Source organism: Brevundimonas sp. (genome assembly GCF_046295775.1).
Classification (GTDB): Bacteria; Pseudomonadota; Alphaproteobacteria; order Caulobacterales; family Caulobacteraceae; genus Brevundimonas.
In genome coordinates this window covers 1-54,413 of record NZ_JBKBML010000015.1, presented here as the reverse complement: position 1 = coordinate 54,413, position 54,413 = coordinate 1, and the positions used below count along the sequence as shown (strand labels likewise).

Here is a 54,413-nt window from a genome sequence, read left to right as displayed (position 1 = left end):
CGAGGCCAAGGCGCTGCGCAAGCTGAAACACCCCAGCCGCAGCCGCAAGCTGCGCTCCTTCCTGGACAGCTGAGCTTTGGCGTCATGAAAACGAAAAGGGCGGCTCCGCGCGGAGCCGCCCTTTTTTGTTTTCACCGACCGGCTTCAGCTCTCGAAGATCGGCTGGAAGCCGCCCCACATCATGCGCTTGCCGTCGAACGGCATGTCCATGTCGGAGAAGTCGGGGTCGCTCTGCATCTTCTCCCAGCAGGCGTCGGCGGTGGCGCGGTCGGGCCATTTCAGCCAGGAGAAGACCACAGCCTCGCCTTCCTCGAGCTTCACGGCGAGGTCGAAACCGGTGACCTTTCCAGGCGGAATGTCCTCGCCCCAAGTCTCCACCTGCTCCAGGCAGCCGTACTTCTGAAATAGCGGCCAGGATTTCCGGGCCGACGCTATGTAACGATCCTTGTCGGCGGTCTTCACGGGTGTCAGGAAGCCGGTGATATAGGGCATCGATCTTGGTCTCCTTCATAGAGGCCCCATCGTTCGCGACTCGGTCGCTCACGGCTTGAGGGCCGACTTGCGTTAAGCCCCTGGGGGCTGGCGGATAAGAATACGCTCAATCTGGACCGGAGGCTTGGATGATCGCGACAGCCCGGCTGCGACCCTAAGAGGCCCCATCGGCGGCGGCTTCCAGGGCGGCGATGTCGATTTTCTTCATCGTCATCATGGCTTCGAAGGCGGCTTTGGCGCGGGCGGGATTCGGGTCGGCGTAGAAATCCAGCAGGCGGCGCGGCGTGATCTGCCAGTTGACGCCCCAGCGGTCCTTGCACCAGCCGCACTGACTTTCCTGACCGCCGTTGTCGACGATGGCCTTCCACAGGCGGTCGGTCTCGGCCTGGTCGTCGGTGACGACCATGAACGACACGGCCTCGGTCTGAGGAAACATCGGCCCGCCGTTCAGGCCGACGTAGCGGTGGCCCGCCAGGGTGAACTCCACCACCAGCTCCTCGCCCTTGACGGCCGAGGGATTGTCGGACGGCGCCTTCCAGGCGTCGCCCACGCGGCTGTCCGGCAGGCCCAGCGAGACGTAGAATTCGGCCGCCTGTCGGGCCTGACCCTTGTCGTACCAGATGCAGGGTATGATCTTGTCGCGCGCGGTCATGATGTCTGCTCCAGACGCAGGGCGACCTCGGCCAGCTGATCGGCCGCCTGGCCCCAGCCCTGTTCGAAGCCCATGTCGCGATGTGCGCTCACGGCCTTTTCGTCCCAGTGGCGTGCCCGCGCGGTGTAGCGCGTGCCGTCGCCCTCAGGCTCGAACGTGTCGAGGCGCACGAAGTTCATATCGCCGGGCTGCGGAATCCAGCCCTCCGTCAGGGCGCCGGTGGTGACCAGGCGGCGGCCGGGTTCGACCTCCAGCACCACGCCGCGATAGGCGTGCCGCTCGCCCTCGGGCGACTGCATCACCACATCGGCGCGGCCGCCGGGGCGCAGATCGTAGTCGACGCTGGGCGTGGTCCAGGGGCGGGGGGTGAACCACTCCGTCGCGTGCTCGACAAAGGCCTTCCAGACGGTTTCCGGCTTGGCGGCGATGAAGCGGCTGACGCTCAGCTCATGTGGCGTGCTCACGGCGATCACGCAGGCTGCGGTTCGGCGAAGGTTTCAGGGCCGGCAGCCGCGGCGGCTGGGTCCATCCACATGACCTCCCAAATATGGCCGTCCGGGTCGGCGAAGGAGCGGCCGTACATGAAGCCGTAGTCCTGGACCGGAGTGGGATCGATCGCCCCGCCTGCCTTGCCGGCCCGTTCGGCGACGCCGTCCACGGCCTGGCGGCTCTCCTCCGAGACGCAGATCAGCACTTGGGCGCTGTCGTGCGCATTGGGGATGGTGCGGTCGGTGAAGGTGCGCCACTTGTCGTGGGTCAGCAACATGGCGTGGATGGTGTCGGAGAAGACCATGCAGGCGGCGGTGTCGTCGGAGAACATCGGGTTCCTCGTCGCGCCGACCGCTTCGTAGAAGGCGATGGATCGCGACAGGTCGGCGACGGGCAGATTGACGAAGATCATCTTGGACATCGGCGTCTCCCTCATGGACGCTGGAGTTTCTGGGCCTATCAGTTATGATAGTCAACAATGAAGTTAGAAAAAGTAACTGCTAAGTCAGCCCGACGCTATCACGATGCGTGCGGAGCGGCGCATGGACTCGATCTGGTGGGGGAGCGCTGGGCCCTGCTCGTCATTCGCGAGCTGATGATGGGACCCCGCCGGTTCGGCGACCTGCGCGGCGATTTGTGCGGAGTGTCGGCCAATGTGCTGACGCAGCGGCTTGAGGGGCTGGAGGCGTCGGGCATTGTCCGTCGGCGCAAGCTGCCGCCGCCCGCCTCGGTCCAGGTCTATGAGCTGACTGACTGGGGCTACGAGATCGAACCGATCTTCATGGTCCTGGGCGGCTGGGCCGCGCGCTCGCCCAGACATGATCCGACCCTGCCGATCAGCGGGGTGTCGATGATGCTGTCGTTCAAGACCATGTTCGACGCCAGGCGGGCGGGGAAGTCCGAGATGACGCTCGGCTTCGTCATGGACGACGACCGGTTTATCGTGAAGATCAGGAGGGGCGCGCTCAAGGCGCGACGCGGCGAGATCGAGAACTGCGACGTGATCGTCCATGCCGTTCCGCCGAACGTCGCCGCCGCCGTCTATGGCAAGGTTCCGCCGTCGGTGCTGGAGGCGGCGGGCGAGATGCGGCTGGAGGGAGACGCCGCTGTGTTTGAACGCTTCATCGACTTCTTCCACCTGCCCGAAAAGGCCGTGGCCTGAAATCAGACCAGGACGTCCAGCAGCGTTCCGGCCATCTCGTCCGCCGTGCGCGCCACAGCGGCGTTGGCGGCGAAGTCGGTGCGCGCCTGGATGCGTTCGAACGTTTCCTCGGCAAGATTGTCGAGCGGGCGGGCGGCGGTGCGACGGGCGCTGGCGTCGAAGCGGGCCTGAGCGTCCAGCATTCCGGCCGCGGCGATGGGCAGGGCTTGCATGGCGTATCCTTCCAGAGCCGCCATTCTCGACAGCAGCGGTCAACGGCCGATGAAGCGAAAGGGTGAACGCTCGAGGTTGCCCGCAGCGCGTCGGGGGTGAGACAACGGCTTCATGCTGACCCCCATTGTGCACCCGCTGCTCGATCTGCCCGGCGTTCGCCACGGTTTCTTCACCCGGCAGGGGGGCGTCTCGACAGGGCTGTATGCGGGCCTGAACACGGGCGTCGGATCAAAGGACGATCCCATCGCCGTCGGCGAAAACCGCCGCCGCGTCGCCGGCTGGTTCGACGCGACGCCGGATGATCTGGCCGCCTGCTATCAGGTCCATTCCGCCCTGACGCGCGTGGCCGAGGGCCCCTGGCGCGGCGACCGGCCCGAGGGCGACGCCGTGGCGACCGCCGCGACGGGTGTCGTCTGTGCCGTCCTGACCGCCGACTGCGCGCCGGTGCTGATGGCCGACGCCGAGGCGGGCGTGGTCGCGGCGGTTCACGCTGGATGGAAAGGCGCGCTGGGCGGCGTGGTGCACTCGGCCGTTCAGGCCATGACCGCGCTGGGCGCTAAGCCGGACCGCATCTCGGCCGTCGTAGGCCCCTGTATCGGCCCGGACGCCTATGAGGTCGGCCATGACTTCCGCGAGCGGTTCGAGCATCACGACGCCGGGGCCGGCCGCTTCTTCCGCCCTAGCGAAAAGCCCGGCAAGGCCCTGTTCGACCTGCCGGGCTTCGTGTTGTGGCGTCTCGATCAGGCCGGGGTCGGCCGGACCGCCTGGACCGGCGACGACACCCTGGCCAACGAGGCCCGCTTCTATTCCAATCGCCGCGCCACGCTGCGCCGTGAGCCGGACTTCGGACGCATGATGTCGGCCATCCGCCTGGGCTAGGCCGCCTGCTGGCCGTCGTGGCGGCCTTCGGCGAACTCCTCGATCATCTTGGCGTTGAAGGCGGGGATGTCGTCGGGGCAGCGGCTGGTGACCAGGCCCTCGTCCACGACCACCTCTTCATTGACGACATTGGCGCCGGCGTTCTTCAGGTCGGTGCGGATGGATTCAAAGGCGGTCAGGGTCCGGCCCTCGACCACGCCCGCCTCGATCAGCAGCCACGGCGCATGGCAGATGGCGGCCACCGGCTTGCCCGCCTCGAAGAAGGCGCGCGTGAAGGCCACGGCGTCCTCGTCGGCGCGCAGCTGGTCTGGATTGGCGACGCCGCCGGGCAGCAGCAGGGCGGCGTAATCGCCGGCGTTCACGTCCGCCACCGCCTTGTCGGCCTTGACCTTGCGGCCGGGCGTCAGGTGATCGAAGCCCTGAAACTCGCCCGTCTTGAGCGAGATGATCTCGACCGTGGCGCCGGCCTGTTTCAGCGCTTCAACAGGCTTGTCGAGTTCGACCAGTTCCACGCCGTCGGTGGCGAGGACGGCGACGGTCTTGCCGGAAAGGGATTGGGCCATGAGAGAGCCTCCAAAATGTTGCGGGGAAGAGGATCAGTAACCACCGGCCGCCACATGGGTTGCGGCCACGCTTGGGCGGCGGGGCCTCTGCACCCATCTTGGATTCATGCACGCACTCGTCCTGACCTTGATGCTCGCTGGCCAGGTCCAGCCCTGGGGCGTCGCCCCGTCGCCTGCCCTCGCGGCCGAGCAGCATCGGCTGGCGATCGAGCAGCAGCGGCTGCAGGCCGATCAGCGCGAGCTCTTGGCTCGGCAGCTGGATCTGAACACGCGCCTGACCCTGCGCGACATCGAAGCGGCCCGTCAGCCCGCCATAGCCCCGGTGTCGCCGCGCCCGCTGGGCTCGCCCGAAGCGGAACGTCTGGCGCGCGAGGCTCAGACCCGCCGCACCGACGCGGTCAGGAACGGCGTGGGGCAGATCGATACCTGGCTGGATCGCACGCGGCCGGACTGACGCATCTCTTCCGCCTCGACCGCGTTCCGGCCTAGCTTGGAGCGAAATTCGGGAAGGACGCGGACATGCGGTGGCAGGGCGGACGGCGCGGCGGGGGCATCGAGGACCGGCGCGGCATGGGCGGCGGCGCGGTCGCGGGCGGCGGGATCGGCGTCGCGATCCTGGGGCTGATCGGCTATTTCGTCTTCGGCATCGACCCCTCCACGACCCAGCAGGTCGCCAGCCAGCTGGGCGGCGTGGGCGCTCAGGAACAGGGCGTCGTAGGCTCTCCCGAGGACGAGGCCGGGCGCTTCGTCGATGTCATCGGCACCAATGTGGACGACGTCTGGCGCACCAGGCTGGACGGCTATCAGCCGCCGAACGTGGTGCTGTACGAGCAGGGGACAGGAACCGGCTGCGGCTTCGGCCAGGCGGCGATGGGGCCGTTCTATTGCCCGACGGACCGCACCGTCTATCTGGACCTCAGCTTCTGGCAGGAGATGGAAAGCAAGCTCGGGGCGTCCGGCGCCGACTTCGCCCGCGCCTATGTCATCGCCCACGAATACGGCCACCACGTCCAGACGCTGACCGGCGCCTCGCAACAGGTCCGCGAGGCCCAGCAGCGTGCGGCGGGTCAGGCCGAGGCCAACCGCTATTCCGTCGCGCTGGAGCTGCAGGCCGACTGCTACGCCGGCGTCTGGGCGCGCAACGCCGCGGCGGTGTCAAGCGGCGCGGTGGCGCTGGAGCCGGGCGATCTGGAAGAAGGCCTGCGCACCGCCCAGGCCATCGGCGACGATACGCTGCAACGCCGGTCGGGCGGGCGGGTCGTGCCCGAAGGCTTCACCCACGGATCTTCGGCTCAGCGGATGGAGTGGCTGCAGCGCGGCTATCAGACCGGCGACCCGGCGACCTGCGACACCTTCGCCAGCCTTTAGGCGCCAGCCTGTAGCCGCCTCTAGCTGATCGTCAGATCCAGCGGCCGCGACGCGAACAGCCGCGCCCCGCCGACATCCAGCGTCAGCCGTTGTCCGGCGAAGGCCTCTATGCCCAGCAGGGCGGCGGGAAAGCCGGGCAGGGGTACGTCGGCGTAAATGGTGGTCGCCTGGTTTCTGAACAGGGTGTCGCCCACCGTGACGGTGCGCGCCTGCACCACCTCGGCCCCGACCACGCCGCCCAGCACGATTGACTGGCTCTGTCGCGATGGCCGACCGTCCAGCAGACCGGCGGCCGTGGCGGACTCGCGGCTCAGCGCCAGCAGGGCCGAGGCGCCGGTGTCGACCACCGCCGGGATCACCGCCCCCTCGACCGTCACGTCCAGCATCAGCATCCGCCCGCTGCGCCGCACCGGCAGCGACGCCAGGGCCGGGTCCAGCGCATGATCCTCGCGCCGGGTCAGGGCCAGCCGCCGCTCGGCCACATCCAGATCGAGCACCGCCGCGCCCAGCACGTCCTGTCCCAGGATCAGCGGCGCGCCCAGACCTTGCGGCGAGGCCAGCGGCCCCAGGTCCAGAATGGCGGCGCGCAGGCCCGACAGGGTCATGTCGCCGATTGTCACCTCCAGCGTCACCCCCCGGCCCACCTGCGGCTCGCCGCTGACGCCATAGGCCACCATCGGCATGTCGACGCCGCCGTCGATGCCCAGTTCGGCGACCAGGGCGCGGTCGATGACGGAATACTGGGCGCCGCTGTCGATCAGGGCGGTGACCTCGCGCCCCATCAGGCTGACCGTCGCCGTGGGAACGCCGGCGCGCGGCTGGGCCCACGGCAGCTCGCCCGAGGTCCCGCCGGCCGCAAAGGCGATCTGCGGCCCACGCCACAGGACATTGTCGCGCGCCCACCAGGCGGCGCCGCCCAGGCCGGCCAGGGCCACAGCGCGGATCAGGAAGGAGCGACGCTTCATCGTTTTACAGATGGGGCGCCGCGCCTTCGGAAGCCAGCGGCGCCGCGAATGCGAAGGCGGGGGATGACGCTGCGCCGCAGGCCCGATAGCAATGACGGGTCATGCAGAGCGCGCGCTACATCTCGACCCGAGGCGGGTCGCCCGAGACCGATTTCGCCCAGGCCTTGCTGCGCGGCATGGCCCCGGACGGCGGCCTGTACATGCCCCTCGAATGGCCCGCCCTGCCAGCCGGCGGGACCGACTACGCCGAGATCGCGCGCGCGGTCATGACGCCCTTCATCGGCGACGCCCTGCCCCCCGGCGCGCTGGACCGCGCGGTGGATCGGCTGGTCGCCGGCTTCGACCATCCCGACGTGACGCCCCTGGTCGAGATTGAACCCGGTCTACATCTGCTGGAGCTGTTCCACGGTCCGACGGCGGCGTTCAAGGACCTGGCCATGCAGCTGGCCGCCAGCCTGGCGGACGAGGCGCTGAGGGCGTCGGGGGAAACCCTGACGCTCGTGGTGGCGACGAGCGGGGACACCGGCGCGGCGGCCGTGCGCGCCTTTGCGGGCGCCGAACGCATCCGCCTGGTCGTGCTGCACCCCCTGGATCGCGTCTCGCCGGTGCAGCGTCGGCAGATGACCACCTGCCAGGCCGACAATGTGCTGAACCTGTCGATCCGAGGCGACTTCGACGACTGCCAGCGACTGGTGAAGCAGTTGCTCGCGGATGAGGGACTGCGCGCGCGGGGCCGGCTCAGCTCGGTCAATTCGATCAACTGGGCGCGGTTGGCGGGGCAGATCCCCTATTATGTCGCGGCGGCGCGGCGGCTGGACGCGCCCGCGACCTTCGTCGTGCCCACCGGCAATCTGGGCGACGCCTTCGCCGGAATAGCGGCGCGCGCCATGGGCCTGCCGATGGCGGGCCTGGTCGCGGCGGTGAATGCCAATGACGCACTGGCCCGCGCCATCAACGACGGCGTCTACGCCCGCCGCCCGGCGGTGGAGACCACAAGCGTCAGCATGGACGTGCAGGCGCCCTCCAACTTCGAACGACTGGTGTTCGAAGCCTCGGGCCGCGACGCCGATGCGACGCGCGACCTGTTCGAGACTTTCGCCCGCGACGGCCAAGCCTGCCTGGACGATGAGCTGCGTCAGGCGGTTCAGATCCAGATCGCCGCCGTGTCCGTCGACGAGGCCGCCACCCACGACAGCATCGCGCGCGCCTGGACGCGCTGGGGCCGGGTCGTCTGCCCTCACACCGCCGTGGGGCTGGAGGCGGCCCGGCGCCTGGCACCCCAGGGGCCGGTCGTAGTCCTGTCCACCGCCCACGCTTCGAAATTCCCCGACGCCGTGGGCGCCGCCGTCGGCTTCGACCCCGAGCCGGCGCCGGTCGTGGCGGCCCTGGCCGACCGCGCCGAGCGCCTGACGGTCATCGACGCGGACCTGGATCAGGCTCGCGAAGCCGTACAGGCGCTCAGCCGATAAGTCAGGTTATCGTGACTTTTCTTTCCAGTAATCAAGGCGCCTCAGGAAGACACCCGGATCCTTGGGCGTGACCAGCTTGGCCGGGTCGTGGAACACCTGGTCATGCAGACGGGTCAGCGTAAATCGTAGCGCCGCCGCCCGGCCGAGGCACGGCAAGGCCGCGCGCTCCAGCGGCGTCAGACGCCTCACGCTCTCGTAGCCATCCTGAAAGGCGCCCAGCGCATCGGGACGCGCCCGCCCGTCCGCGTCGAAGCCCCAGGCGCTGAGGGCGATCGCCAGGTCGTAGGTCCAGGGCGCGGTGCAGGCGAAGTAGAAGTCGATTACGCCCGACGGGGCGCCGTGGTCGAACAGCAGATTGTCGGGGAAATAATCGGCGTGGATGGCCCCGCCCGGCAGGCCTTCGTCGAACGGATCGCCCAGCGCCACCCATTCGGCCTCGACGCGATCCAGCAGCCGCGCCGCCTCGCCCGAGGCTGCCTCGGCTATGCGGTCGGCAAGGCCGCGCCACGCGAGCGGACCCACCGGATTGCCACGCTGTCCGGGATAGTCGGCCGCCGCCAGATGAATCCGCGCCAAAAGCGCGCCCGCTTGTTTCAGGGCGGAGGCGTCAGGGTCTCTGAGCCAGGCGCCTGAGCGCCATTCAACGATGGCGGCCGGACGCGCGTTGAGGCGTCCGATCCAACCGCCACTCCGATCCGCCATGGGCCGCGCGGCCGGCAGGCCAGCGGCGGCGAGATGGTCCGTCAGCCCCAGGCAGAACGGCAGGGCTGAGGCCTCGGCACGGCCTTCGAACAGGGTCAGGACAAACAGGCCCCGGTCGGTCTCCAGGCGATAGTTGGTGTTCTCCACCCCCTCGGCGATGGGCGTCAGGGCGACCAGGCCGCCCAGGTCATAGCCGTCCAGAAAGCCGGCCGCCTCGCCATCGGAAACGGGGGTGAAGACGGCCAATCTAGATCGCCAGGGTTTCAGCGCGGCGGGCGCGCACGATGTCCTTGAGATCGGCCATCAGACTCTCGGTCGTGGCCCAGCGTCCCGCGCCGCGGCCCTTGCAGGTCCAGACCCGCCCATCCTCGCCATAGACCTTCAAGGCGTTGCCCTCTCCCGACAGGGACTGAAACAGCGCGTCTGAGCAGTCGGCGTCAAGAGCCACCGAGGCGTTGAGCGCGCCGTCGGGGCCGCGGCGGCAGGCGCCGATCTGACGCGCGCCGACCGCCGGATTGGCGGCCGAGAGCACGTCGCGCGGCACCGCATCGGCCTCGGGCGACACGCCAAAGGCCTCGAACGCCAGCAGGCGCACCTTGGCGGCGGCGTCATGGCCCTCCAGATCCGAGGACGGATCCTCCTCTGCGAAGCCGGCGGCGCGCGCGTCGGCCAGGGCCTCCTCGAAGGCGGCTCCCTGGCCCAGGCGTTCGAGCATGAAGTTGACCGTGCCGTTCAGCACCGCCTCGAAGCCGGCCACCGGACCCGCCGCGCGTGCGGCGCGCAGGGTCTCGATCATCGGCGACCCGCCGCCGACCGAGGCCGACCAGGCCAGCCGCAGGCCTCTCGCCTCAGCCAAGGCGAGCAGCCCGCCGGGGTCGCGGCTGACCGCCTGTTTGTTGGCGCTGGCCACGTCGCAGCCGGCGTCCAGCGCGCGTCGGACAAGGTCATAGCCGGCCTCGCCCTCGGACAGGGTCTCCAGAACAATGTCAGGTTTGCGTGACAAAAACGCATCTGCGTCTGAGGTGAAGAGGGCGGCCGGCACAGGTACGTCGCGCGGCTTGGCGGGATCGCGGACCAGCACGCCCACCACCTCATAGCGTGGGTCGTCCAGCAAGCGGCTCAGGACGCCGCCGCCGACCACGCCGCACCCGGCGACGGCCACGCGGATGGGCGCCGGCGGAGACGACGGGCCGGGAGGCGCGGAGCGGTCGCCGATGACCGTGCCGTCGTCGCGGTCGAGCGCGCCGACCTCGATTTCCACCCCGCGCTGCCGGCCCAGGTCGATGGCGTCGCGCTGGACCAGCGAGCCGCCGAGGCGGCGCGCCTCATCCCATGACGCACGCCGATAGCGCAGCGCGCCGCCCGAGGCGTCGTTGGGGTCGTGGTCGTACAGGCCGTCGACATCCTTGATCAGGCGCGCCCGATCCAGCCCCAGCTCGGCGGCCAGGAAGACGGCCGTCAGGTCGGACCCGCCACGCCCGAGAAGCGCCAGACGCCCGTCCGCGCGCACCGCGCCGAAGCCCGGCGCGATCACCACCTGGCGCCGCGCCAGGGCGCGTTTCAGGCCCTCACCCTTCAAGGCCACGGGATGCGCGTGTTCGGCCGCGCCCTGCGCCTCGACGCCCAGTTCGCGCACCGACAGGGCTTCGGCGTCCAGGCCGATGCGGTCGCAGGCGATGGCCACCAGTGCGGCCGCCTTCTCCTCGCCCAGCGCGACATAGGCCGGCAGAAGCTCGTTCTCGTGCGCCAGACCCAGGCCGCGGGCATCCGTCAGCAGCCGGTCGGTCTGGCCGGCGAAGGCCGACACCACGGCCACGACCCGTCGGCCCTGGCGCACATGGGCGTAGATGGCCGAGGCCACGGCGGGACAGTCCTGCGGTCCACGCAGGATCGAAGAGCCGAACTTGAGCACGACCACCTCGCCGGCCGGGGCGGAAGCGAGAGCGTCAAGCGGCGGGACGTCTTGGACAAGGGCGAGGCTGGAGGCGGGCATGGCGGAATCCTTGGGGAGCGATTTCGGGAGGGGCGGCGGAAAAAGAAAACCCCCGTCCGGGGGTCCGGGCGGGGGTCTGGGTTGTGCTTCGGGGCTTCGAGCCGCGCGCTAACCTGTCCCCGCCCGGAAGGGCATGGTGGTCATGGCAGTGGTGGTCATACCCAGGCCGGCGCGCGTCATCGCCGCGCCGGAAACGGCGACGGTCGAGGCGGCGGCGAAAAGGATCGAGCGTCGGATCACGCGTCGTCTCCAAGGGTGAAACTCGACCAGAGACTGCTCGCAGACCCAATCCGCCGTCAAGCCATGGGCGCAATAATTTTGCTTCTCCGGCTCCAACGGCCTTTATTGGAGCGGCCAATGACTAGATGAAGGGGCGAAAAGGGTCAGATTTTCCGCTTGACCGGCGCCGTTCGCATCCGCAACGTAAGATCAGCTCATCAAGACCGGCTGAGGGATTAGGCCCTTTGACGCCGGGGCAACCATCGGGTTCCGCCCGAAACGGTGCCAACTCCTGCGGGGGTCCTTTGCCGGATCCGCGAGAGATGAGTGGGACGTCGACGAGGCGACGCGCCCACGGTCTGTCACCGCCTGAGGCTTGGTTGAGCCGGAGACGCGGACGACGACCATGACCCTTGCCGAAGCCTATCTCGAAGACCCGCTGTGTCGGCCGCGCGCCGTCTCCGCCGCCTTGGCGGACGGCAAGGCGCGCGACATTTCCGTCGACATCCCGGCCGACTTCCGCCTGGCGTCCGGCGAGCGGCTGGCTCAGCGGCGTCTGGTCGGCCGCCTGCATGGCTGCGCCGATGCACCGCTGGTGGTGGTGGCCGGCGGCATCTCCGCCGACCGTTTCGTGCATCGCACCGAAACCAAGGGCCTGGGCTGGTGGTCGGGCGCGGTGTCCGTGCGCGGACCCGTCGATCTCAATCGACTGCGGGTTCTGGCCTTCGACTATGCGCCCGATGCCGGAGGCGACGCGCCCGTCACCATCACCACTCACGACCAGGCGCGTCTGCTGGCCCTGCTGCTCGACACCCTGGGCGAAGACCGCGTCGAGGCTTTCGTCGGCTGCTCCTACGGCGGCATGGTCGGCCTGGCTTTCGCCGAGCTGTTTCCAGACCGAGTCGGCGAGCTCGTCGTGGTGTCGGCGGCCCATCGCCCCCACCCCCAGGCCACCGCCTGGCGTGGCATCCAGCGCCGCATCCTGATGCTGGCCCAGGCCGCAGGGCGCCCGGAGGATGGCGTCGCCCTGGCGCGCGAACTGGCCATGACGACCTATCGCACGCCCGACGAACTGGCCGAGCGGTTCGAGACCTCGGCGCCGGACCGCGCCGGTCAGGCCTATCCGGTGTGCGACTATCTTCAGGCGCGCGGCCGCGCCTATCGCAACCAGACGACGCCCGGGCGCTGGCTCAGCCTGTCGGACTCCATCGACCGCCACGTCGTCACGCCCGAGGCGATCCGCACGCCCGTCAGCCTGGTGGGCTTCACCTCGGACCGGCTGGTGCCGATCGACGACATGCGCGAGCTCGCCGCGCGCCTGCCGGCCCTGTTCCGCTTCGTCGAGGCGCCGTCGCTGTACGGCCACGACGCCTTCCTGAAGGAGGACGCCCTGGTCGGCGACATCCTCCGCTCCGCGCTGAAGGAGATTTGCGCATGACCCAAGCTCTGGACCCCCGAACCGTCGCCGCCCGCACCGGCGTGGATCAGGACACGGCCCACGGCGCGGTCATGCCGCCGCTGTATCTTTCGTCCAACTATTCGTTCGCTGGCTTCGACCAGAAGCGGACCTACGACTACAGCCGCTCGGGCAATCCGACCCGCGACGTGCTGGCCGAGACCCTGTCGGGGCTGGAGGGCGGCGCCGGCGCCGTCATTACCGCGACCGGCATGGCAGCGGTGGACCTGCCGCTGTCGCTGCTGGAGCCCGGCGACCTGCTGATCGCGCCGCACGACTGTTACGGCGGCACCTGTCGCCTGCTGTGCGCACGGGCCCGGAAGGGGCATTTCGACCTCAAGTTTATCGATCAGGGCGACCCCGAAGCGCTGGAGGCGGCGCTGGCGCTGCGGCCCAAGCTGGTGCTGGTCGAGACGCCGTCTAATCCGCTGCTGCGAGTGGTGGATGTGGCCGACATCTGCCGCCGCGCGCACGCCGCGGGCGCCAAGGTGATCTGCGACAACACCTTCCTGTCGCCCGCCCTGCAGCAGCCCATCCGCCTGGGCGCGGACTTCGTGGTCCACTCCACCACCAAATACATCAACGGCCATTCCGACGTGGTCGGCGGCGCCGTGGTTTCGGCCGATCCTGCGGACCACGAGCTGCTGGCCTGGTGGGCCAATGCGACGGGCGTCACCGGCTCGCCGTTTGACGCCTATCTGACCCTGCGCGGCGTGCGGACCCTGTTCGCCCGCATCGAGCGCCAGCAGGCGACGGCGGGCCGTGTCGCCGAGATCCTGGCCGCTCACCCGGCGGTTCGCACGGTCCATTATCCGGGCTTGAAGACCCACCCCGGCCACGCGCTGGCGGCGCGCCAGCAATCGGGGCCGGGCGCCATGCTGAGTTTTGATCTGCATGGCGGCGCCGGTGCGGTCCGGACGCTGGTCGAGGCGCTGGAGATCTTCACCCTAGCGGAATCGCTGGGCGGGGTAGAAAGCCTGATCGCCCATCCCGCTACCATGACCCACGCCTCCATGACGCCCGAGCAGCGCGCCCTGGCAGGCATCGGCGACGGCCTGGTCCGGCTGTCGGTGGGTCTGGAGCACGTCGACGACCTGCTGGCCGACCTGATCCCGGCGCTCGACACCCTGAAGGTGCGCGCCGCGGCCTAGACGGCCAGAAGCCGCGCCAGGTCCTCGGCCGAGTAGGGTTTGCGCAGGAACGGCCAGGGCGCGTCAGACAGCGCCTGGTCCACGTCCTCGCCGGCATAGCCTGACGTAAGAATAATGCGCATGGCCGGGTGGGCAGCGCTCGCCGTGCGGGCCAGTTCGACGCCGGTCATGCCGCCGGGCATGACGATGTCGGTCAGCATCACATCGAAGCGACCGCGTTCCAGAAGCGCCAGCGCGGCAGGCGCGGTGTCCGCCGCCGTCACGCGCCAGCCCTGGGCTGTCAGGATGTCGGTCGCGATAGCGGCGACGCCCGCGTCGTCCTCCACCAACAGCAGGGAGCCGTCGGCCTTGGCCTCGGACGGCGACCAGGCGGGAACGGAGGCTTCTTCGGGCGTGTCGGCGCTCAGCGGCGGCAGATACAGCCGGATTTCCGTGCCGCGTCCGGGCGTCGAGCTGATCTGGACGCCGCCGCCGCTCTGGCGTGCGAAGCCATAGACCTGGCTGAGGCCCAGTCCCGTGCCCTTGCCGACCGACTTGGTGGTGAAGAAGGGTTCGAACACCCGGCCCATCACCTCGGCGCTCATGCCTGCGCCGTTGTCGGAGACGGCGACGCAGACATAGTCGCCAGCCGCCAGTTCGCGCACCTCGTCGGGCTCGACCTTGCAGCTCAACGTCTGGACCGTGATCCGGCCTGGCTTGTCGCCCAGGGCGTCGCGGGCGTTTACCACGAGGTTCAGCAGGGCGGCTTCGAACTGGGCCGGGTCGACGCTCACGCGCGCGCCGCCACGCTTCAACTTCAGCCGGAACTCGATCGCCTCGCCGACCGCGCGGCGCAGCAGTGGCTCGCCTTCGCGGATCAGGCTGTTCAGGTCCGTCGCCTCGGGGCGCAGGGCCTGACGACGTGAGAAGGCCAGCAGCTGATGGGTCAGTCGCTCGCCACGACGGGCGGCCGACAGGGCGGCTTCGCCCAGCTTCTGACGCTTGGCCGCATCGTCCGAGCGCAGGATGATGTCGAGCGCCCCGATCACCACCGTCAGCAGATTGTTGAAGTCGTGCGCCACGCCGCCAGTCAGGCGCCCGACGGCCTCCATGCGCTGCGCGTGCATCAGCTCGGCCTCAGCCTGGGCCTTTTCGACCAATGCGGCGCCGACGCGCTCTTCCAGCAGTTCGTTGATGCGCTTGAGATCCTCCTCGGCCTTCTTGGCGTCGGTGATGTCTAGGCTGGCGCCGACATAGCCCTGGAAGACCCCGGCCGCGTCGAAGCGCGGCACGCCCTCGGTGCGCAGCCAGCGCAGGCCAAGGTCGGGATGCTCGATGCGCGCCAGGGCCTCGAAGCGGTCGCGGGCCTCGAAAGCCCGCATAAAGGCGGCCTCGAACACGGTCTCATCGTCCGGATGGATCATGCGCCGCCAGGCGTCAGACAGCTGGCGGTCGGAGCGGACGTTCAGAAAGGTGCGGAACCGCTTGTTGCCGAACACCAGCTGGGCGGCGTCATCGCTCATCCAGATCAGGGCCGGGGCGCTGTCGGCGACGGTGCGGAACCGGTCTTCCGATTCCTTGAGGCGATCCTGCGCCCGGCGCGCCTCGGTGACATCGAAGGCCACGCCGACGAAGCCGATAACCTGGCCGTCGCGAAGGCGTGGTCGGGAGAAGGACCGAAGCCACCGAAACTCGCCATCATGCCGCCGGTAGCGGCCTTCCATGCTGAAGGGCTCCATCGAGGCCTCGCCGGCCAGCGATTCCTGATGGATGCGCGCCTGATCGTCGGGATGCAGAACGTCGCGCCAGTCGCGCTTCAGTGCATGGTCGTAGTCGCCGCCGTCGAAGGCGACATAGGCCTGGTTGACGAAGGCGCGGCTGCGGTCTTCCGCCGTCACCCAGATCAGGACGGGCGCGGTGTCGGCGATATCTCGGAAGCGCGTTTCGCTTTCGCGCAGGGCGGCTTCGCTGGCCTTGGCGGCGGTGATGTCCACGGCGGCGGCGATATAGCCAGTGACCGCGCCCCGCTCGTCACGCAGCGGTCGAACGCTGGTCAGCGCCCATACGATCGAGCCGTCCGGCCGGACGTAGCGCTTTTCGACCTCGCCGCCCGTGGTCAGGGCGCGGTCCAGCATGCTGAGGGTGGGTTGGACGTCGTCGGGATGGCTGACGTCAGCGGTGCGGACGCCGATCATGTTTTTGGGCGTCAGGCCAAGGATTTCGGCGAAGCGGGCGTTGGCGTCGCGCACGACCCCTTCCAGATCCAGCCGAGCGATGCCGGCCGAGGCTTGGTCGAACATGGCGCGCTGCAAGGCCGCCGCCTCAAGGGCGCGCGCCTCCGAGGCCTTTAGGTCCGTCTCGGCTTGCTCGCCGCGTTCGATCGCCCGCCGAAGCGACCCCGCCACCAGGGTGGCGAACAGGCTGACGACCACGAAGTTGAAGGTGGCGATCTCGCCCAGGCGCGGGGTCATCGATCCGGGCTGCATCCCGACCACGGCCCACCCGCCGATGAGGCAGGCAGCGGAAGCCATGACGCCCGCCAGCCGCCCGCCCGCCAGCGCCGCGACGATCACCCAGGGCAGCAGGATCATGAAGCCCGTGACTTCGGCGTAGAACAAGCCCAGCAGCCAGCGCATGAGCACGCCCGCGCCGCCGGCGGCCAGTCCGATCATCAGGGCGCGGACGACAGACGGCCGGGGCCGTCGCGCCAGCCGCGCCACGGCCGTATCTGCGGCGTCCAGGGCCTTTAGGAACGGTCCCGCGACCATGCGCTTTGTGTCGACCCCCTGACTAGTCGCCGCCAAGGGCAACGCCGGCTCGGCTGACGCGTTCCCGCGCCGTTCCCGCCCTCGGACGGGCATACAACGACCCCGCGAACTTGGCGAGGACAGCCTTGGCGAGACGAGGCCGGGCGCCTACCTGCCAAGTTCGCACAGATGCAATGGAGAGAGCCATGAACGCCAAGATCGACACCGGCCTGGACAAGACCGAGCGCGGCGATGTCGCCGAAGCCCTGACCAAGGTGCTGGCTGACAGCCAAGCGGTCTATCAGAAGACCCACGGCTATCACTGGAACGTGCGGGGTCCGTCCTTCTTCAGCGTCCATAATCTGCTGGAGCAGCAGTATCGCGACATCTGGGCCGCCCTGGACGACATCGCCGAACGGATCCGCGCCCTAGGGGTTCTGGCCCCACAGTCGGGCTCGGCCTTCGCCAATCTGACTTCGATCAAGGACGGCGATCCCGAAAAGGAGGCCGAGGACATGCTGCGCGAACTGATGAAGGACCACGAAACGGTCATCGCCACGGCGCGTGACGGCATCAAGATCGCCGACGAAGCGGGCGACGAGGCTTCGGTCGATCTGATGACCCAGCGCCTGGCCGCGCACGAGAAGTTCGCCTGGATGCTGCGTTCGACGCTTGGCGGGCGTTGATGGACGGCCGGTGAAATACCGGTAATAGGTGGCCTGAAAAGCGCCGGATTGGAGGCCTAGGCCTTCGCCCGGCGTCGTTCGGGCGTCCTGAACGGGGTTCTGATGGTCGGACGGGCCAGGCTGGAGATGAAGCGACACGCGCGGCGCCTTGGTGCGGCCGCGCCCGCGCTCGTGGCCGCCTTGGGCGTGGCCATGGCCGCCTCGTCCACGCCGCGCCCGGAGATCGACAAGACCGCCGAGGCGGCGGCCCGGATCACCCGCGGTGACCTGACGGACCGGGGCTTCGACGCCCTGACGGCGCGGCTGGATACGGCGCAGCTGGCGCTGGCCATACGCCATGATCCGACGCTGAGAACGCCTGCCCTCTATGGTCTGACACCGGGCTGGGAAAGCCTGGGCCTGGCCGGCAAGCCTTCGCTGGACCCCGGCGCCAGCGGCCTGGACGCACAGCGGATGAACGCGGCCATGCCGAACGCCAGCGGCGCGCTGCGGCCTGCGCGGCCTTTCGTGCTCAAGGCTTCGGCCGATGACCGCCGCCGCGCGCTGCGCTGCCTGACGCAGGCGGTCTATTACGAGGCGGCGCTGGAGCCCGGCCTGGGCCAGGACGCCGTGGCCCAGGTGGTGCTGAATCGCGTGCGCGACCCGAACTACGCCAATTCGGTCTGCGGGGTCGTGTTCGAGGGTGCGGAACGCACGACCGGCTGTCAGTTCAGCTTCACCTGCGACGGGTCGTTGTCGCAGGCGCCGGTGAAATGGGCCTGGGACCGGGCCCAGATCGTCGCCGAGCGCGCCCTGAACGGCCACGTGGCGGCTCATGTGGGCACCGCGACCCACTATCACGCTGACTATGTGCATCCCTGGTGGTCGCCGACGTTGGCCAAGATCACCCAGGTCGGCGCGCATATCTTCTATCGCTGGAAGGGGCTGGCCGGCGAAACCGCGTCCTTCCGCCAGGCCTACGCCGGCCGTGAGCCGGTGATCGACGAGGCGCGCTTCTCGAGGCCGCGCCTTATCCAGGCCGCGACCACGCCTGCCGACGACGCCGGCGCCGTGGAGACGGCCGGCCTGCGCCAGGTCGAGATCGACGGCCAGACTCGCGTGGTCGGGGTGGCCAGCCTGGGCGGTCGCCGACTGCCCAGCCGCGAGGAAGTGGCCGCCATCAATGAGCGGCTGAAGTCTCTCGAGACGCCGCCGTCACCCGCCGCGACGCCGCCCGCCGCGCCTCCGCCGGGTGCGGTCCCGATGGCTGTCGAGGAGGTCGGGCGGCCTTCCGCCTGACCCGCTTGCAACGACCTTGGCCTTCAAGGCATTGATGCCGGGTCTCAATCCCGAGGCACGAGACCGCGCGTGAACGAGACATCGACCCCGCCCGAGTGGACCGAAGATCAGCGCCTCGCGGCTCTGAAGGCCTATGACATCGTCGAGACGGACGCCGAGGCCGCGTTTGACGACATCACGCGCTTGATCGCCCAGATCTGCGATGCGCCCATCGCCGTCATCAGCTTCCTGGAAACCCACCGGCAGTGGTTCAAGTCCGAAGTGGGCCTGGGGGTGAACCAGACGCCGCTGGAGGTGTCGTTTTGCGCAAAGGCATTGCTTCAGAACGACAATCTGGTCGTGGCGGACGCGACCCAGGACGAGCGCTTCACATGCAATCCGCTGGTGACCGGCGACACCCACTTGCGCTTCTACGCTGGCGTTCTCCTGCGCACGGCCGAAGGCCTGCCGATTGGCACCCTGTGCGTGCTGGATCGAGAGCCGCGGCCCCAGGGGCTGACCCCGCTGCAGATGATGGCGCTCGAGACGCTGGCGGGTCAGGTCATGACCCAGCTGGAACTGCGCCGCGCCCTGGCCCAGAAGCGTCAGAGCGATGACGCCGCCCGCCGCGCCATGGCGGCGGTCCAGTCGGTCGGCGCGTGGGAGTGGGACATCGTCTCCAACCGCATCACCGCCGACGCCGCCTTCGCCCGTCTGTATGGTCTAGATCCGGCCCAGGCGGCCGCCGGCGCCCCTCTGGAAATGTTCGCCAAGGCGTTTCACCCAGATGATGCAGATCGGGTCGGGGCCGAAATTCAGGCCGCGGTGGAGAGCGGAAGCGAATTCGTCAGCGAATACCGCGTCATTCCCGCGCCGGGTGAAGTGCGCTGGGTCATGGCGCGCGGCGAGGTCTATCACAACGGCAAGGGTGAGCCCGTCTACTTCCCCGGCCTCGCGATCGACATCACAGACCGCAAGACGGTGGAGAACGAACTCGCCGAAACCGCCTCGGCCCTAGGCGAGAGCGAGGCTCGGTTCAGGGCCATCGCCGATTCCATGCCGCAGATGGTGTGGTCGACGCGCCCCGACGGTTTCCACGACTATTACAATGCGCGCTGGTACGAGTTCACCGGCATGCCGGCGGGATCGACGGACGGCGAGGGCTGGAACGACATGTTCCACCCTGAAGATCAGCCCCGCGCGTGGGCGCGGTGGAGCCAGTCGCTGGAAACCGGCGAGCCCTACGACATCGAATACAGACTGCGACATCACTCTGGCGTCTATCGCTGGACCCTGGGTCGAGCCATGCCCATCCGAAACGCCGAGGGCGAGATCACGCGGTGGTTCGGCACATGCACCGACATCGATGACCTGAAGCGGATGGAGCAGGGCAAGGAGCTGCTCAGTCAGGAGCTCAGCCACCGCATCAAGAACATCTTCGCCGTCGTTTCGGCCCTGGTCGCCCTGTCGGCCCGCCAGCACCCCGAAGCCAAGGCGTTCTCGGCCGAGCTGCGCACGCGCATCAACGCCCTGGCCCGCGCCCACGAGTTCGTTCGCCCTCACACCGAAACGTCCCGACCGACTGTCGGCACGATGACGCTGCACGCCTTCCTGGCGGATCTGTTCCGGCCCTATGAAAGCGAAGGTCAGGCCCGCGTGATCATATCGGGCGATGATGCGGTTTTCGATGATCAGGCAGCGACGTCGGTCGCTTTGCTGTTCCATGAACTCGCGACCAACGCCGCCAAGTACGGCGCGCTCAGCCGCAGCGAAGGCCGGGTCGAGCTGACGACGCGCGATGCGGGCGATCGATTCATTCTTGAATGGGCTGAAACGGGCGGACCCGTCGTGGCCGGACCGCCGATGCGTACCGGCTTCGGCTCATCACTGACCCGGCTGTCGGTCGAAAGCCAGTTGGGCGGCCGGCTGGAACAAGAGTGGCGACAGTCGGGTTTGAGAGTCTTAGCCGACCTGCCGGCGACCGCCCTGTCCCGACGTCACGCCGCCCGGCGTGCTGAATCGGGCGTGGCTTGAAACCTGCAGACTGCTGGCGCGTTCTGCGCGCGATGGAAATGAAATGACACGGGTATGACTGCGCGTATTCTGATCATCGAGGACGAAGCTCTAGTGGCCATGGAGCTGCGCTTCGTCCTGGAAGATCTGGGCTACGACATCGCCGGCGTGGCCGCTGACGCGCACACGGCGCGCAACCTCGTGCGCGAAACGGAGGTCGATCTAGCGCTGGTCGACATCCACCTGTCCGACGGCCCGACCGGCGTGGAGCTGGGCCGAGAGCTGGGACAGGACCAAGGCGTCACCGTCCTTTACATGACCGCCAACCCCGGGATGGTCCGCAACGGCGTGGCCGGAACCATCGGCGTTTTGTCAAAGCCCACGGATGAGCGGGCGGTTCAGAAGGCCGTCGATTACGCTCTTCGCCGCCGCAAGGGCGAGCCCGTCGAATACGCTCCGCCCGAGCTGCAGCTTTTCGGCTGATCGCCAAGGCGCCGCCGGTTGCGGCAGTCGGCTTGCGGCCCATCTCTCTGATCAGAGACAGGAGCCCATCATGCAGCATCGTCCCCTCGGGCCCAGCGGCCTCACCACGGCGCCTCTCATCTTCGGCGGCAATGTGTTCGGCTGGACAGCGGATCGAGACACGAGCTTCGCCTTGCTGGACGCCTTCACCGACGCCGGTTTCAACGCCATCGATACAGCGGATTCCTATTCGCGCTGGGTTCCGGGACACGATGGCGGCGAGAGCGAAACGATCATCGGCGAATGGCTGAAGGCGCGCGGGCGTCGCGACGACCTGCTGATCCTGACCAAGGTCGGCTCCGACATGGGCCAAGGCCACAACGACCTCCCAGCCGCCTGGGTCGAGCGCGCCGTCGAGGACAGTCTCCGGCGGCTGCAGACCGACGTCATCGACCTGTATCAGGCGCACTGGCCCGACCCCCGAACCCCGCAGGAAGAAACCCTGCGCGCATTCGACCGCCTGGTGCAGGCGGGCAAGGTGCGGACCATCGGCGTGTCCAACCACGACGCCGCCCAGACCGCCGAAGCCTTGGCGATCTCGCAGCGAGAAGGGCTCGCCGCCTATGCGACGCTTCAGCCCCACTACAACCTCTACAGCCGCAAGACCTTCGAAGGCGCGCTTCAGGACCTCGCCGTCGAGCGAGGTCTGGGCGTGATCAGCTACTTCAGCCTGGAGGCCGGCTTCCTGACCGGCAAGTATCAGACCGCCGATCAGGTCGCCGGCACGGCGCGCGAAGGCATGCTGAAGGACAAGTTCGACGAGCGCGGCGTGCGCATCCTCGCCACCCTCCAAGCCGTGGCCGACCGCAACGAGGCCACGCCGGCCCAAGTCTCCCTGGCCTGGCTGCTGACACGCCCGGCCGTCACCGCGCCCATCGTCAGCGCGACCTCGGTGGAGCAACTGACGGATACGCTGAAGGCGGCGTCACTGACGCTGTCCGACGACGATCTGGTCGAGCTGACCGAAGCCTCGGCAGGCTGATTCAGGCTGGGCTCACCAAGCCCCGATCTTTTCCGCCTCCTTGTGCGGGATCGGATGGTGAGCTCGCGCATGGTCTTCCTCGGCCAGGAAGCGCACGGCCTCCAGGGCGGCCATGCAGCCCATGCCGGCGGCGGTGACGGCTTGGCGATAGACGTCGTCGGTCACATCGCCGGCGGCCCAGACGCCCTCGATGGCGGTGGCGGCCGTGCCGGGCTTCACCACCAGATAGCCGCCCGCCTTCGTCTCCAGCTGCCCGGCGAACAGATCCGACGACGGGGCGTGGCCGATGGCGATGAAGATGCCGTCGGCGGACATCTCGCGCGTCTCGCCGGTCTTGACGTTCTTGATGCGCGCGCCGGTGACGTTGACGCCGCCGAACGCATTGGTCTCGCCCAGCACCTCGTCGATGGCGTGGTCCCACACCACCTCGACCTTGGGATTGGCCAGCAGGCGCTCGGACAGGATTTTTTCGGAGCGGAACTCGTCGCGGCGGTGCACGACGGTGACCTTGGAGGCGAAGTTGGTCAGGAACAGCGCCTCCTCCACGGCGGTGTTGCCGCCGCCGACCACGATCACTTCCTTGCCGCGATAGAAGAAGCCGTCGCAGGTGGCGCAGGCCGAGACGCCGAAGCCCTTGTATTTCTGCTCGCTCTCCAGCCCCAGCCACTTGGCCTGGGCGCCGGTCGAGATGATGACCGTCTCGGCCAGCATCTCGGCGCCGGAATCCAGCGTCAGCCGGAACGGCCGCTGGGTCAGATCGGCCTTGACCACGATGTCCTCTATGATCTCGGTGCCGACGTGGGCGGCCTGGGCCTTCATCTGCTCCATCAGCCAAGGGCCCTGGATGACGTCGGCGAAGCCGGGATAGTTCTCGACGTCGGTGGTGATGGTCAGCTGCCCGCCGGGTTGCAGGCCGGCGATGACCACCGGCTCCAGCAGGGCGCGGGCGGCGTAGATGGCGGCGGTCCAGCCGGCGGGGCCGGAGCCGATGATGGCGACGCGGACGGTGCGAGGTTCGGAGGGATTCGACATGGCTCTAACCTAGGTCTCAAGGGGCCGGGTTGCGACCGCTTCAATCACGCTTTTCGGCCAGTTTCGCCAGGCGTCGGCCGCGGCCCTTGGCGAGGGCGTGGACGGCGCCGCGCAGCGTGGCGACTTCCTGCTCGGTCAAGCGGGCGCGGCCCAGCATGGCGCGCAGGTTGCGCGTCATCGTCGGCTTCTTTTCGGGCGGATGGAAGAAGCCGCCCTCTTCGAGCTCGTCTTCCAGATGGCCGTACAGGCCGTGCAGCAGTTCGTTGGACGCCGGCGGTTCGGCCTCGCCGAAGCGTGGCGGCGGGGCATCCAGAATCAGGGTGCGCCACTCATAGGCGTTGATCGCCACGGCCTGCGCCAGGTTCAGCGAATGGTGGCGCGGATCGATGGGGATGGTGGTGATTCCCTGAGCCAGGGCGAGGTCCGCCGTCTCAAGCCCCGCGCGTTCGCCGCCGAACAGGATGCCGACCTTAAGACCCTGGGCGCTGTCGTCGAACAGGACGCGGGCGGCCTCGCGCGGGGTGCGGATGGGCAGGCGAAGCTCGCGGTTGCGGGCCGTGGTGGCGTGCAGGGTGGTCAGGTCGGCGATGGCCTGGGCCACCGTATCGAAGACGCGCACGCCCTCCAAAACCCAGTCGGCGCCAGAGGCGGCGGCCCAGGCCCGATCCTGGGGCCAGCCATCGCGCGGCGCGACCAGGCGCAGCTCCTCAAGCCCGAAGTTGGCCATGACGCGGGCGACCGCGCCGATGTTGTCGGCCAGCTGCGGCTTGTCGAGGATGACGACGGGGGGTGGGGGCGCGTCCAAGAGGGCTCAGTCCTCGCCGATCATGGAGGTCCAGGGATCGACGGCGCCGGCCTCGACCTCATTGACCTTGATGGCGGGCCAGCCGATCGAGACGGTGGCGCTCTCGCGCCAGCTGGCGATGATCCAGTCGCGCAGCTCCGACGCGCCGGCCGCCAGCCGCTCGTTGGCGAAGGCGGCGCCGCGCGGGTCGGCTTCGGCGAAGCCGCCGGCCTTTTCCAGACGATAGAAGGGCGTGACCGTCGCGAGCGTCGACTTCAGATAGGCCGCGGTCCGGCCGCGCAGGTCGAAGCCGTCCAGCCGCGCCGGCGTCATGCCCGCCTCGACCGTGTCCAGCCGGGCGATGCGCGAGACATAGGCGCCTTCGAACATGGCGTGGGTCTGGCGCGAAGTAGTGAAGCCTTCGGGGTTGGGAACGTCGCGGCTCCAGCCGTTGTAGTGGATGGTCGTGTGGTGCGGCTGTGAGCCGTCGCCGATGTAGTGCGACAGCACGCCGATATCGCGCACGATCAGGGCCTCGCGGCGCTCGCGGTCAGCGCGGTACCAGGCCTTCTTGCCGGGATCGGTCTCGCGCGCCTCGGCGGCGTTCAGCACGCGCCAATAGGCGAAGTCGCGCCCCAGGTTCTGCCAGGCGTCCATCATGGCATAGGGCAGGTAGCCGACGTCGTTCACGTCCAGGCCCGCCGCGATCAGGGCGGCGTCGAACTCGGACTTGAGCCGGGGCAGTTCGTCGATCGACGGGCCGGCGGCGGTCATCGAGCGGCCGTCCTCGGTCAGGTCGATGAAGTGGGCGGTGTCGCGTTCGCGGTCGTGCGGTTGGCCGGCGCCCTTCCAGCGGTCGGGTTCGCGCGACAGCTCGCCGACATCGGCGATGGCGCCGGGGGTCTTCAGAAAGGCAGGCAGATCGTCCGGCAGGGCGCGCATGGCGGCCACGCCGATCAGACGGTGGCCGGTGTTGCCCCAGGCCTCGACCTCGACCGCCGGGGCGGAAATCAGCATCAGGGCTGCGGCGGCGATCAGGACACGCTTCATGACGGGGTTCCCAGACGGAGTTCGAGGGACCGCTTAACCCATCGGACGCGAAGCCTCCATCCCTGTGGACCGCATGCGGATGCGCAGGTCGCGGGCGGTCCGCTGGCGTTTCTGCGAAACCTTGCGAATACCGTACAGTGAAGCGACAAATAAGTGATCTTAAAATAGAGCATAGACGGTTAATACTGATGTCGCGATAGCCCTATACATATCGGCCTCTTGGTGCGTGTCGGGCGCCCCTGTGGATGATTCACCGAGCCATTAAAGGGTCATCTCATTTGCCACTTTTCCGCCTAAATCGGAAACGACAAAGCCGCCGCCGGAGCGTGTCGGGACCGGTGTCTTCATGAGTCGTTTTTATGCTGGGCACGGTCGCCGCGTTCGCCATGGCTTTCGCCATGGCCCTGTCCGATCCGAGCGCCAGTGGCGCCGAGGGGGCGGGTCCCGTCAGCTATGAGGCCGTTGTCGCGGCCGAGGCGGCTGCGATTGAGGCGAATGCGACGGCCGGAGGTTCCATCGAAGCGAACCTGTCCGCGGACCAGATGGAGATGATGTCGAGCGAGCCCGACTGGCGCGCCTCGGCGCGGCTCTATCACGCCGGCGGCGGTGGAGCGACGGGCAATGACTCGCTGGGCTGCCGCCCCATCGCCATGCGCACGGTGGCGGTCGATCCCAAGGTCATCCCGCGCCGCACCCGTCTTTTCATTCGTGAAACGGTCGGCCTGCGGATGGCCGACGGCAGCATCCACGACGGCTACTGGTACGCCTCGGACACCGGCGGTGCGATCAAGGGCCAGAAGATCGACCTGTACACCGGCCACGGCCGGGGCTCGATGCAGCCGGCGATGCGGTTGAACATGCGCACTCTGACTATCCATGACGCCGGCGATTTCGACGGCTGCCCCCCGGCGTGGGAGACGGCCTCAAATTGAAGCCGCGATCTTCGTTGACAACAAAAAGGCGGCCGGAGCGATCCGGCCGCCTTTTTGCTGCGTTATGCGGGACAGTCAGAACTTTCGGCGGCCCCAGATGGTCTCGAAGAATAGGCGGAAGTCGCCCCTCAGCGACCACAGCGGATATTTGAACGTCGCCGGCCGGTTCTTCTCGAAGAAGAAGTGTCCCACCCAGGCGAAACCGTAGCCAAGGATTGGCATGGCCAGAAGCCACCACGGGTTCAGCGTCACCACGAAGGCCAGAAAGGCGATTATCACCAGGCCGGTCCCGACCACGTGGATGCGGCGGCACGTCCGGTTGGAGTGCTCGTGGATATAGTAGGGGTAGAAGGCCTCGAACGAGGCGTAGCGGCCTTCAGGATCGTGCGTCGTCATGGTTGCAAACTGCACGCGGAACGCGCTGCGGGCAAGTCACCGAACCGGGATCGGCCGATCGAACCTCAGCCGGGTTTCGCGGTCTTCTTGAACCCCGGCTTGCCGCCCGGCTTGAAGCCTGCCTTGGGCTTGAACGGCTTCTTGGCGAAGGGCTTGCCTCCGGACGGGGCCGCTTCACCGTCGCGCGCCGCATAGGGCTTCTTCTTGAACGGCGGACGAGCGTCGCCCGTCGCGGCGTCGGGCGCCCAAGGCTTCTTGGCGAAGGCGGGCTTGTCGCCGGCGCCGGTGCGTTCGTCGCGGTTGAAGGGCTTCTTGGCGTAGGGCCGCGCGGCGTCGCGGGGGCCGTCGTGACCGCCTTCGCGGTCATCGCGCTTGAACGGCTTCTTTGCGCCCTTGTAGCCGCCGCCCTGGGTCGGAGCTTCAGAGGGGGTGATGGTCACGTCGTCGCGCGGGCTGTTCTTCAGGGCGTCGCGGAATAGGCCTTCATGCGTCTTGGCGATCTCGAAACGCGTCTCGTCCGGGAAGGTCCGGATCGCGCCGATCTCCTTCTTGGTGATGTGCCCGACGCGGCAGATCAGCGGGATCAGCCACTTGGGGTCGGCGTTCTTGTTGCGGCCCACGTCCATGCGGAACCAGACGACCTGGTCGGGCTGCAGACGCTCGCCGGGCCAGGGCGTCGCGGCGAAGTCTTCGCCCCCCTCGGGACGACGCTCGCGACGCGGGGCGTGGATCTGCCCGGGGTCCAGCAGCTCCTCGGGCGCCGGCAGGTCCTTCTTCATCAGTTGGATCAGAGCGGCGGCGATCTCGTCGGGCGTGCGCTCGGCGATGAGGCGGCGCGCCATGACCATGTCCTCTTCGGACACGGGCAGGTCGAACACGGAGCCCGACATGAGGCGCTGTTCGTCCTTGGCGCGGATTTCGTCGGCGGTCGGGGCACCGGCCCAGGTCGCGTCGACCCCGGCGGAGTTCAGCAGCATCTCGGCCTTGCGGCGGCGCGTGTGCGGCACCAGCATCACGGAGATGCCCTTCTTGCCCGCCCGGCCGGTGCGGCCCGAACGGTGCAGCAGGCCGGCGCGGTTCACCGGCAGCTCGGCGTGGATCACCAGGCCCAGGTCGGGCAGGTCCAGACCGCGCGCGGCCACGTCGGTGGCGACGCAGACGCGGGCGCGCCCGTCGCGCAGCGCCTGAAGCGCGTCAGTCCGCTCGCGCTGGCCCATCTCGCCGGACAGGGCCACCGACGAGAAGCCGCGCTCAAGCAGGGACGACTGCAGGTGACGCACCGAGTCCCGCGTCGAGCAGAACACCAGGGCGCCAGGCGCCTCGAAGAAGCGCAGGACGTTGACCACCGCGTGCTCGATCTCGTTCGGCGCGATGCGCATGGCGCGATATTCGATGTCGCCGTGCGGCTGGCTCTTGTCGGTGGTGTCGATGCGCACGGCGTCGCGTTGATAGCGCTTGGCCAGGGTGACGATGTCGCGCGCCAAGGTGGCCGAGAACAGCAGGGTGCGGCGCTCGGGCGGCGACTGTTCGAGGATGTATTCCAAGTCCTCGCGGAAGCCCATGTCGAGCATCTCGTCGGCCTCGTCGAGCACCAGCACCTTGAGCGCCGACAGGTCGAGGTTGCCGCGGTCGATGTGGTCCTTCAGGCGGCCGGGCGTGCCGACGACGATGTGGATGCCGAAGTTCAGGGCGCGCGCTTCCTTGCGGGCGTCCATACCGCCGACGCAGGTGGTGATCTTGGCGCCAGACTGGCCGTACAGCCATTCCAGCTCGGCCGAGACCTGCAGCGCCAATTCGCGCGTGGGGGCGATGGCCAGCATCAGCGGCGCGTCGGCCGCGGGGAATTTCTCGGCCTCGACCAGCAAGGTCGAAGCGGCGGCCAGGCCGAAGGCCACCGTCTTGCCCGAACCGGTCTGGGCCGAGACCAGCATGTCGGCTTCGCCGTGCTCGACCTGGAGAACGGCGGCCTGGACCGGCGTCGGCTCGGCGTAGCCCTTGGCGGAAAGCGCGCGGTCGAGCGCGGGGTGGACGGCGGGGAAGGGCATGCAGAACCTGACAGGACGAACGAAGGCGGCCGAAACGACCGCGCCCGGCCGAGGACAGACCTCGGGCCGGGCGAAGGACGCGGGCCTTATACACGGATAAAGGCGGCTGTGGGGCGTTCAGTCGAAACCAGGCAGGGCCAGGCGGCTGGGGTGAAAGACGGCGGCGGCCTTGAACAGGTCGCCCATCTGGTCCGGCGCGGTCAGGCGCTCGACCTGGCGAGCCAGAACGGGCGCCGCCTCGGGCCGCGCGGCCGACAGGGCCTGGGCCCGCGCCTCGACGCCGAGCGCGCGCAGAAAATCGCCTTGGCCGCGACATCCAGTGACGTCGGCGCCGGCGCGCACGGCGGCCTCGAGCACCAGCGGGAAATCCGCCCACTGGGTCAGGTCAGCCTGGCCCGGCTCGGCCAGGGGGTCGACCTTGGCGTGGCGTTTAAGCGCCTGGAGGGTGTCGCCCGCTTCGGGCCGCGCACGGCCGTAGTCGATCAGCAGGGCCGCGCCGGAGGCCGCCCGCACCAGGGCCCCCAGGTCGCGGCCGAACAGCGCCTGCTGCTCGGACAGCTCGACCAACTGGCCCGGCTCGACCTCGAACGGGGGCGGGGCGAAGCCGCCCGTCACCGCCGTCAGGCCAAACACAAGCTCGCCGTCGTCGGACACCCCTACGCGCCGTTCGGCCCAACCTCCGTCGGTGCGCACGAACTGGCGCGCCGGCAGGCAGTCCAGCACCTCGTTGGCGATCAGGATGACCGGCGCGTCGGTCTCGACCTGAGCCAGCGACCTGGCCCAGCGCGGCGCGACGTCGGCATCGGCCAGTCGCCGGGCCTGGGCCTCGCGCAGTGGCGGCGACGGTTCGATCAGCACCAGGTCGCAGGCTTCCAGAAAGCCCGGCGCGACCCCGGCGGCCCCGGCGGCCGCGCGCAGGGCGTCGTCCATCAGCGTGCCGTCGCCGGGCCCGACCTCGACCAGGCGGAACCGCTCGGGCGCGCCCAGACGCAGCCACACCTCGACAGCCCACAGGCCGATCAACTCGCCGAACATCTGGCTGATCAGGGGTGCGGTGATGAAGTCGCCGCCCGGCCCCAGCGCGGGCCGCGTGGCGTAATAGCCGTCTCGGGGATCGTGCAGGCAGCGCGTGACGTAGTCGGCCACCGTCATCGGCCCCGTCAGCGCGATCTCGCGCGCCAGCCGCGCCTTCAGACCCATCGGATCAGTCGGCGGCCAAAGGCCGGCTGCGCGCCCGCCAGATCAGCCAGGCGCCGACCAGGATCATCGGGATCGACAGCATCATGCCCATGGTCAGGCCCAGCGGCAGGTTGTCCAGGCCGGCGTCGGGCTGACGCACCGTCTCCAGCAGCGCGCGCGACAGGCCGTAGCCGACCAGGAAGACGCCGGTGATCAGGCCCGGACGGGCCAAGGCCTTGCCCTTCCAGATCATGAACGACAGCACCGCCAGCAGCAGCAGGCCCTCCAGCCCGGCCTCATACAACTGGCTGGGGTGACGCGGCACGTCGCCGGCGGGGCAGAAGCCGTACATCTCGCGGATGCGGTCGTTGCAGAAGCGAATGGCCCACGGAACCGTCGTCTCACGGCCCCACAGTTCGCCGTTGATGAAGTTGGCGATTCGGCCGAACAGCAGGCCGATCGGCACCACCGGCGCGATCAGGTCGCCGACCTTGAGCATCGGCAGGCCGTTCTTTCGCGCGAAGATGACGATGGCTGCGACCACGCCCAGGAAGCCGCCGTGGAAGCTCATGCCGCCGGTCCAAAGCTGCAGAAGCTCGAACCGCTGCCCCAAGGTCTCGCCGGTGAATAGCTGGGCGAACATCTGGGGCTGATAGAACAGGGCGTAACCCAGGCGGCCGCCCAGGATGATGCCGATCGCGATCCACAGCGCCAGATCGTCCAGCTGCACCGGCGTCATCGGCGGGCGGCCCGGAAGCCACAGGCGCTCGGTCTTGACCAGGCGGGCGGCGTACCACCAGCCCAGGACGATGCCGCCGACATAGGCCAGAGCATACCAGCGGATCGGCAAGGGACCGATCGAGATCAGGACCGGGTCGAATTCGGGAAAGGGCACGGGCGCTCCGCTGGCGGTGATCGCTGAGCGGAACCTTTAGCAAGCGTCGCCGGCCTCGTCGCGGGGGTTTTGCACGGTCGCGACACATCCGCGGCATGGACGGTAAGGTTTCGTTCACCATATCCGTCAGACCCTTGTTAACGGAATCGGCGTCGCCGAATCGGAGCCCTCCCATGCAGACCCGCAACCCCATCCTCGACGAGTTCGCCAAGCTGACCACCGGCGCCATGGGCCTGGCTCAGGCCGCGGGCGACGAGGCCAAGGCCGCCTTTCGCGCGCAGAGCGACCGGTTCGTGGCCGAGATGGATCTGGTCCGGCGCGACGAATTCGATGTCCTGAAGGCCGAGATCGCCGCGCTGCGGGCCGAAGTCGCCACGCTGAAGGCGGCCGAAAAGCCCAAGAAAAAGCCTGAGACGGGAACGTCCACAGGCGCGGTTCCCCCTGCGGACGCAGCCGGTTGAGCCCGAGACCCGAACACCCTTACCGTCTGCTTAACCGTTCGTGAGTCGGGCGGTCCTTTAGTCAGGATTTTAATGCATGGACGCCGCCAGGCCTGAAGAGCTCGAGGCGCCGATGGACCCGCTCGATGTCGTCGAGCACGTCCTGACGGCCGAGAACCTGCCCTTCGACCGCACCGACGACGGCGACCTGGCCTTCGCCCTGGCCGGCGACTGGAAGGACTACGAGCTGTGGTTCGCCTGGCGACCCGAAGGCGACTGCCTCCAGCTGTGCTGCGCCCTGGACCTGCGCGCACCCAAGAGCCGGCGCGGCGCGGCCTATGAACTGGTCGGCCTGATCAATCAAAAGGCCTGGATGGGCCATTTCGAGGTCTGGGCCGAGGACGGCGAGATCGTCTTTCGCCACGCCCTGGCCCTGCCGCACGGCGAGCGGCCGACGCTGGCCCAGGCCGCGTCCATGATCGACGCGGCCATCGAGGCGGCGGACCGCTACTATCCGGCCTTCGACTTCATGATCCGCGGCTCCAAGAAGCCCCAGGACGCGATCGCCGCCTGCCTGTTCGAGACCGTCGGCACGGCGTGAGCGTGGGCCGACCCGTCATTCTGCTGGGCCACGGCCGGCTGGGCTCGGCCATCGTCGAGGGCTGGCTGTCGACCCACACCCTTCGCCCCGCCGATCTGATCATTCTGGCGCGCAGCGACAGCCCCGCCTTGAGAGCCCTGGCGGCGCGCGGCGTGCGCGTGAACCCTGACCCCGCCGACCTGCCGGCCGACGCCGTCTGGGTTCTGGCCGTCAAGCCGAAGGTGTGGCGCGAAGCCGTCGAGCCCTGGCGCGCCCATGTCGGACCGCAAGCCGTGGTGCTGTCGGTCATGGCCGGCGTGTCCCTGAGCCAGACCGCCGAGCCGTTCGAAGCGCCCGTGGTGCGGGTCATGCCGACGACCGGCGTGGCGCAGGGTCGAGGGATCGCCTCGGCCTGGGCCGAGGACGAGCGCGGCTGGGCTGCGGCGCGCGCCCTGTTCCGACCGATCGCCGATCTGGTCGAACTGTCGGGCGAGGACCGGATGGACGCCGCCACCGCCGTGGCCGGGTGCGGCCCGGCCTATGTGCTGGCGCTAGCGCAATCAATGGCGCGGGCGGGAGAAGCGCAGGGCCTGACGGCTGAGGACGCCGACCGCCTGGCCCGCGGCGCCCTGCGCTCGGCCGCCGCCGTGCTGGACGGCGAGGGGTCGCTGGACGAGATGATCGGCCGCATCGCCTCGCCCGGGGGCGTCACAGAAGCCGGACTGAGGGTGCTGGCCGCGGATGGCGCGCTCGACGACCTGGCCGCGCGAACGACCCAGGCCGCCGTCGACAAGGCGCGCGCGGTCTAGCGCGTGACGTAACGCCCGGCCGCCAGGTTGGACGCCAAACGGGAGAAGGCGCGGTCGGCGTCGGTCCAGGTGCTGTAGCCCACCACGTCGGCCAAGGTCGTGGAGTACCAGTCGTACCGAATGGGCTGGACCCGGCCGTCCGCCAGCGTCGCCTGGCCTTCGATGGTCGCGCCGCCGATAGACCGGCTGCGTATCGCGTCCAGACCCGGCTGGTCCGACAGTTGCTGGAAGGTGGGGCGGTTCGGCTTCAGGTCGGTCAGCACCAGGTCGATGCGCGCGCCGTCCAGGGCGGTGTCGTGCGCCAGGGCGCGCTCGACAAGTTGAGTCAGGCGCGCGGCCTGCTGGCTGACATCGCGTTCGCCCAGCTTGGGCGCTTCCTTCTGAAGCTTGTCGCCGAGGGCGACATTGATCTGGGCTGGCTGGGCTTGGGCGAGGGCGGCTGCGCCGAGCATGGCGGCGAATGGGGCGAGAAAGGCGAGACTGCGCATGGCGTGATGTCCTCGAGGCGTTCCCTGTCGCCTTTCAACATGGCTCCGATCGCGCCGTTTCGCCAGTCGCCAGCTGCAAGGCTCAGCCCGGCAGACGCATCACCGCCTTCAGTCCGCCCAGGTCGCTGCGCCCCAGGCTGATGTCGCCGCCGTGGCCGCGCGCCACGTCGCGGGCGATGGCCAGACCCAGGCCGACGCCCTTGCGGTTCTGATTGCGCGAGGCGTCCAGCCGGGAGAAGGGGCGGAAGGCCTCTTCGTGCATCTCTTCGGGGATGCCCGGCCCGTCGTCCTCCACGGCGATCTCGACGCCGCCGGAGGCCAGGGTGCGCGCCGACAGTCGCACCTGCTCGCCGTGGGCCGCGGCGTTGCCCGCCAGATTGGTCACCGCACGCTTGACCGCCAGGGGGCGCAGGGTCGCGGTCAAGCCGGCGGCGGGCACAACCACCTCGGCCTCCGCGCCAGCCCGGCGCGCATCCTCGGCCGCCGCTTCCAGCAGGGCGCCGACATCGATCGCCCGAGCCGCCTCCCCGGCCTCGCCGCGCGCGAAGGCGAGGTATTCGTCGATCATGTGCTCCATCTCGTCCATGTCGGCGCGCATGGCGTCCTGACGCTTGAACGGGGGCGCCAGGGCCAGTTCCAGCCGCAGCCGGGTCAGGGGCGTGCGCAGATCGTGGCTGACCGAGGCGAGCAGGGCCGTGCGCTGATCGATGTGACGCTGGATGCGGTCGCGCATGGCCAGGAAGGCGGTGGCTGCGGCTCTGACTTCTCGGGCCCCGTGCGGCTTGAACCGGGGCTGGGTCTCACCCCGGCCGAACGCTTCGGCGGCGTCGGCCAGCCGCTCGATCGCCCGGACCTGGTTGCGGATGAACAGGACCGCGATGCCCATCAGCAGAATGGTCGCGACCAGCAGCCACAGCACGAAGATGTGCGCCTGGGTCGCCACCGCGCGCTCTCGCGGCGCGATGATGCGCAGCACGCCGCCGGGCGCTTCGACGCGGATGTCGATGTAGGCGGGATAGCGGGTCGTATCGAACCAGAACGGCTGGTCCAGCCGCGACAGCAGGGCGCGCTCGACCGCTCGGTCCACGACGCCCAGCGCGCCGCGCCGCTGTTCGTCGGGCAGGGCGGCGTCGGGCTGCAGGGCGATGGACAGCGACAGGGTGCGCTCGGCCCTGTCGGCGATGCGGGCCAGGTTCGCGGGCGTCGGGGCGTCGCCGTAGGTCTCGACCGCCCAGGCGATGTCGCCGGCCAGGCCGTCGGACAGCCGCGCCGTCACCGTCTGCCAGTGAGCGTCGAAGAAGGCCCAAGTCACCGCCACCTGCATAACCGCGACCGGCAGGACGATGATGAGCAGCGACCGGCCCCACAGCGAGGTCGGCAGCCGCCGCTTGAGAAAGCGCGGCCACAGATAGGCCGGCAGCAGCCTCACCGGCTCAGTCCGGGGCCAGCATGTAGCCGACGCCGCGCACGGTCTGGAGATAGCGCGGGTTCTTGGGGTCGCTTTCCAGCTTGCGGCGGAGGCGCGTCACCTGAACGTCCACGGCGCGGCCGGTGATGTCGGCGGTGTCGGGCGACAGGGTCATGCGCTCGACCGGGGCGTGGGCGTGGATGGCCAGGGTCTTCAGCAGTTGCGCCTCGGCCTCGGTCAGGCGCTGGGGTTTGCCGTCGCGCGACAGCTCCAGCCGCTCCATGTCGAACACCGCCTCGCCCAGCTTGATCTCGCGCGGCGTCAGGGGCTTGCCTCCGGTGCGGCGCAGGATGGCGTCGATGCGCAGCGCCAGCTCGCGCGGATCGAACGGCTTGGACATATAGTCGTCGGCGCCGCGCGACAGGCCCTCAATGCGGTCCTCGGGCTCGCCGCGCGCGGTCAGCAGCAGGATCGGGGTCTTGGAGGCCAGCGCCTTCTCCCGGACCCAGGTGGTCAGGTCCAGGCCGGTCTCGCCCGGCATCATGACGTCCAGCACGATCAGGTCGAACTCGATCAGCTCGACCAGCCGCTTGGCCGCCGCTGCGTGGGCGGCCCCGGTGACGCGGTAACCCTCGCGCGCCAGGAACTCCTTGAGCAGTTCGCGGATGCGGTCATCGTCGTCCACGACCAGTAGGTGACGGCCCACGCCGGGGCCGGCGACGGGGCCGGAACGGCCGGATCCGCGCGAATCGGACACGCTCATGCGCGGCCTCCACCGTTGACGGGCGAGATCGAGAGGGGTCTAACCCCAGACCAGACGCAGGAGACGTTCTTCAATGGCCTTCGTTCCTTTCGACGATCGTGACGGTTGGATCTGGTTTGACGGTGATTTCGTGCCCTGGCGGGACGCGAAAACGCACGTTCTGACCCATGCCCTTCACTATGGCTCGTCGGTGTTCGAGGGTGAGCGTATGTACGGCGGCGAAATCTTCAAGCTGACGCCGCATTCGGAACGTCTGAAACGGTCGGCGGAACTGCTGGACTTCGAGCTTCCCTATAGCGTGGCCGAGATCGACGCCGCCTGCAAGGAAACCTGCGCCAAGATGGGCCTTTCGGACTGTTATGTCCGCCCGGTCGCCTTCCTGGGTGCCGAACAGGTCAGCGTAACCGCCAAGAACTCCAAGGCCCACGTCGCCATCGCGGCCTGGGAGTGGCCCAGCTATTTCGACCCCGAGGTCAAGGCGCGCGGCATTCGTCTGGAGTGGGCCAAGTGGCGCCGCCCCGACCCCGCCACCGCCCCCTCGGCGGCCAAGGCGGCGGGCCTGTACATGATCTGCACCATGTCCAAGACGGCGGCCGAGAAGCGCGGCTTCGCCGACGCCATGATGCTGGACTGGCGCGGCTATGTCGCCGAGGCGACCGGCGCCAACGTCTTCTTCGTGCAGGACGGCGTGCTGCACACCCCGCCGATCGACGCCATCCTGGACGGCATTACGCGGCAGACGGTGATCGAAATGGCCAAGGCCAAGGGCATCGAGGTGGTGGTGCGCCACATCCGCCCCGAGGAGTTGTCGGACTTCACCGAGTGCTTCCTGACCGGAACGGCCGCCGAGGTGACGCCCGTCAGCGAGATCGGCGACTACCGCTTTACCCCCGGCGCGCTCAGCCTGGGCCTGATGGAGGACTACGGCCGCCTGGTGCGCCGTCAGCTCTGATCGGCGGATAATCCGCTTGCAGGCGGCCCTGGCCTGGCGTTCAACGGGCCTCTAGGGGAGCCGTCCGCATGTTCAGCCTGCTCAATCTTCAGAGCCTTCTCGGCCTGGCCGTGATCGTCGCCGTGTGCTGGGCGATGTCGGAGAACCGGCGCGTCTTTCCGTGGCGGCTGGCGGTCGGGGCGGTGGCGGTTCAGGCGCTGATCGTGCTGGCGCTGTTCGCCATTCCGGGCTCTCAGGTCGTGCTGGCGGCCGTGACCGGGGCAGTCGACGGCCTGGCCCAGGCGACCAGCCGGGGCACGCAGTTCGTGTTCGGCTATCTGGCCGGCGGCGACCAGCCCTATGCGGTGACCAACGACGGCGCCCTGTTCACCTTCGCCTTTCAGGTGCTGCCGCTGATCCTGGTGATCTCGGCGCTGTCGGCCTTGCTGTGGCACTGGAAGATACTGAAGTGGATCACCCTGGGTTTCGGCTTCCTGTTCCAGAAGACCATGGGCCTGGGCGGCGCCTCTGCCCTGGCGGTGGCGGCCAACATCTTCCTGGGCATGATCGAGAGCCCACTGGTGATCCGGGCCTATCTGGACAAGCTGACCCGGTCCGAGCTGTTTCTGATGATGGTGGTGGGCCTGGCCACCGTCGCCGGCTCGACCATGGTTGCCTATGCGACCATCCTGGGCCCGGTGCTGCCCAATGCGGCGGGCCATGTGCTGGTGGCCTCCATCGTCTCGGCGCCGGCAGGCGTGCTTCTGGCCCGCGTCATGGTGCCGGAGAAGCCCGGCGAGGGCGGCGCGCACGCCGACTACAGCTCGGGCCTGAAGTACGACAGCGCCGTCGACGCCATCGTCAAGGGCACGTCCGACGGCCTGATGGTGGTGCTGAACATTTCGGCGGTGCTGATCGTCTTCGTCGGCCTGGTGGCCCTGGTGAATGTCATGCTGGGCGGCTTGTGGCTGTTCGACGGCCCGGTGACGGTCGAGCGCCTGCTGGGCTGGGTCTTCATGCCGATCGCCTGGCTGACGGGGGTGGAATGGTCCGAGGCCGGCCGTGCGGGCTGGCTGCTGGGCGTCAAGCTGACCCTGACGGAGTTCGTGGCCTTCATCGAACTGGGCAAGGTGCCGCCCGCCGAGATGAGCGAGCGGACCCGCATGCTTATGACCTATGCGCTCTGCGGTTTCGCCAACATCGGCTCGGTCGGCATCACGGTGACGGGCCTGTCGGTGCTGATCCCCGAGCGCCGCGCCGAGGTGCTGAGCCTGGTGTGGAAGGCGCTGTTCGCGGGCTTCGTCTCGACCCTGATGGCCGCCTGCATCGTCGGCGTCATGCCCGCCGCCGTGTTCGGCTTATAGCGTCCAGAGACAACGGAGAACCGCGCATGAAGCTCTACACCTCGCAGCGCGCGCCCAATCCGCGCCGGGTGCGCTGGGTCCTGGCCGAAAAGGGCGTGACCGACGTCGAGATCGTCGAGATCGACATCATGGCCGGCGAGCACCGCGCGCCGGCCTATCGCGACAAGGTCGGCGTGCCGCACGTTCCGGCGCTGGAGCTGGACGACGGGACCTGCGTGACGGAATCCATCGCCATCTGCCGCTATCTGGAGGCGCTCTATCCCGAGCCCAACCTGTTCGGCCACGACGCGCGCGAGCAGGCGGTGGTCGAGATGTGGACCCGGCGCTGCGAATTCTACCTGGCCAATCCGATGATGCTGACGGTGCGTCACAGCCACCCGGCCCTGGCGGCGCTGGAGGCGACCCAGACCACGCAGATCGCGGACTACAACAAGGTCACGGCCGAGCGCTTCATGCGCATGCTGGACCGCCATCTGGCGGGGCGCGACTTCATCGTCCTGGACCGCTTCACCATGGCCGACATCGTCGCCTGCGTCGGCCTGGATTTCGCCCGCCTGATTAAATACCGGCCGCCCGAGGAGCTGGCGAACCTGGCCCGCTGGTACGAAGCCTGCCGCGCCCGACCGGCGGCGCAGGCGGGGGCTTAGACTCTTGCCTGCGCCTCTATCGACATTACCGTCCGCTTGATGTCGTGCTGCGATCACTGAGTATTTCGAGATCGGCTCGGGAGCAGAATGTGAAGCGTGGCTTAAAGAACGTTGCCCTATTTGCCAGCGTGCTGGCTATCGGCGCCACTGCCTGGGTCTTTAAGGACGCCATTCCACCCAGAGGCGCCATCACCGAAGGCGCGCGGTTCGACGTGTCGGTTGGCGCTAGGTACGAAGACGCGCATCGGACGCTAGTATCGAAGGGCTATCGCTCGTTTTCATCGGAAGCCGGCGGCCTTTGCGTGTTTCGCCGCTTCGATGCGCAACTCACGGTTCACAAATTCAATGCTCCGGGATGGCGGCGGGGCACACTATGCCTCGTGGAGGACAAAGGCGAAGTCCACGAGATTGTGTGGGCCTTTGATCTTGTGCGCGGGTTTCTTTGAGGCCGATGCGCGCCGTACGAGCGACGGCAAGTCCAAGCGCCCTAGCTGATACCTAAACTTGTGGCTTGCCGAATTTTCGGATCACGCCCGAGAAAGTCATCACCAGCCGATCACCCACCGTGATCTGGCCGCGCACGAAGATCAGGCTCTTGCCCGCCTTCATGACCTCACCGGTCGCCTCGACCAGATCGCCGACATAGGCGCCGTCGATGAAGGTGGAATCCAACTGAACCGTCACTCCCGAAGCGCCCTCCATCTCCTGGTAGGCGGCCTGGAACAAGGCGATGTCGGCGAAGGTCATCAGGCAGCCGCCGTGCATCCGGTCGCCGGCGTTCATGTGCTTCTGTTCGGCCCGGAAGGCGCAGCGCATCCGCCCGTCCGCGTCGGGCCGGAAATAGAACGGTCCCACCACCTGATCGAAGGTGCCGTGCAGGTCGTAGGTCTGCCAGCCGGCGAACTCGCCTTCGGTGATTGTGATCTTGGCGACCATTTCTGGAATCCTTGATGGGCCTATCGCGTTTTGCGCGGCTTGAGGCTCGAACACGCCAGGCCTTCTTCGGGACCTATATACGTGCTTGACCCACACGTGGTTTAGGCTATGGTGGCTCTAACAGAGAGCCAGAGCCGTGATCCAGTCGTTCAAAACCCTTCCCCAGCTTTTCGCGGCGTTCCCGACCGAACAGTCCGCGATTGACCACCTGACTGCGATCCGCTTCGCCAAGGGCCGTTTCTGCGCACTCTGCGGCTGCACGGACGAAGGCAAGGTCAAGCGCATGTCCAGCGCGGGCGTCCCGACGAACCAATACAAGTGCTACGCCTGCCGGGGAAAGTTCACGATCAAGGTCGGCACCATCTTTCAGGACACCAAGCTGCCTCTGCGCACTTGGTTCGCTGCGATTTGGATGATTACGAACCACCCCAAAGGCATCGCCTCGACCACCCTGGCAACCGATCTGGGCATCACTCAAAAGACCGCCTGGTTCGTCCTGCACCGCCTCCGCCATGCCGCCCGCACGGACAGCTTCAACGCGCCCCTGTCGGGCGAGGTCGAGGTGGACGAGACGTTTGTCGGAGGGCGCGAACACAACAAGCACCAGAGCAAGAAAACGGGCTCCAAGCGTGGCCATAGCGTCGAACTCAAGACCGTAGTGATGGGTCTGAAAGAGCGCGGCGGGGAAGTTCGCGCCGGGGTTATCGACAACGTCCGCGCCGGAACCCTGCGCCATATCGTGCAGCAGAACGTCGCCAAGGGCTCCACCGTCTATACGGACGAGCATCAGGGCTATAACGACCTGCGCCACGACTACGACCACCAGCGTATCAGCCACCGCAAGGGCGAATATGTGCGGGGCGCCGCCACTACGAACGGGATCGAGAGCATCTGGGCGCTGTTCAAGCGCCAGTACGTCGGCACCCACCACTGGATTTCGCCGAAGCACATGGACGCCTATCTGAACGAGATGACGTTCCGCTTGAACCGCCGCGAAATGGATAAGGGGCAGCGCCACATGGCGCTCCTGTCTCAGGTCGAAGGCCCGATGCCCTGGAAGGTGCTGACCGCATGAGCGAAGCCCCGAAACCTGAGCGGCCCCTCTACTTGGATATGGAATTCGGTGAAGCCCTGGCCCGCTTTGCGCAGACCAAGCCGGAAGAGGTAACGCCCGCGCCGGGGCGAAAGAAAAAGGCCGCCAGACCTCCGAAGAAGTCTGACGGCCCGGTTGAGCCCGCCGGTTAGCGGCGGGGATGCGGGACCGGCTTAGGCCGGAAGTGCGGGCGGACGCGAACGATGCGGCCTCCCGGGTGAATGCGCCGATGCTCTCGCACCGGGCCACGTGTCATCACTGCCATGGGAAAACCTCCTAGGGCATTGATCTATGGGCCGGGCTGTGCGAGAATTTTTGCTCTGTAAGCAGTCCTCGCGCCTTTCCCGGCCCGGCGATTGACGAAAGCCGGTCCTTTGGCGAGGGCCGGTTTTTTCGTGTATGGCCCCTAGGCCCTCGGCGCACTACATGGCGACCTCCTGCGTTAACCAGCACACAATAGCGGATTGCAACCCGGCGCCTAGCCCGAATGGGGCTTTGTGGATTTCAGAATGCCTCGTAATGCGCTATGTATCAGCTCGCTGATAGGAGCAGAGCGATGCTTTCCCAGATTGAGGCGGCCCGCCAAAGGCTACAAGCGATTGAGCAAGAAGCTGAAATCCTAAGACATTTCCTCGTCGCCTGGGAAGCTGCCGCTCCCTTGCTGGATGCCCCGGCCCCCTCTCAAACAGGCGGACTATTTGATGTGGGTCGGGCTGTGGGCGAATCGGCAAACTCAGTGAGTCAAGAGGGAAACGCACAGCCCTTAAGTCCTCCGAAGCGCTCTCGCGTGACGGACAATCCGAAAAAAGAAGTGCTGATTCCCGCTGCTATCGAGATCATTCGAGGGCATGGAAGGCCCCTGAGCCGCCGTGCCTTGCATGAGGCATTGGCAGCGAGAGGGCTGGTAGTGAAGGGGGCTGACCCAATCAAAGCGCTTGGGACGATCCTGTGGCGAGCGCCGGATGATCTCGTGCAGCTAGAGGGGTTCGGCTACTGGCCCAAGGTGGATCCGTACGAACCTGCCAACTATGCGGGCCCCCAAGGGGATCACCCAAGCCATCCGACAGACCGGAAATTCGGCAACTAAGCGATGTTCCAGATACGTTCTGGGTTCATGCAAACCCCTCTCCTGTCCCTGGTCGCGCGTCAGGACCAGGAGGTGTGCGGCGCACAATGAAGATTGGGTCGCACACGTATATAGGTCCCCCTTCTTCTCGCTCTCGCAATGCAGCATATAGGCGCAATGAGCGATCCGATCGAAGCCGAGATTTTCAACCAGCTGTCCCGCCGCGAGGCCGGCAAGAGCATCTGCCCGTCCGAAGTGGCCAAGAGCCTGCAGCCGGAACAGTGGCAGCGCATGATGGGCAAGGTGCGCGGCGTCGCCGTCGGCCTGGCCCGCGAAGGCCGCCTGGTCATCACCAAGAAGGGCAAACCGGTCGATCCGAACGCCTTCAAGGGCGTGATCCGGCTGCGCTTGCCGAACGAGGGCGAGGGGACCACATCCGAGGCTGAATGAGCCTCCAGACCGTCCTCGACGACATTCGCGCCTGCCGGGCCTGCGCCGGCGAACTGGCTCACGAGCCCCGGCCGGTGGTGCGGGTGTTTCCCGAGACGCGGCTGCTGATCTGTGGCCAGGCCCCAGGCCGGCGCGTGCATGAGAGCGGTCTGCCCTTCACCGACCCGTCCGGCGATCGCCTGCGCGATTGGATGGGCGTCGATTTCGAGACCTTCTATGGCGACCATCGCCTGGGCGTGGCGGCGCAGGCCTTCTGCTATCCGGGCACTGCGCCGAAAGGCGGCGACTATCCGCCGCCCAGGCGCTGCGCCCAGCTGTGGCGGCCGCGTCTGCTGGACGCCTTGCCGGCGATGGAACTGACCCTGCTGGTCGGCGGTCATTCCCAGGCCTGGGCGCTGGGCGATCGGGCCAAGGCCAACATGACCGAAACCGTGGCGGCCTGGCGCGAGTATCTGCCTCGGGTCTTGCCCATGCCGCATCCGTCGTGGCGCAATACGGCGTGGCTGAGGAGGAATCCGTGGTTCGAGGCCGAGGTGGTGCCGTATCTGCGCGGCCGGGTGCGGGATATTCTGGCGTGATGCGCAGGCTGCTTGTCGCCTGCACGACGTTGATGCTGGCGGCCTGCGCTACTCCCTATGTGCAGTCGCCGCTGACCCCGCCCGAGGGTTTCGCCGGTCCGCGTGTCGAGGCCGCCGCGCCGGGTCTGGAAGGCGCGCTGGTCATGGCCGATGGCGCGCATCTGCCCCTGCTGCGCTGGGCGCCCGAGGCCGGCGAGCCCTGGGCCGTGATCGTGGCTCTGCACGGCATGAACGACCACAACGCCTCCTTCCGCCTGGCCGGCCCCTGGTGGGCCACACGGGGCATCGAGACCTGGGCTTATGACCAGCGCGGCTTCGGCGGTGCGCCCGGTCGCGGGACCTGGGCGGGCGAAGACCTGATGGTCGAGGATCTGCGCACCGCCGTCGCCCTGGCGCGCCAGACCCATCCGCGCGCTGTCATCGCCGTGGTGGGAGAAAGCATGGGCGGTTCGGTCGCGGCCGCCGCCTTCGCCTCGGACCGACCGCCGGCGGCCGACCGCGTCGTGCTGCTGGCGCCCGGCGTCTGGGGCTGGTCCAGCCAGAACGCCTTCAACCGCGTGGGCCTGTGGGTCGCCGCGCGCGCGCTGGGCGAACGCGCCGTGCAGCCGCCCGAGTTCGTCACCCGACGCATCCGCGCCTCGGACAATCTGATCGAGCTGCTGCGCAATGGCCGCGATCCCGAGACCATCCTGTCGACCCGCTTCGACACCCTGTCGGGCCTGGTCAGCCTGATGGAGACGGCGTCCAACAGCCTGGGCCGCAGCGAGGTCCCGACGCTGCTGCTGTATGGCGACCACGATCAGATCGTGGAGAAGGGGCCGATGCGACGGGCCCTGGCGCGCGCGGGCGATCGACCCGGCTTTCGCACCGGCTTCTATGCAGACGCCTGGCACATCATGAACCGCGACCTCGGCGGCGAGGTCGTCTATCGCGACGTCGAGGCCTATCTGCGCGACGCGGCCGCCCCCTTGCCCAGCGGCGCGCCGCCCGTGGCCGAAAGCCTCAATCGACGCTGAGGCCGGATGGCGACGCTTGCCCCCGCCCGCGCGGGCGCGTATCTGGCCCGCAAAATAATATCCTAAGGGAAGGCCAGGTTCAGGGCATGACGCTGTTTGATTCTCCCTCTTTCGCGAACCACGAAGGCGTGCACGCCTTCTTTGACGAAAAGACCGGCCTGAAGGCTATCGTCGCGGTCCACTCCACCGCGCGCGGTCCGGCCGTCGGCGGCTGCCGCATGTGGAACTACGGCTCGTCGGCCGAGGCGCTGGAGGACGTGCTGCGTCTGTCGCGCGGCATGAGCTACAAAAACGCCGTGGCGGACCTGGAGATGGGCGGCGGCAAGTCGGTCATCATCGGCGATTCCAAGACCCAGAAGACGCCCGAACTGTTCCACGCCTTTGGTCGTGCGCTAGACACCCTGGGCGGCTGCTACTACTCGGCCGAGGACGTCGGCGTGTCGGTCGCCGACATCGCCGAAGCCCGCAAGGTCACCCCCTATGTGCTGGGCCTGAGCGAAGGGCCGGAAGCCTCGGGCGACCCCAGCCCGGTCACCGCCGAGGGCGTGTTCCGCTCGACCCTGGTCGCCGCGCGCCGCCTGTGGAACCAGGACGATCTGACCGGACTGACGATTTCGCTGCAGGGCATCGGTCACGTCGGCGGCTATCTGGCCGACAAGCTGCACGCCGCCGGCGCCAAGCTGGTCATGACAGACGTCAACACCGAGCTGCTGGAAGAGGTCGCGGCCCGCACCAACGCGCAGATCGTGGCGCCGGACGCCATCTATGACGTCAAGGCCGACATCTACGCTCCGTGCGCGCTGGGCGCGACGTTGAACCCCCAGACGCTGGACCGACTGACGGTCAAGGCTGTGGTCGGCGCCGCCAACAATCAGCTGGCCACGGCTGACATCGGCCAGGCCCTGTTCCAACGCGGCGTGCTCTATGCACCCGACTATGTCGTGAACGGCGGCGGCATCATCAATGTGGCCTCCGAGCTCAAGGCCCGTGAAAGCGGCGGCGCATACGATCCGGCCTGGGTCGAGGCCAAGCTGTCGCGCCTGATGGAGACTCTGGAGGAGGTGCTGGAACGCGCCGCATCCGAAAAGCGGCCGACGCATGAGATCGCCGACGCGATCGCCGAGGCGCGCATCGCCGCTGCGGCCGACGCCAAGGCCGAGCGCCTGAAGGCCGCCTGAGCCTCATTCCATCGCTGATCGGTGCTGCGGCGCCGCGTCGATCCTGACGCGGCGCCGCTTGCTTTTTCGCCGCGCGGGACTAGATTGCACCTGCTTATGCTGAAAATGAGCATAAGTCGTTGGCAGGCCAGGGCCTAGCTGGCGTTTCTCGGCCCTGGGATTTGCTCACGTCGAGCATATCCGATGGAGGTGAGCATGGCGGACGGCGCCTTCGGACTGTCGCGCGAGATCGAACGCGAGACCGCGCCCGTTTGGGACAAGGTCAAGGAATTTGTCACGCCGATGGAGTGGCCCGATCAGGCGCGGCTGATCAGCGAGATCAACCAGCTGAAGCGCGAGCGCGACGCCGTCATCCTGGCCCACAACTACATGACGCCCGAAATCTTCCACGGCGTCGGCGACTATGTCGGCGACAGCCTGGGCCTGGCCAAGGAGGCCGCGCGCTCGGACGCCAAGGTGATCGTCCAAGCCGGCGTGCACTTCATGGCCGAAACCTCCAAGATCCTCAGCCCGTCCAAGACGGTGCTGATCCCCGATCTGCGCGCCGGCTGCTCGCTGGCTTCGTCGATCACGGGCGCGGACGTGCGCCTGATCAAGCAGCGCTACCCGGGCCTGCCGGTCGTCACCTATGTGAACACCACCGCCGACGTGAAGGCCGAGACCGACATCTGCTGCACCTCGGCCAACGCCGTCCAGGTAGTGGAATGGGCCGCGCGAGAGTGGGGCGTGGACCGGGTCATCCTGATCCCCGACGAATTCCTGGCCCGCAACGTCGCCGCCCAGACCACCGTGGGCATCATCGCCTGGAAGGGCCGGTGCGAGGTGCACGAGCGCTTCACCGCCGCCGACATCTCCGAGATGCGCGCAGCCTATCCGGGCGCCGAGATCCTGGCGCACCCGGAATGCCCCGAGGACGTCCTGGCCGCGTCGGACTTCGCCGGCTCGACCGCGGCGATGATCGACTATGTCGAAGCGCGCAGGCCCAAGCAGGTGGTGATGATCACCGAGTGCTCGATGGCGTCCAATGTGAAGGGCGACGTGCCCGGCGTCGACTTCATCGGCCCCTGCAACCTGTGCCCGCACATGAAGCGCATCACCCTGACCAACATCCGCGACTGCCTGGTCAACATGCAGTTCGAGGTGACGGTGCCCGAGGACATGGCCGAGCGCGGCCGCCTGGCCGTGCAGCGGATGATCGACCTGCCGCCGCCCGCCATCCCGGCGCGCTACGACCTGTTCAAGGCGCGCCACCATGTGGATGTGGAGCTGATCTGAGGCGCGACGACCGGTCCCCTCGCTAGATCCGGCCGCGCGCCCCATCTGGAACGCCATGAGCGACATTGATCCCCCCATCCGCCGTCCCGGTCCCTGGGACCCCCGCCCGGAAGAGCTGTCGGCGCCCGCGCCGGCGTCTCAGGCGCGTCGGCCGATCCGGGCCGATACCGCCGAGGACAAGGGCCAGCATCCGCTATGGGCGCTGATTTCCACAGTCCTGCTGGGCGGCTTCATCTGGTGGATCACCGGCAGCGCGATGTTCGCAGGCGCGGCCATCTTCGGCCTGTTCGTGCATGAGTACGGCCACGTCCTGGCCATGAACCGGCTCGGCATGGGGCCGGCGCGCATCTACATCATCCCGTTCCTGGGCGGCCTGGCCAAGAGCCGGCGGCTGCCCGACAGCGAGTGGCATGGGGTGCTGGTGTCGCTGGCCGGGCCGGCGTTCGGCCTGCTGGCCGCCATTCCGTTCCTGGCCGCCTTCTATCTGACCGGACAGGCGATCTGGCTGCAGGGCGTCTTCGCGGTCGCCTTTCTGAACCTGATCAACCTGGCGCCCGCGCCGCCGCTGGACGGCTCCAAGGCGCTGGGCCCGGTGCTGGCCCGCATCCACCCGTGGGTCGAGATGGGCGCGATGGTCGCGGTCGGCGCCCTGGTGATCTGGTGGGGCCTGACCAACGGCGCCTTCATCTTCACCGCCTTTCTGGCCCTGGCCCTGGTCGGCCATCTGCGACGCGGCGTCTGGCGGCCTGAAGGGCGTCAACTGAGCTGGAAGGAGGCGGGCTTCAGCGTCGGCCTGTTCGTCCTGACCGCGGCGGCCTGCGTGGGCGTGGGCCTGATGTCGGTGATCCCGCTGACCGGCGACGCCGGCGCCGCGCTGGACGGCGGCGCGCGCATCCTGGGTCTCGGCCGATGACAAAGAGCGTCGAGCGTCTGCGCCATGACGGACCGCTGATCATCGGCGGCGGCCTGGCCGGCCTGTCGGCGGCGCTTCAGGCCGGGCCGCGTTCGACGCTCGTCATCAGCCCCGCTCCCCTGCTTCAGGCCTGTTCCTCTGCCTGGGCCCAGGGCGGGGTGGCCGCCGCGCTCACCAGCTCGGACTCGCCCGATCTGCACGCCGCTGATACGGCGCGCGCGGGCGCCGGCTTGGTCGAGGCCGAGGCGACCCGCGCCCTGACCGAGGCGGGGCGCGAGACGGTGGAGTGGCTGGCCGCGCTCGGCGCCCCGTTCGACCGGGACGCGGCCGGCGGGTTCGCCGTCAACCTGGAGGCGGCTCACAGCATCGCCCGCGTCGCCCGGGTCGGCGGCGACGGCGCCGGACGCGCCATCCTGTCGGCCCTGGTCGCCGCCGTGCGCGCCGCGCCCCACGTCACGGCCATCGAGGACGGCCGCCTGGTCCGCCTGATGCAGGATGCCCACGGCCGCATCGGCGGCGCCCTGATCGCGCGCGGCCGTCGTCTGGTTGAGATCACCGCGCCCGCGGTCGTGCTGGCGACCGGCGGCGCGGGCGGGCTCTACGCCATGACCACCAACCCCTCGGCCCTGCGCGGCGAGGGCCTGGGGCTGGCCGCCTTGGCGGGCGCGGAAATCCTCGATCCCGAGTTCGTCCAGTTCCATCCCACCGCGATCAACGTGGGCCTGGACCCGGCGCCGCTGGCGACCGAGGCCCTGCGGGGCGAGGGCGCGCGTCTGGTCGACGCCTCGGGCGTCTTCCTGCTGGGCGACGCCGCCGACGCCGACCTGGCCGCCAGGGACATCGTGGCCCGCGCCGTGCATCGTGCGGTCCAGTCGGGACGCGGCGCTTTTCTGGATGCGCGCCAAGCCATCGGCGCCCACTTTCCCGAAGCCTTTCCCGCCGTCTTCGCCGCCTGCCTGGGGGCTGGTCTGGATCCACGCGAACAGCCGATCCCGGTCGCGGCGGCGGCCCATTATCACATGGGCGGGATCGCCGCCGACGCGGACGGCCGCACGAGCCTCGAGGGCCTGTTTGCGGTCGGCGAATGCGCCGCGACCGGCGTGCATGGAGCCAACCGCCTGGCCTCCAACTCCCTGCTGGAAGCCGCCGCCTTTGGCCGCCGGACGGGCCTGGCGGCGGCGCAGGCGATCGGCGCGGGCGGGGGCGACGCCGGGCTGGTCGCGCCCGCACTGAGCGCCGAGGCGCTGGCCGCGCTGCGTCAGGCCATGACGGCCGACGCCGGAGTCGAGCGCGACGCCGGCGGCCTGACGCGGCTGATCGACGTCATCGACCGGCTGGAGATCGAGGCGCCGCGCGCCCCGGCTCTGGTCGCCGCGCGCCTGATCGCCCAGGCGGCGCTGGATCGCCGCGAAAGCCGGGGCGGCCACTTCCGCTCCGACTATCCCCAGGCGGCGCCCGAGGCCCGCCACAGCCGCATCACCCTGGCCGCCGGCCAGACCTTCAGGAGCGCCGCCGCGTGAGCCTTCCCGACCTGCTGATCGACCCCGTGGTGCGTCTGGCGCTGGCCGAGGATCTGGGCCGGGCCGGCGACGTCACGGCCGCCGCCTGCATTCCGGCCGACGCGCGCCTGACTGCCGATTTCGCTGCGCGCCAGGCCGGCGTCGCGGCGGGCCTGGCCGTGGTGCGCCTGGCCGTGCGGGCGATGGACCCTGACGCCGTCGTCGAGGAGCGGATCAAGGACGGCGAGGCCTTCGAGGCGGGTCAGACCCTGGTGCGTGTCGAAGCGGATGCACGCGCCCTGCTGGCGGCGGAGCGGACGGCGCTGAACCTGCTGGGGCGGCTGTGCGGCGTGGCGACCCTGACCCGCGCCTATGTCGAGGCCGTCGCCGGGACCAGCGCGCGGATCGCCGACACCCGCAAGACCACGCCGGGTCTGCGCGCGCTGGAGAAGCACGCCGTCGCCATGGGCGGGGGATCCAACCACCGCTTCGGCCTGGATGACGCGGTGCTGATCAAGGACAACCACGTCGCGGTCTGCGGCGGCGCGGCCGAAGCCGTGCGCCGGGCCCGGACGTCGGTGGGTCATCTGATGAAGGTCGAGGTCGAGGTCGACGGCCTGGACCAACTGGACGCCGTGCTGGCGCTGGCCGTCGGGCCGGACGTGGTGATGCTGGACAACTTCGGCCTGGACGACCTGCGCGAAGCCGTGCGGCGCAACGCGGGCCGTGTTGTGCTGGAGGCGTCAGGCGGCGTGAATCTGAAGACGGTGCGCGCCATCGCCGAGACCGGAGTGGACGTGATTTCCGTCGGCGCCCTGACCCATTCGGCCCCGAGCCTGGACATCGGCCTGGACGCCGCCTGAGCGGAACATCCTGAGGATGGCTCGGTTGTCTCCCGCCAGGAGACATCCAATGAGCTCGCCGATCCGTGTCGCAAACGAGCCGCGCAGCTTCGCACCCCAGCCGGTGCCGGCGACGACGGGCGCACCTTAAGGTGCGGTCTGGTCGGAGGCCGTCGGCAAGGCGCCACGTCTGATGCGGTTTGGTGATCTGCGGCACAATCTGGCGACGCCGCGAAAGCTGGACGATCGCTAGGCGGGCGTCATTCGGCGGGCGTAGACGCCTTGGCTTCGACCTTGTCGCCCTGAGCGGCCGTTGGGGCGGACGCGGCGCGGGGGGACGCGGGCTGAGCGTCTCGCGCCGGTTCCGGGGCGCGAACCGGGGTCTGGGGTTGAGCCGTCGGCGAGGCGTCCTGACGGGGCGCGCTGAGGCCTTCCTGAGCCAGGACCATCGTATAGGCCACGGCCTCGCCGGCCTGACGCGCGGCGGCGACGGGGTCCAGGCTGGCCTGAACCAGGCGGGACTCGCTGGGGGCGGGACCGGAGGGGCGGGCCTCATAGGCGAAGGCCGAGGCCGAGCCGTTGCGGCCGCCGAAGCGATAGAAATAGTGGTCGCCGACATGGGCGACGCGCACCAGGGCGTTGCGCCAGGCCGGCGCCACAGCTGTCGTATGGAAGTGTGTCGCCGACCCCACGGGGCCGAACACCTGGCCCGAAAGGGCACGAGAGGCGATGTCGCGGGCGCGATTCCAGGCCGAGCGGTTCACAGCGCCGCGCATTGCGCCGTTGCAGGTGAAGCTGAACTGGCAGCCGGTGGAGCGGTTGGAGCCCTGATAGACCACGCCGCAGACGGTCTGGGGGAAGGACGGGTGGCGGCTGCGGTTCAGGACCACCTGGGCCACGGCCTGCATGCCGGCGCGGCCTTCGCCGCGCGCTTCGTAATAGACGGCCTGGGTCAGGCATTCGAGATCGCGGGATTGATCCAGCGCGCCGCCGAGCCGGAAGGGCTGCATGGCGGGGGCGGTGTCCATGCGCACGCGGCGCAGGCCGCCGTCACCTTGACGAAGCTGTTCGAGCCGCGCGGTCATCAGCTCGGCCTGGCGGTCCCGCTGATGGGGCCCGGCGACGGAGTAGGGGTCATGGCGGCGTGCGATCGACAGGGCGCTGGCGTCCAGACCCCCGGCTGCGGCGACCAGCGCCTCTTCGGTAAAGCCCGCCGTTGCGGCGCTTTGCAGCCGTTCAGCCTGATCGCGCACGGCGTCGGCCTTGGCGATCGTCCCTCCCAGGTAGGCTCCGCCCACCCCCAGGCCCACGAGGCAGCCGCACGTCGCCGCGGTCAGGGTCCGATAGCGGGCCCATGGGCGAACGCGCAGAAGCGCACGCGTGTGCGAGAGAAGGGACAAAAGCTCGATCCTGTACGGCAGGGCGGGAAAGCAGCCCCTGAAGATAGTCTCGCACGCCGGGCGACCTGAAAGCGTCGCGGTCCGACAGCGGAACCCAACCCTCGGCGACCGGCCGGGATCGGGAAAGCGGGCCTTTATCCGGGGAAGCGTGGCCGAAATGTGGTCGATTCGCAACTTTGTTTGCGTTGCAACATGACCTTTTGGCGCCGCGAGATTGAACTGACTGAACCAAGGGCGCGTCCAAGAACCGCTTGAGTCGAACCGCCAATCGAGCGCGATATTACTGACACGATGAGTCGTCGCCGCGTTTGGCAGGCACGACGGATTCCGCGATCACGCCCTGATTTCTTATTCGCGCTCAGGCGAAGTCTTGCTGGCTCAAGGAGGGAACGCTCGCGCGCTTTCGTCGTTGAAGCGTCACTGTTTTCAGGAGGCTGCCTCATGGTTCGTTTGTTCAAAGTCGCCGGTTTCGCCGCTGTGGTCGCGGCCGGTCTGTCGCTCGCCGCGTGCGGCACCACCACCGAGCAGAAGGCTGCCACCGGTGCGGTCGCGGGCGCCGTCGTCGGCGGACCGGTGGGCGCGGCCGTCGGCGGCGCGGCTGGCACGGCGGTCAGCAAGGCCCAGAATCCCCGCTGACGCGGCAACGCCTCCGCTTGCTAATTTCGGCGGGGGCCTTATGTGACGCCGACTGAGCGGCGCGGCTTGATTTCCGCGCCGCTTTCGGCTTTTCCGGCGCCGACGTTTACGGCCCGGCCCCTCACCGCCTCATCCGATCTCTTCAAGGACACGAATTCTTTCCCGCATGCGAGACCTGAAACAGACCGCCTTCACCGACCGCCTCACCGCTCAGCAGGAAGCCAAGAAGGCGCTTCTGGCCAAGTTCAAGCCCAAGCCGACGGTGCAGGATCCCGAGTTCGACAAGCTGGCCGAAAAGCGCGCGGCTGAAAAAGAAGCCCTGCGTCAGCAGCACGAACTGGCCAAGGCCGAAGAGCGCCGTGAGAAGGCCGCCAAGGACGCCGAGCGCATGGCCGCCGAGCAGGCCGCCCAGGAAGAGGTCGAAGCGGCCAAGCGCGCCGACCGCAAGGCCCGCAAGCAGCTCACCAAGGAAGAGCAGAAAGCCCGCCGCGACGCCCGCTACGCCGCGCGCAAGGCCCGCCGCTAGAACCGCACTCAGGCAAGGACGACGGATGAAGCTCTATATCACCGCCCCGTCGCCCTTCGCCCGCAAGGTGCGCATTGTCGCCCGCGAAAAGGGCCTGTCGGATCGGATCGAAGAGATCGCGACCGACCCCTATGCCGACGCGCCTGATCTGTTCGCGGCCAATCCCATCGTGCAGGTTCCGGCCCTGATCGCGGCCGACGGCGCGCCGCTGACCGACAGCCCGGTGATCTGCGAGTATCTGGACGAGATCGGCGAGGGGCCGCGTCTGCTGCCCGCCTCCGGGCCCGAGCGCCTTCGAGTGCGCCGCATCGAGACCCTGGCCAACGCCGCGCTCGAGATGGGCGTGAAGCGGGTGCTGGAGCTGCGCCGGCCCGAGCATGAGCGGTCGCCGTCGTGGATCGAACGCTGGACGCGCAACCTGGGCCGCGCCCTGGACGGGCTGGAAGCCGCCGACCTCAGGGCCGATCCGCTGGACATGGGCGTGATCACCGCCGGCGTCGCCGCCAGCTGGATCGGCTTCCGCCATCCCGACATCGACTGGCGCGCGGGTCGCCCCCGTCTGGTCGCCCTGACTGAGGCGCTGGAAGGCCGCGACAGCTTCCGCGACACGGCGCCGGTCTAGAACAGGCCGGCCAGCTGCGCGCCCTGGAAGGCGGCGAGCAGAAGCAGCAGCCCGCCGACGGCGTAGGTCAGCACGCGGCGCGGGATCTTCTTGACGATGTAGCCGGCGAAGGGCGCGGCGATCAGACCGCCGACCACCAGGCCCGCAACCGCGCTGAAATGATCTTGGATCGCGCCTGCGTCCTGCCAGTGGCCGGTCACCAGCGACCAGACGAAGGTGGCCGAGATCGCCACCGTCAGGAAGAACTCCGCCGTATTGACCGTGCCGATGGCGCGCCTGGGCTCCTGACCGGCGCCGACCATGGTGGAGGACACCGTCGGACCCCAGCCGCCCCCGCCGATGGCGTCCAGGAAGCCGCCGACCATGCCGACGGGCGCGGTGATCCAGGCCGGCAGGCGACGCGGCTTCACGTCATGACCGGCGCGCCACAGGATCCACACGCCGATGAAGGCCAGATAGGCGACGATGAAGGGCTTGATGATGTCTCCCTCGATGCCCGCCAGCACATAGGCGCCCAGCACCCCGCCGATGACGCCCGCGATCGCCAGGGGCAGGAACAGCCGCCAGTCGACATTGCGGTGCCACACGTGGCTAGAGGCCGAGGCGGCGGTGGTGAAGACCTCTGCGGCGTGCACGCTGGCCGAGGCGGTGGCGGGCGGCACGCCCAGCGCCAGCAGCACCGAGGTCGAGATGACGCCATAGGCCATGCCCAGGGCCCCATCGACGCCCTGGGCGACCACGCCCACCAGAAGGAAGAGGAGGAATGTCTCCATGGGAGCCCCAGGCGACGACGACGCGCCGCTGGCCTAAAGGCTCAGCTTGCGGCGGAGTTCCGTTCCGCGCCTCGCCCGGCGACACGCGCCGCAACCGCCAGGACCTCGCGGGCGGTATAGGGCTTTGTGATCAGCGCCTCGGCGACATCGGCGCTGCGCGCGGCGGCGGTGACGTCGCCCGACAGGAAGACCGAGCGCAGGCCCCAGCGCGACTTCAGGGAACGCGCCAGTTCCACCCCCGTCGTCTCGCCCGACAGATTGATGTCCAGCAGCGCCAGGTCGATGGCGTGCAGTCCGGCGGCGACCTCGGCCGCGGCGGCGTTGTGGAAGGGGCCGACGACATCGTGCCCGGCTGCGACCAGGGCCTCGGTCAGGTCGGCGGCCATGTCGGGATCGTCCTCGACCAGCATCAGGGTCAGGGGCTCGCCGGCCATGGGCGCCGCCGTTTCGTCGGCGTCGCGCGGCGATTGGCGGATGATGACCGCGCGCACGTCCTGCCAGACCTCGGCGTGAGGGCGCGCGGCGTCGAGATCGAAGATCTGGGCCAGGGCCGCCAGTTCGGCCGCCGCGGCCTCGTTCAAGGGGGCGGCCTCGTCCGCCAGCAGGCGGTCGTATAGGGCGCACAGCCGCTCCACATCCTTGTCCAGGGTCGGTGCGTTTCGAGTATCGTCGAACATCGGCCAGCCTCCAGTCTGAAACAGCCAAGGCTCAGCTAGGCGGTCGGGTTCACCCCTGAAAGGCGACTGACGCCCTTGTGAGCCCTGTTCACTTTCGCTCCAGCCCGACGCGATCACATGGAATCGACAGCGGCGGGCCGCGCGGGGTAAGGCTCGCGCCCTTCGCCTCGCCCTTCAGGACGCCCGACCTTGCGACTGCCCCAGGCCCGCCTCGACCAGGTGCTCGACCGCTTTCACGAGGTGGAGGCGCGCATGGGCGCGGCCACCGACGGGGCCGAGATCGTGCGCCTGTCCAAGGAGCACGCCGAGATGAAGCCCGTGGCCGACGCCGTGTCGGCCCTGGCGCGCACGCGGGCCGAGATGGGCGACCTGGCCGTCATGGCCGATGACCCGGAAATGGCCGAGATGGCGGCGGCCGAGCTTGAGGCGCTGAAGGACCGGCTGCCCGAGATGGAGCGCGAGGTCGCCCTGCTGCTGGCCCCGCGCGACGCCGACGAGAACGCCTCGGCCGTGCTGGAGGTGCGCGCCGGCACCGGCGGCGACGAGGCGGCCCTGTTCGCCGGCGACCTGTTCCGCATGTATTCGCGCTACGCCTCCACGCGCGGCTGGCGGGTCGAGATCGACAGCGCCACCGAGGGCGAGGCCGGCGGCTACAAGGAGATCATCGCCACCGTCACCGGCGACGGCGTGTTCGGCCGGCTGAAGTTCGAGAGCGGCGTGCACCGCGTCCAGCGCGTGCCGACCACCGAGGCCGGCGGGCGCATCCACACCTCGGCCGCCACCGTCGCCGTCCTGCCCGAGGTCGAGGACGTCGAGATCGAGATCCACGACAAGGACATCCGCATCGACACCTTCCGCGCGTCGGGCTCGGGCGGACAGCATGTCAACAAGACGGATTCGGCCGTGCGCATCACCCACCTGCCGACGGGCATCGTTGTGACCAGTTCGGAGAAGTCCCAGCACGTGAACCGCGACAAGGCGATGAAGAACCTGCGCGTGCGCCTGTACGACATGCAGCGCCAGACCAAGGACGCCGCGCGCTCCGACGCGCGCAAGTCCCAGGTCGGCTCGGGCGACCGCTCGGAACGCATCCGCACCTACAACTTCCCCCAGGGCCGCGTGACCGACCACCGCATCGGCCTGACCCTGCACAGCCTGCCGCAGATCTTGGAAGGCGACATCGACCCCGTGCTCGACGCCCTGATCGCCGAAGACCAGGCGGCGCGGCTGG

60 protein-coding genes and 1 riboswitch (1 of these 61 running past the window's edge) are annotated in these 54,413 nt (G+C 68.7%); of the genes, 35 read left to right on the top strand and 25 right to left on the bottom strand.

All coding sequences use genetic code 11. The features are described from left to right. On the top strand, positions 1-73 hold the 3' portion of the coding sequence (gene rpoD, locus ACK4I0_RS10220) for an RNA polymerase sigma factor RpoD (protein ID WP_409610588.1). Its footprint begins 1,877 nt before the window's first position; only the last 73 of its 1,950 coding nucleotides appear in the window; the start codon falls outside the window, past its left edge; the stop codon is at positions 71-73. Between the two features lie 71 nt (positions 74-144). On the opposite strand, the gene ACK4I0_RS10215 is transcribed toward rpoD, so the two are convergent. From ACK4I0_RS10215 to ACK4I0_RS10200, 4 genes are all read right to left on the bottom strand, one after another. Next, complete coding sequence (locus ACK4I0_RS10215) at positions 145-492, bottom strand: DUF1428 domain-containing protein (protein ID WP_409610586.1); 348 nt, start codon at positions 490-492, stop codon at positions 145-147. A 154-nt stretch (positions 493-646) separates the two neighbouring features. Next, entirely contained in the window at positions 647-1,144 is a 498-nt protein-coding gene (locus ACK4I0_RS10210) for a VOC family protein (protein WP_409610584.1), read from the bottom strand. Continuing rightward, a complete protein-coding gene (locus ACK4I0_RS10205; RefSeq protein WP_409610582.1) occupies positions 1,141-1,608 on the bottom strand; it encodes an SRPBCC family protein in 468 nt (155 codons plus the stop codon). The genes ACK4I0_RS10210 and ACK4I0_RS10205 overlap by 4 nt, the downstream gene beginning before the upstream one ends. 5 nt (positions 1,609-1,613) lie before the next feature. Beyond that, a complete protein-coding gene (locus ACK4I0_RS10200) occupies positions 1,614-2,054 on the bottom strand; it encodes a VOC family protein (protein WP_409610580.1) in 441 nt (146 codons plus the stop codon). A 135-nt stretch (positions 2,055-2,189) separates the two neighbouring features. Between ACK4I0_RS10200 and ACK4I0_RS10195 the strand changes: the two genes are divergently transcribed. After that, positions 2,190-2,795 (top strand): winged helix-turn-helix transcriptional regulator, encoded by a 606-nt coding sequence (locus ACK4I0_RS10195; RefSeq protein WP_409610578.1) that lies wholly within the window; start codon positions 2,190-2,192, stop codon positions 2,793-2,795. Positions 2,796-2,797: 2 nt separating this feature from the next. Here the strand turns inward: ACK4I0_RS10195 and ACK4I0_RS10190 are convergent, their stop codons facing one another. Further along, a complete protein-coding gene (locus ACK4I0_RS10190) occupies positions 2,798-3,007 on the bottom strand; it encodes a flagellar hook protein FlgE (RefSeq protein WP_409610576.1) in 210 nt (69 codons plus the stop codon). Positions 3,008-3,119: 112 nt separating this feature from the next. Between ACK4I0_RS10190 and pgeF the strand changes: the two genes are divergently transcribed. Beyond that, positions 3,120-3,887 carry a peptidoglycan editing factor PgeF gene (gene pgeF / locus ACK4I0_RS10185; protein WP_409610574.1) on the top strand — a complete coding sequence of 256 codons (768 nt, stop codon included), beginning with the start codon at positions 3,120-3,122 and terminating at the stop codon, positions 3,885-3,887. On the opposite strand, the gene ACK4I0_RS10180 is transcribed toward pgeF, so the two are convergent. Beyond that, positions 3,884-4,450, bottom strand: a complete 567-nt coding sequence (locus ACK4I0_RS10180) for a type 1 glutamine amidotransferase domain-containing protein (protein ID WP_409610572.1) — start codon at positions 4,448-4,450, stop codon at positions 3,884-3,886. The two genes, pgeF and ACK4I0_RS10180, sit on opposite strands and share 4 nt — an antisense overlap. A 106-nt stretch (positions 4,451-4,556) precedes the next feature. Here ACK4I0_RS10180 and ACK4I0_RS10175 point away from each other — a divergent pair, with 106 nt between their 5' ends. Together ACK4I0_RS10175 and ACK4I0_RS10170 are read left to right on the top strand one after the other, a co-directional pair. Next, complete coding sequence (locus ACK4I0_RS10175; protein ID WP_409610570.1) at positions 4,557-4,904, top strand: hypothetical protein; 348 nt, start codon at positions 4,557-4,559, stop codon at positions 4,902-4,904. Between the two features lie 65 nt (positions 4,905-4,969). Continuing rightward, positions 4,970-5,818: a neutral zinc metallopeptidase gene (locus ACK4I0_RS10170; RefSeq protein WP_409610568.1), complete on the top strand. Its 849-nt coding sequence runs from the start codon at positions 4,970-4,972 to the stop codon at positions 5,816-5,818. Positions 5,819-5,838: 20 nt separating this feature from the next. Here ACK4I0_RS10170 and ACK4I0_RS10165 read toward each other — a convergent pair whose 3' ends face one another. Next, positions 5,839-6,783, bottom strand: coding sequence for an aspartyl protease family protein (locus ACK4I0_RS10165; RefSeq protein WP_409610566.1), 945 nt, complete (start codon positions 6,781-6,783; stop codon positions 5,839-5,841). Between the two features lie 101 nt (positions 6,784-6,884). Between ACK4I0_RS10165 and thrC the strand changes: the two genes are divergently transcribed. After that, a complete protein-coding gene (thrC, locus tag ACK4I0_RS10160; protein WP_409610564.1) occupies positions 6,885-8,252 on the top strand; it encodes a threonine synthase in 1,368 nt (455 codons plus the stop codon). Between the two features lie 6 nt (positions 8,253-8,258). On the opposite strand, the gene thrB is transcribed toward thrC, so the two are convergent. From thrB to ACK4I0_RS10145, 3 genes are all read right to left on the bottom strand, one after another. Beyond that, positions 8,259-9,200, bottom strand: a complete 942-nt coding sequence (thrB, locus tag ACK4I0_RS10155; protein ID WP_409610562.1) for a homoserine kinase — start codon at positions 9,198-9,200, stop codon at positions 8,259-8,261. Between the two features lies 1 nt (position 9,201). Continuing rightward, positions 9,202-10,947: a homoserine dehydrogenase gene (locus tag ACK4I0_RS10150; RefSeq protein ID WP_409610560.1), complete on the bottom strand. Its 1,746-nt coding sequence runs from the start codon at positions 10,945-10,947 to the stop codon at positions 9,202-9,204. A 108-nt stretch (positions 10,948-11,055) separates the two neighbouring features. Next, positions 11,056-11,187, bottom strand: a complete 132-nt coding sequence (locus tag ACK4I0_RS10145; RefSeq protein WP_409610558.1) for a hypothetical protein — start codon at positions 11,185-11,187, stop codon at positions 11,056-11,058. A gap of 191 nt (positions 11,188-11,378) precedes the next feature. Beyond that, a riboswitch (SAM riboswitch) is annotated at positions 11,379-11,496 on the top strand. A gap of 76 nt (positions 11,497-11,572) precedes the next feature. Here ACK4I0_RS10145 and ACK4I0_RS10140 point away from each other — a divergent pair. Both ACK4I0_RS10140 and metB read left to right on the top strand, forming a co-directional pair. Then, a complete protein-coding gene (locus ACK4I0_RS10140; RefSeq protein ID WP_409610556.1) occupies positions 11,573-12,604 on the top strand; it encodes a homoserine O-succinyltransferase in 1,032 nt (343 codons plus the stop codon). Then, on the top strand, positions 12,601-13,773 hold the full coding sequence (gene metB, locus ACK4I0_RS10135; protein ID WP_409610554.1) for a cystathionine gamma-synthase: 1,173 nt from the start codon (positions 12,601-12,603) through the stop codon (positions 13,771-13,773). Before ACK4I0_RS10140 ends, metB begins: the two co-directional genes overlap by 4 nt. On the opposite strand, the gene ACK4I0_RS10130 is transcribed toward metB, so the two are convergent. After that, positions 13,770-16,520 carry a PAS domain S-box protein gene (locus ACK4I0_RS10130; RefSeq protein WP_409610552.1) on the bottom strand — a complete coding sequence of 917 codons (2,751 nt, stop codon included), beginning with the start codon at positions 16,518-16,520 and terminating at the stop codon, positions 13,770-13,772. The genes metB and ACK4I0_RS10130 overlap by 4 nt on opposite strands. 185 nt (positions 16,521-16,705) lie before the next feature. Between ACK4I0_RS10130 and ACK4I0_RS10125 the strand changes: the two genes are divergently transcribed. The 5 genes from ACK4I0_RS10125 (at position 16,706) to ACK4I0_RS10105 (ending at position 21,959) form a co-directional block, all read left to right on the top strand. Then, complete coding sequence (locus tag ACK4I0_RS10125) at positions 16,706-17,185, top strand: Dps family protein (protein ID WP_409610550.1); 480 nt, start codon at positions 16,706-16,708, stop codon at positions 17,183-17,185. Positions 17,186-17,287: 102 nt separating this feature from the next. Continuing rightward, positions 17,288-18,463, top strand: coding sequence for a cell wall hydrolase (locus ACK4I0_RS10120; protein WP_409610548.1), 1,176 nt, complete (start codon positions 17,288-17,290; stop codon positions 18,461-18,463). A gap of 69 nt (positions 18,464-18,532) precedes the next feature. Further along, the gene (locus ACK4I0_RS10115; protein ID WP_409610546.1) at positions 18,533-20,476 is read left to right on the top strand and encodes a PAS domain-containing protein; all 1,944 of its coding nucleotides are present in this window, start codon (positions 18,533-18,535) and stop codon (positions 20,474-20,476) included. 54 nt (positions 20,477-20,530) lie between these two features. After that, positions 20,531-20,938, top strand: a complete 408-nt coding sequence (locus ACK4I0_RS10110; protein WP_409610544.1) for a response regulator — start codon at positions 20,531-20,533, stop codon at positions 20,936-20,938. Between the two features lie 70 nt (positions 20,939-21,008). Next, positions 21,009-21,959 carry an aldo/keto reductase gene (locus tag ACK4I0_RS10105; RefSeq protein ID WP_409610542.1) on the top strand — a complete coding sequence of 317 codons (951 nt, stop codon included), beginning with the start codon at positions 21,009-21,011 and terminating at the stop codon, positions 21,957-21,959. A gap of 12 nt (positions 21,960-21,971) precedes the next feature. Here the strand turns inward: ACK4I0_RS10105 and trxB are convergent, their stop codons facing one another. From trxB to ACK4I0_RS10090, 3 genes are read right to left on the bottom strand one after another with little or no spacing between them, the layout of a single operon-like run. Continuing rightward, the gene (gene trxB, locus ACK4I0_RS10100) at positions 21,972-22,991 is read right to left on the bottom strand and encodes a thioredoxin-disulfide reductase (protein WP_409610540.1); all 1,020 of its coding nucleotides are present in this window, start codon (positions 22,989-22,991) and stop codon (positions 21,972-21,974) included. Between the two features lie 40 nt (positions 22,992-23,031). Next, complete coding sequence (locus ACK4I0_RS10095; protein WP_409610538.1) at positions 23,032-23,796, bottom strand: RNA methyltransferase; 765 nt, start codon at positions 23,794-23,796, stop codon at positions 23,032-23,034. 6 nt (positions 23,797-23,802) lie between these two features. Then, entirely contained in the window at positions 23,803-24,825 is a 1,023-nt protein-coding gene (locus ACK4I0_RS10090) for a S1/P1 Nuclease (protein ID WP_409610536.1), read from the bottom strand. Between the two features lie 359 nt (positions 24,826-25,184). Between ACK4I0_RS10090 and ACK4I0_RS10085 the strand changes: the two genes are divergently transcribed. Beyond that, the gene (locus tag ACK4I0_RS10085; protein ID WP_409610534.1) at positions 25,185-25,757 is read left to right on the top strand and encodes a 3D domain-containing protein; all 573 of its coding nucleotides are present in this window, start codon (positions 25,185-25,187) and stop codon (positions 25,755-25,757) included. A gap of 75 nt (positions 25,758-25,832) precedes the next feature. Here ACK4I0_RS10085 and ACK4I0_RS10080 read toward each other — a convergent pair whose 3' ends face one another. The 4 genes from ACK4I0_RS10080 to lgt all read right to left on the bottom strand — a co-directional run bounded on the left by ACK4I0_RS10080 (position 25,833) and on the right by lgt (position 30,272). Continuing rightward, complete coding sequence (locus ACK4I0_RS10080; RefSeq protein ID WP_409610532.1) at positions 25,833-26,153, bottom strand: Mpo1-like protein; 321 nt, start codon at positions 26,151-26,153, stop codon at positions 25,833-25,835. A gap of 65 nt (positions 26,154-26,218) precedes the next feature. After that, entirely contained in the window at positions 26,219-28,198 is a 1,980-nt protein-coding gene (locus ACK4I0_RS10075; protein ID WP_409610530.1) for a DEAD/DEAH box helicase, read from the bottom strand. Positions 28,199-28,315: 117 nt separating this feature from the next. Next, positions 28,316-29,398 carry a class I SAM-dependent methyltransferase gene (locus ACK4I0_RS10070; RefSeq protein WP_409610528.1) on the bottom strand — a complete coding sequence of 361 codons (1,083 nt, stop codon included), beginning with the start codon at positions 29,396-29,398 and terminating at the stop codon, positions 28,316-28,318. Positions 29,399-29,402: 4 nt separating this feature from the next. Then, complete coding sequence (gene lgt / locus ACK4I0_RS10065) at positions 29,403-30,272, bottom strand: prolipoprotein diacylglyceryl transferase (RefSeq protein ID WP_409610526.1); 870 nt, start codon at positions 30,270-30,272, stop codon at positions 29,403-29,405. A 173-nt stretch (positions 30,273-30,445) separates the two neighbouring features. Here lgt and ACK4I0_RS10060 point away from each other — a divergent pair, with 173 nt between their 5' ends. From ACK4I0_RS10060 to ACK4I0_RS10050, 3 genes are all read left to right on the top strand, one after another. Next, entirely contained in the window at positions 30,446-30,733 is a 288-nt protein-coding gene (locus tag ACK4I0_RS10060; RefSeq protein WP_409610524.1) for an accessory factor UbiK family protein, read from the top strand. A gap of 76 nt (positions 30,734-30,809) precedes the next feature. Further along, positions 30,810-31,313, top strand: coding sequence for a YbjN domain-containing protein (locus tag ACK4I0_RS10055; RefSeq protein WP_135062136.1), 504 nt, complete (start codon positions 30,810-30,812; stop codon positions 31,311-31,313). A gap of 2 nt (positions 31,314-31,315) precedes the next feature. Beyond that, a complete protein-coding gene (locus tag ACK4I0_RS10050) occupies positions 31,316-32,101 on the top strand; it encodes a pyrroline-5-carboxylate reductase family protein (RefSeq protein ID WP_409610521.1) in 786 nt (261 codons plus the stop codon). On the opposite strand, the gene ACK4I0_RS10045 is transcribed toward ACK4I0_RS10050, so the two are convergent. The 3 genes from ACK4I0_RS10045 to ACK4I0_RS10035 all read right to left on the bottom strand — a co-directional run bounded on the left by ACK4I0_RS10045 (position 32,098) and on the right by ACK4I0_RS10035 (position 34,760). Beyond that, positions 32,098-32,589, bottom strand: a complete 492-nt coding sequence (locus tag ACK4I0_RS10045) for a hypothetical protein (protein ID WP_409610519.1) — start codon at positions 32,587-32,589, stop codon at positions 32,098-32,100. The two genes, ACK4I0_RS10050 and ACK4I0_RS10045, sit on opposite strands and share 4 nt — an antisense overlap. 82 nt (positions 32,590-32,671) lie before the next feature. Then, positions 32,672-34,018 (bottom strand): ATP-binding protein, encoded by a 1,347-nt coding sequence (locus ACK4I0_RS10040; protein WP_409610517.1) that lies wholly within the window; start codon positions 34,016-34,018, stop codon positions 32,672-32,674. Between the two features lie 4 nt (positions 34,019-34,022). Continuing rightward, the gene (locus ACK4I0_RS10035) at positions 34,023-34,760 is read right to left on the bottom strand and encodes a response regulator (RefSeq protein ID WP_409610515.1); all 738 of its coding nucleotides are present in this window, start codon (positions 34,758-34,760) and stop codon (positions 34,023-34,025) included. Positions 34,761-34,833: 73 nt separating this feature from the next. Between ACK4I0_RS10035 and ACK4I0_RS10030 the strand changes: the two genes are divergently transcribed. The 4 genes from ACK4I0_RS10030 to ACK4I0_RS10015 all read left to right on the top strand — a co-directional run bounded on the left by ACK4I0_RS10030 (position 34,834) and on the right by ACK4I0_RS10015 (position 38,148). Continuing rightward, positions 34,834-35,712, top strand: a complete 879-nt coding sequence (locus ACK4I0_RS10030; protein ID WP_409610513.1) for a branched-chain amino acid aminotransferase — start codon at positions 34,834-34,836, stop codon at positions 35,710-35,712. 68 nt (positions 35,713-35,780) lie between these two features. Further along, complete coding sequence (locus tag ACK4I0_RS10025; protein ID WP_409610511.1) at positions 35,781-37,055, top strand: NupC/NupG family nucleoside CNT transporter; 1,275 nt, start codon at positions 35,781-35,783, stop codon at positions 37,053-37,055. 26 nt (positions 37,056-37,081) lie between these two features. Continuing rightward, on the top strand, positions 37,082-37,702 hold the full coding sequence (locus ACK4I0_RS10020) for a glutathione S-transferase family protein (protein WP_409610509.1): 621 nt from the start codon (positions 37,082-37,084) through the stop codon (positions 37,700-37,702). An 89-nt stretch (positions 37,703-37,791) separates the two neighbouring features. Then, complete coding sequence (locus tag ACK4I0_RS10015; RefSeq protein WP_409610507.1) at positions 37,792-38,148, top strand: hypothetical protein; 357 nt, start codon at positions 37,792-37,794, stop codon at positions 38,146-38,148. Positions 38,149-38,200: 52 nt separating this feature from the next. On the opposite strand, the gene ACK4I0_RS10010 is transcribed toward ACK4I0_RS10015, so the two are convergent. Next, positions 38,201-38,638 (bottom strand): PaaI family thioesterase, encoded by a 438-nt coding sequence (locus ACK4I0_RS10010; RefSeq protein ID WP_409610505.1) that lies wholly within the window; start codon positions 38,636-38,638, stop codon positions 38,201-38,203. Between the two features lie 136 nt (positions 38,639-38,774). Here ACK4I0_RS10010 and ACK4I0_RS10005 point away from each other — a divergent pair, with 136 nt between their 5' ends. The 10 genes from ACK4I0_RS10005 to nadC all read left to right on the top strand — a co-directional run bounded on the left by ACK4I0_RS10005 (position 38,775) and on the right by nadC (position 48,569). Then, positions 38,775-39,713 carry an IS1595 family transposase gene (locus ACK4I0_RS10005; protein WP_409610503.1) on the top strand — a complete coding sequence of 313 codons (939 nt, stop codon included), beginning with the start codon at positions 38,775-38,777 and terminating at the stop codon, positions 39,711-39,713. A 574-nt stretch (positions 39,714-40,287) separates the two neighbouring features. After that, complete coding sequence (locus ACK4I0_RS10000) at positions 40,288-40,818, top strand: hypothetical protein (RefSeq protein WP_409610501.1); 531 nt, start codon at positions 40,288-40,290, stop codon at positions 40,816-40,818. Positions 40,819-40,974: 156 nt separating this feature from the next. Beyond that, complete coding sequence (locus ACK4I0_RS09995) at positions 40,975-41,247, top strand: DUF3253 domain-containing protein (RefSeq protein WP_409610499.1); 273 nt, start codon at positions 40,975-40,977, stop codon at positions 41,245-41,247. Next, positions 41,244-41,825 (top strand): uracil-DNA glycosylase family protein, encoded by a 582-nt coding sequence (locus tag ACK4I0_RS09990; RefSeq protein ID WP_409610497.1) that lies wholly within the window; start codon positions 41,244-41,246, stop codon positions 41,823-41,825. The genes ACK4I0_RS09995 and ACK4I0_RS09990 overlap by 4 nt, the downstream gene beginning before the upstream one ends. Further along, complete coding sequence (locus ACK4I0_RS09985) at positions 41,825-42,841, top strand: alpha/beta fold hydrolase (protein ID WP_409610495.1); 1,017 nt, start codon at positions 41,825-41,827, stop codon at positions 42,839-42,841. Before ACK4I0_RS09990 ends, ACK4I0_RS09985 begins: the two co-directional genes overlap by 1 nt. An 86-nt stretch (positions 42,842-42,927) precedes the next feature. Then, positions 42,928-44,019 (top strand): Glu/Leu/Phe/Val family dehydrogenase, encoded by a 1,092-nt coding sequence (locus ACK4I0_RS09980; RefSeq protein WP_409610493.1) that lies wholly within the window; start codon positions 42,928-42,930, stop codon positions 44,017-44,019. A gap of 183 nt (positions 44,020-44,202) precedes the next feature. Beyond that, entirely contained in the window at positions 44,203-45,294 is a 1,092-nt protein-coding gene (gene nadA, locus ACK4I0_RS09975) for a quinolinate synthase NadA (protein ID WP_409610491.1), read from the top strand. A gap of 55 nt (positions 45,295-45,349) precedes the next feature. Continuing rightward, a complete protein-coding gene (locus ACK4I0_RS09970; protein WP_409610489.1) occupies positions 45,350-46,207 on the top strand; it encodes a metalloprotease in 858 nt (285 codons plus the stop codon). Further along, on the top strand, positions 46,204-47,727 hold the full coding sequence (locus ACK4I0_RS09965; protein WP_409610487.1) for an L-aspartate oxidase: 1,524 nt from the start codon (positions 46,204-46,206) through the stop codon (positions 47,725-47,727). The genes ACK4I0_RS09970 and ACK4I0_RS09965 overlap by 4 nt, the downstream gene beginning before the upstream one ends. Then, on the top strand, positions 47,724-48,569 hold the full coding sequence (gene nadC / locus ACK4I0_RS09960) for a carboxylating nicotinate-nucleotide diphosphorylase (RefSeq protein ID WP_409610485.1): 846 nt from the start codon (positions 47,724-47,726) through the stop codon (positions 48,567-48,569). The genes ACK4I0_RS09965 and nadC overlap by 4 nt, the downstream gene beginning before the upstream one ends. Before the next feature lie 239 nt (positions 48,570-48,808). Here nadC and ACK4I0_RS09955 read toward each other — a convergent pair whose 3' ends face one another. After that, on the bottom strand, positions 48,809-49,948 hold the full coding sequence (locus ACK4I0_RS09955; protein WP_409610483.1) for a cell wall hydrolase: 1,140 nt from the start codon (positions 49,946-49,948) through the stop codon (positions 48,809-48,811). Positions 49,949-50,389: 441 nt separating this feature from the next. Here ACK4I0_RS09955 and ACK4I0_RS09950 point away from each other — a divergent pair, with 441 nt between their 5' ends. The 3 genes from ACK4I0_RS09950 (at position 50,390) to ACK4I0_RS09940 (ending at position 51,732) form a co-directional block, all read left to right on the top strand. Then, complete coding sequence (locus tag ACK4I0_RS09950) at positions 50,390-50,584, top strand: hypothetical protein (RefSeq protein ID WP_409610481.1); 195 nt, start codon at positions 50,390-50,392, stop codon at positions 50,582-50,584. A gap of 166 nt (positions 50,585-50,750) precedes the next feature. Further along, on the top strand, positions 50,751-51,110 hold the full coding sequence (locus ACK4I0_RS09945; protein ID WP_409610479.1) for a DUF6481 family protein: 360 nt from the start codon (positions 50,751-50,753) through the stop codon (positions 51,108-51,110). 25 nt (positions 51,111-51,135) lie between these two features. Then, positions 51,136-51,732: a glutathione S-transferase N-terminal domain-containing protein gene (locus ACK4I0_RS09940; RefSeq protein WP_409610477.1), complete on the top strand. Its 597-nt coding sequence runs from the start codon at positions 51,136-51,138 to the stop codon at positions 51,730-51,732. Here the strand turns inward: ACK4I0_RS09940 and ACK4I0_RS09935 are convergent. Together ACK4I0_RS09935 and ACK4I0_RS09930 are read right to left on the bottom strand one after the other, a co-directional pair. Continuing rightward, positions 51,729-52,505 carry a sulfite exporter TauE/SafE family protein gene (locus ACK4I0_RS09935; protein WP_409610475.1) on the bottom strand — a complete coding sequence of 259 codons (777 nt, stop codon included), beginning with the start codon at positions 52,503-52,505 and terminating at the stop codon, positions 51,729-51,731. The two genes, ACK4I0_RS09940 and ACK4I0_RS09935, sit on opposite strands and share 4 nt — an antisense overlap. A gap of 41 nt (positions 52,506-52,546) precedes the next feature. Then, on the bottom strand, positions 52,547-53,182 hold the full coding sequence (locus ACK4I0_RS09930; protein WP_409610473.1) for a response regulator: 636 nt from the start codon (positions 53,180-53,182) through the stop codon (positions 52,547-52,549). Positions 53,183-53,371: 189 nt separating this feature from the next. Here ACK4I0_RS09930 and prfA point away from each other — a divergent pair. Beyond that, on the top strand, positions 53,372-54,413 hold a 1,042-nt coding region (gene prfA, locus ACK4I0_RS09925), incomplete at its 3' end, for a peptide chain release factor 1 (RefSeq protein ID WP_409610471.1).

Coding starts and splice junctions, on each gene's coding strand:
- ACK4I0_RS10210 (WP_409610584.1), bottom strand. CDS start 1,144: ATGACCGCGCGCGACAAGATCATACCCTGCATCTGGTACGACAAGGGT.
- ACK4I0_RS10200 (WP_409610580.1), bottom strand. CDS start 2,054: ATGTCCAAGATGATCTTCGTCAATCTGCCCGTCGCCGACCTGTCGCGA.
- metB (WP_409610554.1), top strand. CDS start 12,601: ATGACCCAAGCTCTGGACCCCCGAACCGTCGCCGCCCGCACCGGCGTG.
- ACK4I0_RS09970 (WP_409610489.1), top strand. CDS start 45,350: ATGAGCGACATTGATCCCCCCATCCGCCGTCCCGGTCCCTGGGACCCC.
- nadA (WP_409610491.1), top strand. CDS start 44,203: ATGGAGGTGAGCATGGCGGACGGCGCCTTCGGACTGTCGCGCGAGATC.
- ACK4I0_RS10075 (WP_409610530.1), bottom strand. CDS start 28,198: ATGCCCTTCCCCGCCGTCCACCCCGCGCTCGACCGCGCGCTTTCCGCC.
- pgeF (WP_409610574.1), top strand. CDS start 3,120: ATGCTGACCCCCATTGTGCACCCGCTGCTCGATCTGCCCGGCGTTCGC.
- ACK4I0_RS10170 (WP_409610568.1), top strand. CDS start 4,970: ATGCGGTGGCAGGGCGGACGGCGCGGCGGGGGCATCGAGGACCGGCGC.
- ACK4I0_RS10130 (WP_409610552.1), bottom strand. CDS start 16,520: ATGGTCGCGGGACCGTTCCTAAAGGCCCTGGACGCCGCAGATACGGCC.
- ACK4I0_RS09945 (WP_409610479.1), top strand. CDS start 50,751: ATGCGAGACCTGAAACAGACCGCCTTCACCGACCGCCTCACCGCTCAG.
- thrC (WP_409610564.1), top strand. CDS start 6,885: ATGCAGAGCGCGCGCTACATCTCGACCCGAGGCGGGTCGCCCGAGACC.
- ACK4I0_RS09985 (WP_409610495.1), top strand. CDS start 41,825: ATGCGCAGGCTGCTTGTCGCCTGCACGACGTTGATGCTGGCGGCCTGC.
- ACK4I0_RS10180 (WP_409610572.1), bottom strand. CDS start 4,450: ATGGCCCAATCCCTTTCCGGCAAGACCGTCGCCGTCCTCGCCACCGAC.
- ACK4I0_RS10020 (WP_409610509.1), top strand. CDS start 37,082: ATGAAGCTCTACACCTCGCAGCGCGCGCCCAATCCGCGCCGGGTGCGC.
- ACK4I0_RS10090 (WP_409610536.1), bottom strand. CDS start 24,825: ATGAAGCGTGTCCTGATCGCCGCCGCAGCCCTGATGCTGATTTCCGCC.
- ACK4I0_RS09980 (WP_409610493.1), top strand. CDS start 42,928: ATGACGCTGTTTGATTCTCCCTCTTTCGCGAACCACGAAGGCGTGCAC.
- ACK4I0_RS10175 (WP_409610570.1), top strand. CDS start 4,557: ATGCACGCACTCGTCCTGACCTTGATGCTCGCTGGCCAGGTCCAGCCC.
- ACK4I0_RS10110 (WP_409610544.1), top strand. CDS start 20,531: ATGACTGCGCGTATTCTGATCATCGAGGACGAAGCTCTAGTGGCCATG.
- ACK4I0_RS10000 (WP_409610501.1), top strand. CDS start 40,288: ATGCTTTCCCAGATTGAGGCGGCCCGCCAAAGGCTACAAGCGATTGAG.
- ACK4I0_RS10125 (WP_409610550.1), top strand. CDS start 16,706: ATGAACGCCAAGATCGACACCGGCCTGGACAAGACCGAGCGCGGCGAT.
- ACK4I0_RS09995 (WP_409610499.1), top strand. CDS start 40,975: ATGAGCGATCCGATCGAAGCCGAGATTTTCAACCAGCTGTCCCGCCGC.
- ACK4I0_RS09965 (WP_409610487.1), top strand. CDS start 46,204: ATGACAAAGAGCGTCGAGCGTCTGCGCCATGACGGACCGCTGATCATC.
- ACK4I0_RS09930 (WP_409610473.1), bottom strand. CDS start 53,182: ATGTTCGACGATACTCGAAACGCACCGACCCTGGACAAGGATGTGGAG.
- ACK4I0_RS10030 (WP_409610513.1), top strand. CDS start 34,834: ATGGCCTTCGTTCCTTTCGACGATCGTGACGGTTGGATCTGGTTTGAC.
- ACK4I0_RS10055 (WP_135062136.1), top strand. CDS start 30,810: ATGGACGCCGCCAGGCCTGAAGAGCTCGAGGCGCCGATGGACCCGCTC.
- ACK4I0_RS10060 (WP_409610524.1), top strand. CDS start 30,446: ATGCAGACCCGCAACCCCATCCTCGACGAGTTCGCCAAGCTGACCACC.
- ACK4I0_RS09940 (WP_409610477.1), top strand. CDS start 51,136: ATGAAGCTCTATATCACCGCCCCGTCGCCCTTCGCCCGCAAGGTGCGC.
- ACK4I0_RS10085 (WP_409610534.1), top strand. CDS start 25,185: ATGCTGGGCACGGTCGCCGCGTTCGCCATGGCTTTCGCCATGGCCCTG.
- ACK4I0_RS09950 (WP_409610481.1), top strand. CDS start 50,390: ATGGTTCGTTTGTTCAAAGTCGCCGGTTTCGCCGCTGTGGTCGCGGCC.
- ACK4I0_RS10025 (WP_409610511.1), top strand. CDS start 35,781: ATGTTCAGCCTGCTCAATCTTCAGAGCCTTCTCGGCCTGGCCGTGATC.
- ACK4I0_RS10010 (WP_409610505.1), bottom strand. CDS start 38,638: ATGGTCGCCAAGATCACAATCACCGAAGGCGAGTTCGCCGGCTGGCAG.
- ACK4I0_RS09935 (WP_409610475.1), bottom strand. CDS start 52,505: ATGGAGACATTCCTCCTCTTCCTTCTGGTGGGCGTGGTCGCCCAGGGC.
- ACK4I0_RS10215 (WP_409610586.1), bottom strand. CDS start 492: ATGCCCTATATCACCGGCTTCCTGACACCCGTGAAGACCGCCGACAAG.
- ACK4I0_RS10105 (WP_409610542.1), top strand. CDS start 21,009: ATGCAGCATCGTCCCCTCGGGCCCAGCGGCCTCACCACGGCGCCTCTC.
- trxB (WP_409610540.1), bottom strand. CDS start 22,991: ATGTCGAATCCCTCCGAACCTCGCACCGTCCGCGTCGCCATCATCGGC.
- ACK4I0_RS10070 (WP_409610528.1), bottom strand. CDS start 29,398: ATGGGTCTGAAGGCGCGGCTGGCGCGCGAGATCGCGCTGACGGGGCCG.
- ACK4I0_RS10080 (WP_409610532.1), bottom strand. CDS start 26,153: ATGACGACGCACGATCCTGAAGGCCGCTACGCCTCGTTCGAGGCCTTC.
- ACK4I0_RS10150 (WP_409610560.1), bottom strand. CDS start 10,947: ATGCCCGCCTCCAGCCTCGCCCTTGTCCAAGACGTCCCGCCGCTTGAC.
- ACK4I0_RS10165 (WP_409610566.1), bottom strand. CDS start 6,783: ATGAAGCGTCGCTCCTTCCTGATCCGCGCTGTGGCCCTGGCCGGCCTG.
- ACK4I0_RS10120 (WP_409610548.1), top strand. CDS start 17,288: ATGGTCGGACGGGCCAGGCTGGAGATGAAGCGACACGCGCGGCGCCTT.
- ACK4I0_RS10140 (WP_409610556.1), top strand. CDS start 11,573: ATGACCCTTGCCGAAGCCTATCTCGAAGACCCGCTGTGTCGGCCGCGC.
- ACK4I0_RS10190 (WP_409610576.1), bottom strand. CDS start 3,007: ATGCAAGCCCTGCCCATCGCCGCGGCCGGAATGCTGGACGCTCAGGCC.
- ACK4I0_RS09990 (WP_409610497.1), top strand. CDS start 41,244: ATGAGCCTCCAGACCGTCCTCGACGACATTCGCGCCTGCCGGGCCTGC.
- ACK4I0_RS10045 (WP_409610519.1), bottom strand. CDS start 32,589: ATGCGCAGTCTCGCCTTTCTCGCCCCATTCGCCGCCATGCTCGGCGCA.
- ACK4I0_RS10035 (WP_409610515.1), bottom strand. CDS start 34,760: ATGAGCGTGTCCGATTCGCGCGGATCCGGCCGTTCCGGCCCCGTCGCC.